The following is a 57434-nucleotide window of genomic DNA, read 5'->3' as shown; positions in this document are numbered from 1 at the left end:
TAAGCTAACCACTACTACTGCCTTCGTGGCTCGGGACTTACACCCTAGAGACTGCACCCATGCCGGGCGCACAAACAAAAGAGGGAAGATTTTCATCTTCCCTCTGGTTTAGTTGCTTTCAGTTGTTTTAGATGTCTTGCCTGTTTTAGGTCCCAGGTATTCATAGTCGTTCGGATTGATTGACGTATATCCTTCCGGCTGATAAAAACGAAGCAGGTCTTTGTAGACAACTTCATCAGACATTTGCAGTTCTGAGCTTACCTTTTCAGCAATATCCTTGCACGCCTCTGAATTCTCAAGAAGCTCACCTGTTTCGGTCGAATAGCATTTGTCTTTTACTTGAATAACATCTGAGGAAACAAAATCCCCGTTTCTGAATAAAGCCCAATTGCGATGATTTGGCGACAGTAAATCTGAGCCAAACTCAAGGTAATCCTTCGTATCAATACCAAGCAAATGAAGAACGGTCGGACGAACATCTACTTCGCCGCCAAATTGCTTTTGAATCCCGCCTTGTACTCCTGGTACATGGATAAATAAAGGGACCCGCTGTAATTTAGCATTAATAGCAGGAGTTATTTCATCCACTCCTAGCACTTGTGCCATGGCATCGTTGTGGTTTTCGGAAATGCCATAATGGTCACCGTACATAACAACCACTGTATTATCATATAAACCTGCAGCCTTTAAATCATTAAAGAACTGTTCCAATGCCTGATCCATATAATGCGCAGATTGGAAGTATTGATTAACGACCGTATCTTCAGTATTACCTGCAGGGAAGTCTGTGTCCTCCGGATCCATTTCGAAAGGAAAATGATTCGATAAGGTAATAAACTTTGTATAGAAAGGCTGCTTTAAGCTCTTTAGCATTGGCATAGACTCAGCAAAGAACGGTTTATCCTTTAAGCCATAGTTTTTCGTGTTTTCATCCGTCATGTTGTAATATTCCGCATCAAAAAACTGATCATACCCTAAGGCCTTATACATTACATTCCGATTCCAGAATGTTTTATAGTTGCCATGGAAGACGGCTGAATTATAGCCGTTCCCTTTTAAAATGGCCGGCATAGCCTGATAAGTGTTTTGGGCTTTGTTGACAAACACAGCACCTTGAGCCATCGGGTATAATGAGTTTTCCATTAAAAACTCGGCATCCGAGGTTTTCCCCTGCCCAGTTTGATGGAAAAAGTTTTCAAAATAAAATGTATTCTGATCATGTGTTAATGAATTTAGAAACGGTGTAACTTCCTGGCCATCCTGCATCTTGTAATCAATCATAAAGGTTTGAAATGATTCCATTGAAACATAAATCACATTCATTCCCTTTGCCTTGCCAAAGTAATCAGGATTTGGTGCGGCATGATTCGCTTTAACATAGTTTTCTACCGCAGTAACATCTGTTGAATTTGCCAATGCTCTTTGGCTCGATGATTTGATATTTTGAATGACATCATAAATCGTGAAGTTATATGCACCAAGATATTTCACTAAATAATTTCGGTCAAAAGAACGAGTCAATAGCTGCGGACGATCCTTTTCCGCAAGACCCAAGTTAAACAAAAATGTCGTAATCGAAAACAAAAGAACGATTTTAAATGACTTCCTGTTCGTAACCGTCACTTGTTTGAACATGGTTAACGCAAGGGCAATTAGAATAAAGAAGTCTGTAAAATAAAAAATATCAAGTGGGGACATGAGCGAAAGAGCGCTATCGCCCAATTGTCCGGCATTTGTTTTCGTCTGCATTAAAACAGGTACGGTTATAAAATCATTAAAAAAGCGATAATAAGCAATGTTTGCGTAAAGTAAAAAGGACAGTATAAAATTTGTGATAATCATAACAAGCTTAGTACGCTTTTTAAAGAGCAAGGCAATTCCAAAAAAGAATAAAGCCGAACTCAATGGATTGATAAATAATAAAAATTCTTGGAGGCTGTTATCAATTCCTAAATTAAATTCAATTTGATATGCCGCGTAGGTTTTTAGCCAAAATAAAACAACGGCAATGATGTAAAATGTAATATGACTTTTGTTTACTTTTTTTAAAAGTCTTTCCTTAATCATTTTTAAAACTTCTCCTCTCACTTACCAAATTTAACTTCGGTAAACGAACCTCAATAACTATATCATATTTTCTATAAAAAGAAAAACATTAACATGATGCTGAATGTCCCTTTATTCTTATGCTATTTGGGAGTTGGACATGACTATTTTCAAACTCAATAATATTAGACGAATGAAATTAAATTTAGTTTCAGCATTTTCTTATTAATTTATTTTTTTGGACTGCCTTATTTTTCTTTCCGGCTTTTCTGTAGAATTGTATTTCTAACTAGCATATACATTCGGTTCTTCGTATGCAATCGGATATTAGTCTTATCTTTTATAGGAGTTTTTTGTATATATAATAGAAGAAAGCGGCTACATAGACATCGTTGCATAAAATCACTTCTTTCATCACAGACTAAAATGATTATTAATGGAGGAGTGAAAGTAATGAATGTCAATAGGGTAAAACAAATCCTATCTTCATCCGCTGATATCATGGTTAAATACAATGGTGCATCTGTATGGATTGACCAGTTAAATGAGGATGGAAGAACCGCGACCGTCCATTTGCGCGGGCCGCTTGAAGAAAGAACAACAGTGGAAATCAGTGAGCTTATCGAAGAGTAAAATATTTCTTACTTTATAATAAAGGAATGAATATAAATGCCGCGAGGGAAAGAAATGGAACAGCTGCCTATGTCTAATATTGCGCCTGGTGCAGGAAAAGACCCAGGTAAATATGATAGGGAAGTTCTAGGAACAATTACTCAACAAGCACAGCCGCAGCCGGCTGATCTCGAAAAGGAAAATGAGGACATGGTGTAAGGCAGGAAGCTTAGTTCCTGCCTTACACTTTTTTTGATTGTACTTTAATTGGTCTGTTCGTTACTACAGGTTAGTTATTGGTAATACTATGCTTTGCCAACAGCTGGATGGTCATGTCATCCATTGGCGGATTATGGAGCCCTGCCCTCACGTCACGGTAATAACGCTGCAGAGGGCTTTGGGATGAAAGACTTTTTGCCCCGACTATTCTCATTGCAAGGTCCACGATGGAAATGGCGGAATTTGTCACCGTTAATTTAGCGGCCCCCAATACAGAAGCCAGCTTTTCTCTTTCTTCCTCAGTTGATTCATCCCATTGTTTGGCGGCACCATACAAGAAAAATTCCGCCTGCATGATTTTCAATTCCATTTCCCCAATTTTTTGCTGAACATTTGGCAAATCAATTATTGTACCTTGGATACTATTTGGCGAATATTCCTTGGCAAAATTTATGGAATACCTTTTTGCCGCTTTCGCAATTCCTAAATAGCAGGCAGGAATATGAAGCAGCCAGCCCATCGCCCTCTTTTTACCCGGTTTAATTGGCTCGACTATATGCTCTTCTGGTATAATGACATCCTCCAATACCAAATCATGGCTTCCCGTCCCCCTCATGGCTATAACGTCCCATGTTTCCTCGATTTTTAGTCCTTCAGCAGATCGAGGAATAAGAAAATTTGCAATTTCCTCAGTACCCTTTAGACTTGCACTGACGATAAAATAATCAAGAACTGGAGACATGGTGGTAAAGGTTTTCCTGCCATTGAGAAGCCACCTGCCGCCCTTTTGTTCAGCCGTTGTCTCCGGCCTGCCGCCGCGCGTCGGGCTCCCTGTTTTTGGTTCAGTGGCAGCGCTGTTAATTAACGAGCCTGCCATTACCTGTTCACATAAAAATTTGAAAATAGGTTCTTTCCATGAATTTTTTTCGTTCAAATTATAAATAATGCCCATATGCCAGCCAATCGCCAGGGCAGTTGAACCATCCCCTTCAGCAATCAGTTCTTGAAGTTTAATCATTTCGTAAAGAGAGATTCCCTTCCCGCCATACTTTTTAGGTACTGTTAATGTGGTATAGCCCGTGTCTTTCAGGTCTTGAATATTATCAAAAGGAAACCCACCCTCCGCATCTAGCTTATGGGCTCTCGATTGGAAACGATTTGCTAATGTTTTCATTAATTCTAACCGTTCTGTAGTGGTTTCTAAATCAGTAAATTTCATCTCGACCTCTCCTCTCAACATAATTATATTTTCGCAAATAAAATCCCCCCATTCAAATGGGGGGACTTAGATTATTCGAGATTTGCAAATCGCTCAAGGTCTCGGTTTTCTCCAATGACGACTAGAACATCACCATGGTCTATGATTTTATCAGGTGAAGGGGAAATAAAAATATCGTCATGGTGGCGAATTGCGATGACGCTAAGATTATACTTGGCACGCAAATCGAGTTCTCTTAAGGTTTTATCCGTCATTTTTTCCGGTATTTTTACTTCTTCAACACTATAATCCTTGGACAATTCAATAAAGTTCAGCACCTTTGGGGATATCAGTTGATGGGCCACTCTTATTCCCATATCCCGCTCCGGAAAGACAACCCAATCGGCCCCTACCTTTTTTAAAACTTCCCCATGGAGTTTATTTAAGGCTTTGGCAATGACTTTCTTAACCCCTAATTCCTTTAATAGCAAGACACTTAAGATGCTGGCCTGAATATCATTGCCGATTGCGACTATGACGGTATCAAAATTGCGAATTCCAATTGATTTTAACGCCTCCGGATCGGTCGAATCAGCGATAACGGAATGGGTTACATAGCTCTGTGCCTCATCTGCCCTTTCCTCGTTTACATCAACACCGAGCACATCCCTTCCAGATTCATATAACTTATTGGCGATGCTTAGTCCAAACCTGCCTAATCCAATAACTGCAAATTGATCTGCCATTTTTCGAAGTTTCCTCCTTGCTGTCAGTTTAGCCAATCATGATTTTGCCTTTAGGATATCGGAAAGCATCCGGGTTTCTGCGTATGGTGACTGCATAAGCGATTGTGAGCGGTCCAACCCGTCCAGCAAACATCGTAAATATAATGATTCCTTTGCCGATAGAAGACAGTTCTGGTGTCAGTCCCATCGAGAGGCCGACTGTTGCAAATGCAGAAGTCGCTTCAAACATTATCATTAAAAAGTCCTTCCCAGTTTCGGTTATAGTGAGGACAAGTGTAACCACCATAACGAGAAACAGTCCACTAAGTGTTACCGTAAGGGCCTTATAAATCGTTTCATAACCAATTCGCTGCCTGTAGAAAATCACATCCTCTTTCCCGCGGATTTGCGACCAAACCGCTCCCATTAAAGTGGTAAAAGTGGTCGTTTTAATCCCGCCACCAGTAGAACCTGGGGATGCACCAATAAACATAAGTAAAATTATCAAAAATAACGAAGCATGTCTTAGGTCGCCGATGCTTAAGGTATTTGCCCCTGCCGTTCTTGCTGTTACCGATTGAAATAGGGAACCAAGGATTTTTCCAGACAGTGTTAATGGCTTAATCGTTTTATCATTTGTAAGTTCAAGGAAGAAAATTCCGACTGTTCCAAGTGCCACAAAAAAAATCGTGGTAACAAGAACAATCTTTGTATGCAGGGATAACTTCTTGGAGAGTCGATATTCGTAAAGATCATTCATAACGATGAAGCCAATTCCGCCCAATACTATTAATGCACAAACTGTTAAGGTAACAATTGGGTCGTCTACATAACTTGTTAAGCTATGAAATTCACCCATCAAATCAAAACCGGCATTATTAAAATTCGAAATGGAATGAAATACTCCATAGTAAATGGCTTTTCCAATGGGAAAATCAAATGAAAATCGAATGGTTAATAGTACTGCACCTGTTAACTCAATGACGAATGTAAAAATTAAAATCCGTTTTGCGAGGCGGACAATCCCCTCCATCGAAATATTATTTAAGGATTCCTGAAGGAGGATTCGCTCTTTTAATGAAATTCTTTTACCGAGGAGGAAGGCAAACAGGGTGGCAAACGTCATAAAGCCCAGGCCGCCTACTTGAATCATGGATAAAATGACCAATTGGCCGAACAAAGTAAAAGTGGTTCCCGTATCTACCACCACCAGGCCTGTCACGCAGGTGGCTGAAGTTGCAGTAAACAAGGCATTTAAAAAATGCAGACCTTTTCCATCCATTGTAGAAACTGGGAGGGTCAACAGGATTGCGCCAAGCAAAATAATTAGAGCAAATCCAAGCACAAGTATTTGTGGCGGGTCAAGATAAAATCTTTTTTTTCGTTTCATACATTCCTTCCTCACCTTTTAACTTTAAAATGCCTAAAAGTCGAAACTCTTGTCATATATTTTCCATTCCGTCCATGAAATATGAATTCTATTGACATTCTATCCTTCTTCTCACCCTATAACATTGGCTGATACTGCTGAATTTTGAACTTTATTAAACAATTTTCCTACATTTATGTGTCATTCCTCACAGAATGTGACAGTTTTATGTAATATAATGCTTCGGAGGAAATAATTCGTTGGTGGTGCATGAAATAAATTAGGAAGATTTATTTTTAATTTATTGTAGGGCAGAGGAGGAATATGAATGAATCAAGGAACAAAGCAGCTATTTTTGCAAACAGGAAGCCTAATCGGCGGGTTTATGGTATGGGTGCTCATTTCTTCATTAATGCCTTTTATTAAGGCAGATATTGCACTTTCTTCAACGGAAATTGCCTGGGCCACAGCGGTACCTGTTATACTTGGGTCACTCCTTAGAGTTCCAATCGGCTATTGGACTAATCGCTTTGGAGCAAGAATATTATTTTCAATCAGTTTTGTACTTCTCGTCGTACCGATTGCCATCATCAGTTATGCCAATTCAATGTTTATGTTAATTGCAGGCGGATTTGTGCTTGGGATTGGCGGAGCGATATTTTCCGTTGGAGTAACTTCTCTCCCAAAATATTATGCCAAAACAAAGCATGGTTTTATTAATGGCATATATGGTGCAGGTAATATCGGCACAGCTATTACATCCTTCCTCGCACCGATACTGGCCAATGAGTTTGGCTGGAGAACAACGATACAAATATATCTGGTCATTGTGATCATTTTTGCCTTATTAAATTTTCTTTTTGGTGACCGTGAGGAACAAAGGGCTAACCTTCCATTATCGGAACAAATTAATAAAGTTTATCGAAATCCGAAGCTTTGGTTTTTAAGCTTGTTTTATTTTATAACCTTTGGAGCCTTTGTGGCCTTTACGATTTATCTGCCGTCCTTCTTAGTGAATCACTTTGAGCTATCGAAGGTGGACGCAGGTCTACGTACTGCAGGTTTTATTGCTTTGGCTACTCTTTTCCGTCCGGTCGGCGGATGGTTAGGGGATAAAGTAAATCCTTTTATGATTCTTGCAACTGTTTTCTTCAGCCTTACATTTGCCGGCTTTCTACTGTCTTTTACACCCTCCCTGCCTATTTATTCTTTTGGCTGTTTATTAGTTGCATTCTTTGCTGGAATCGGAAATGGGGCTATTTTTAAACTGGTTCCTCTCTATTTTTCAAAGCAGGCCGGAATTGTTAATGGCATTGTTTCCGCAATGGGAGGACTTGGAGGCTTTTTTCCACCAATTATACTAACCATTCTCTTTAATCTTACAGGTCATTATGCCATTGGATTCATGGCCCTATCTGAATTTTCATTGGCCAGTCTGGTCATTGTCGTATGGCTTTACTTCCAAGAAAAACTTGATATTTCCACACAAATTGTGAACCATGCCGTCGATGGAATATGCGTCACTGATCCACATGGAATCATTCTAAGGGTGAATCCGGCTTTCACGAAAATTACCGGTTATCAACAGGAGGAAGTAATCGGAAAGACCCCAAGCGTTTTACAGTCCGGAGAGCATAACAACGAATTTTACAAGCAAATGTGGGCGAGCCTTTCATCGACAGGATACTGGGAAGGGCACATTTGGAATAAGCGTAAAAATAATGAGATTTATAAGGAATGGCTGACTATAACAGCGATTAAAGATGATTTAGGTGAAACCAAAAATTACGTTGGGATGTTTAAAGAGGAAAGTGCGTAAAGTTAAAAAGCTACAGGGATCTTCCGTTAAGAAGGTCTCTTTTTTTTGCCAACACGGTAAATTTATTACAACTTTTTGTCAACTTGAGCGAGTTCACAGTTCCTTCACTACTTTTGTGACGTTCGTCACAAAAATCGTGTTATCCTTTGGTTTATATTAACATCATAAACAACTAAACTAACATTTTAAAAATAGAAATCCACATTGGAGGAAATCAAAATGGCTCGAATAACGTATTGGAACCCAGAAGACGAAAAGTTCTGGAAAGCAGAAGGAAAAAAACACGCAAAAAGAAATCTATGGATCTCCGTCCCATCATTAATGCTTGCCTTCATCGTTTGGCAAATTTGGTCAGTGGTTGCCATACGCTTAAATGATATTGGCTTTAACTTTACGGAGGAACAGCTCTTTACTTTAGCCGCTATCCCTGGTCTTGTCGGAGCAACACTTCGCTTTGTTTATACATTTGCAGTCGGAACGATAGGCGGCAAAAACTGGACCGTCATTTCAACTGCGATACTAGCGATACCAGCTATTGGAATTGGCTTTGCAGTACAAAACCCAGATACACCATATTCTATTATGCTGACTCTTGCTGCACTGTGCGGATTAGGCGGCGGTAACTTCTCATCTTCAAGTGCGAATATCAGCTTTTTCTTTCCAAAGAGTGAAAAAGGAACTGCTCTTGGAATTAACGGCGGCTTAGGAAATATGGGAGTTTCAGTTGTTCAATTTATCACTCCATTAGTCATTACTTCTGGAACATTTGCCTTAATTGGCGGTAAGCAGGTTTTATCTAACGGTCAAGAAGTTTGGTTACAAAACGCAGCATTTGTTTGGGTTATCCCAATTGTGATCGTAACATTACTTGCAGCATTTAAAATGGATAACGTTCCAGGCACAAAACAATCAGTAGCAGATCAATTTGTGATCGTTAAGCGGAAACACACATGGATTATGACCATTCTTTATATCGGTACATTTGGATCGTTCATTGGGTATTCAGCAGCATTCCCGTTATTATTAAAATCCCAATTCCCTGAATACATTTCACTTGCTTTCCTTGGAGCGCTAGTGGCAGCTGCCGCTAGACCTGTAGGCGGTTGGATTGCAGATAAACTGGGTGGAGCAAAGGTTACAGCCTATGTATTTGTTGTTATGACAATTGGTGCTATTGGAGTAATCTATTTCCTTAATGCTAAACAATTTGCAGGATTTTTAATTTCTTTCTTAATTTTGTTCCTTGCATCAGGTATTGGTTCTGGTTCTACCTTCCAAATGATTCCAAATATTTTCATACCAAAGGAAGCAGCACCAGTTATAGGCTTTTCAGCAGCATTTGCCGCTTACGGATCATTCTTAATTCCAAAACTATTCGGCTGGTCTGTTAATGCCACAGGCACACCAGTAACTGCGTTTTATTTCTTTATTGGATTTTATGCAATTTCATTCGCATTAAACTGGTACTTCTATCAAAGAAAAGCTACTGTTTCAAAAACCCAAGAACTAGCAAAACAAGCCGGATAATCATCCGGCTTGTCAGGCTGTCGAGAAACTTTCGACTGCCTTTTATTTTACTCATTTTATTTAACGATTCTCCGCGTTAATTTGTTGTAATATTATTAATATAAGGCTGTTCAACAAGTCTGTTGATTGGCGCTCCAGGACCTCCCCGCGGAAAGCGAGTGCCCGGAGCGGAAATCAACAGGCCCACTAGCAGAGACAATAAATTTACTAAAAAAAATGCCGAGAAGAAAACCCTTTCTCGGCATTTTGACAGGTCGGATGTTAATCCGGCTTGTTTTAGTTTAATATTTTAACTGTAATTGTTTTACGTCCCCATTTAAGTGCATCTTGTTCTGAAGGGATAAACACATCAATTTCATGTCCATTAATTCCCCCGCCAATATCACCTGCAATTGCTTCACCGTATCCCTCAACATATACCTTGCTTCCAAGTGGTATGACTGCTGGATCTACTGCAATCACTTTTGCATTTGGGTTAGCCTTTATATCTATACCCGTTTTGGTAATGCCGGAGCAGCCTTCACATGAAGCTGTATAAGCAGTCGCATCTACAGTGATCTCCTTTGGTTGATTTTGATTTACAACCGGCTGTGCATCGATGGTGTTGTTGTTATTATTATCATTTGTAGTTGCTTCGACAGCATTATTATTTTGATTGTTATTGCCAGGCGTTTCAGCAGACGCCTTATTTTCGACAACAGGCTGTTCCTGTGGTTTGCTGTTATCCTGTTGGCTAACGGCTATTTCAGGTTTGTCTTGTATTGGTGCAGCAGTTTCTGGTTTCTGCTCATTGTTCTCCACAACTTTTGGAGCAACAATCTGTGTTTCCGGACTAATAATCGTTTCATTTGCTTTAGCGACTGATTCTTGAATGTGATTAGCACTGTCCCAGAAAGTATCTGTTTTGTTAACAATCAATTGTTTTTCACTTTGTAACATTGGAATATCATTTAGAGTTGATATTTTCATCCAATCATCAAAAGTTTGCACATTTGTAATATTCATTATTGGCTGTTCTTTTAAAGAGTCCACTTGAGGCACTGCCAGCGCTGCAGCATGTGCATGCACCCCAAAACCCGCTGATAATCCAATAGCTGCAATGAATGTTTTTATTTTAAAAATCATTTAACTACCTCCTATGTTCCCATCGAAGCATGTCTAAGGTAATCTTAACATGGTTTCTTAACAGAAAAAGAACAAGGAGATGTTAATTCATTAACAAGAATGGCAGTTATATTACAATAGCATTTCTAACGCATCAGAACCTTCCAGTCTGTCCATGATTTGGCGATACAGGAAAAAAAGAATAGTGGATTGCTCATTTCCACTATTCTTTATTACTTATTTAGCTTAATCGCTCAATCGCTACGGCACAAGCTTTATATTCGGCTGTTCCCGAAATCGGATCATATTCATTTAAAGTTAATACGTTAGTCGGTGTTTCGCTCCAGTGAAAACTCATAAAGACAAGCCCCGGTACAACCTGTTCTGTAATTTTGGCTTTTACTTGAAGGTCTCCTCTTCGTGAACGGACTTGGACGACTTCCCCATCGACTATTCCAAGAGATTTGGCGTCTTCAGGATGGATATCAACAGTCTCTTCAGTCTGTTTTATTTTCACTCCCGCAGCGTAATGCCGAGTCTGTGTATGCGTGTTGTACGACTCATAACGTCTGCCTGTCGTCAACGTAAAAGGATACTCTTCATCCGGTGGCTCCATAGGCGGTGTATAATCGACAGGCACAAAAGGAGCTTTTTTAGAAGCCGCTTCGGTTTGATGGAACCTTTCATGCATAATAAATGTACCCGGGTGGTTTTCATCTGGACAAGGGTAATGAATGCTGTATTCCTTCTCCAGTCGCTCATACGAAATGCCCCCGTACATTTCCCATGCGATTTTCCTGACTTCATCCCAAATTTCTTCGCTCTTGTTATAATGCATTGGATAACCCATCAATGTCGCCAGCTCGCAAAGAATGACCCAATCTTCCTTTGTATTCGGACCTGGCTCGACTGCCTTACGTACTCGTTGGATCCGCCGGTCCGTGTTTGTGTAAGTCCCTTCGACTTCACCCCAGGAACGGGCAGGAAGCACAACATCAGCCATTTTCGCGGTTTCAGTCAGAAAAATGTCCTGAACGATTAATAAATCCAGCTTTTTCAACAATGTTTTTGTATGGTTCATATCAACATCGGCGAGAAGTGGATTTTCCCCAATCACATAAAGTCCTTTTAGCTCTCCCATCTCAAGCCGATCAAATGTCCTGGTTTGGGTGTCGCCCGCCTGGGGATTTAGGGTAATATTCCATTCCTTTTCATAACGTGCTCTGTATTCATCATTAGTTAAGCTCATTGCTCCTGCCAATTGATTTGGAAGACAGCCCATGTCACCAGCACCTTGAACATTATTTTGTCCCCTTAGCGGCATAATTCCGGAGCCTGGCTTTCCAATGTTCCCGGTTAAAAGGGCAAGATTGGCAATGTCGAAAACATTGTTCACCCCACAGTGATGTTCGGTAATTCCTAGTGTATAAGCAATCATCGAAGCGCTCGCATTTGCATAGTCCCTGGCAGTGGCCACGATTTCTTCCGGGGTAAGACCTGTGATCTTGGCCGAATATTCCGGTGTATATAGCTCAACCTGATTTGCCAGTTTATCAAAATCAATTGTAAATTGCTCAATAAATTTTTGATTATAAAGACCTTCCTTTAGAATTACCCGAATCAAGGCATTTATTAGGGCAATATCAGTGCCTACATTGATTTGCAGGTGGCGGTGGGCCACTTTTGTCATTTCTATTTTTCTTGGGTCGACGACAATGATTTTGAGGCCGGCTTTTGCTGCTTTTTTCATGCGATTAGCGATAATCGGGTGTGCCTCTGTCGTGTTAGAGCCCATTAGGAGTAATACCTCTGCTTTGTCGATATCCTCCAAAGTGTTTGTTGGGAAACCGCTTCCAAAAATAGTTGCCAGACCGGCAACGCTTGGCGCATGTCACGTTCGGTTGCAGCCGTCAATATTGTTACTGCCAATAACCGTCCTCATAAATTTTTGTGTTACATAATTTGATTCGTTTGTGCTTCTCGCACAAGCGAACATGCTGATGGCATTTGATCCCCACTTGCTTTTTACGTCGGAAAGTTTGCTTGCAATAAATTGATAAGCTTCTTCCCAAGTAGTTTCCACCAGTTCCCCGGCCCTTCTTATTAAAGGTGCTGTCAGCCGGTTTTTGGCATGGACATACTCATAGGCAAATGCACCTTTGACACAAGTTTGTCCTTTGTTAACCGGTGCTTCCTTGTCACCGCGGATTTTGACGATTTTATTATCCTGAACCTCTAGGACTAATCCGCAGCCTGTACCGCAATAGCCGCAAATTGTCTTGACTAAATTTGCTTCACCCAAAATGCTCCCTCCCTGTGATAACTAAACTATCTATATAATCATATTAATCTAATTATTACATTTACGGCTTCCTTTTTTGCAAAAAATTTTGTCTATTTTTCAAAAAAGAAAAACGGAAGATAGGCTCTTCCGTTTTAGGCTGTTTTTGCCGGCAATAGAATATTGAATGTTGTTCCCTTGTTTGGTTCACTTTCTACAAATACTTTCCCGTTATGGCTTTCTATAATTTTAAAGCTGACCATTAACCCTAGTCCATTTCCATTTTTCTTGGTAGTGAAAAAAGGTTCTCCGAGCTTTTTCAGCTTTTCTTTTGGAATGCCAACACCGGTATCTTGAATGGATATTTGCACATTGTTCTCATGAATCACCGTTTTAACATGCAGATCCCCGCCATTCGGCATGGCCTCTATACCATTTTTTATAAAGTTTAAAAAGACCTGCTTCAAACGATTTTCATCACATTCTATCTGGATTATTTCCTGATTGCAGTTAAACATCAGACGGACGTTTTTCTTACGCGCCTCAAACTCAAGCAGTGAAACCACATTCTTGATAACCGGTACAACATTCTTTTCTTCTAATTCCACTGCCTTCGGTTTAGCCAAGACCATGAAGTCCTCGACAATGGTATTGACGCGCTCAATTTCATCTAAAATAATATTCAAAAATTCAAGGCGTTCAGGATCTTGCTCATCTAACTGCAAAAATTCCGTGTAACCCTTCATAGATGTCAGCGGGTTGCGGATTTCATGTGCAACGCCGGCAGCTAATTGCCCAACCGCGGCAAGCTTATCCTGCCGGTGGAGGACTTCTTCCGTCTTCTTGCGTTCTGTTATATCATTGCGGATCGCCAAATACTGATATGGCTTCCCCTGTTCATTGAGAAATGGAACGATCGTGGTATCGACCCAATAAAAAGTTCCATCCTTCGCTTTATTGCGGATTTCCCCTTTCCAAACCTTTCCTTCCCCAATCGTTTTCCATAGGTTTTTGAAAAAGTCCCTGGAATGGTAACCGGAATTCAAGATATTATGGTCCTTTCCAATGATCTCTTCCCGGCTGTATTTGGATATCTCACAAAACTTGTCGTTTACGCTGGTAATTTTCCCCCGTGAATCTGTAAAGGCAACAATCGAAGACTGGTCCAAAGCAAATTTAATATCAGTGTTTTCCTTCATTGTTTCTTTTAAATGTCCCTCAGCACGTTTCCGGTCTGAAATATCGGTCCGAATCGCTACATATTGATACGGCTTCCCGTGGCTATTTAAAAAGGGAACAATCGTTGTATCCACCCAATATAGGCCTCCATCCTTGGCACGGTTGCAAATCTCTCCGTGCCAAACATTACCTTGGCCAATTGTTTTCCACAAATCTTTAAAAAAGTCTTTTGAATGGTATCCGGAATTTAAAATGCGATGATCCTGTCCGATCAATTCATCCCGGCAGTATTTCGAAATCTCACTGAATTTATCATTAACAAATGTAATAATACCTTTTGAATTGGTTATCGCTACAATGGATGATTGATCTAAAGCAAAGGTAATATCTTTTACTTCTTTAATTGATTCCTTTAAGTTGAAATCGGATGTGGCTAGCTGTTTGCTAATTAAGGTACTTGAAACAATAAGTCCCGCCATTATAAGGACGGAAACAAACAGCACCAAATAAGTAAAAAACAGACTATCTGGAGCAGAACTATTAACCATATTGTTATCGGTGATAAATAGTGTCGATTTCTTTAATAAAATATGTCCCTCGGCAATCGCCGCAGTTAAAATAATCGAACTTACCGGCTTTAGCCAAACTTGATTTTCAGTCGGAAAATTCCTTACAGAAAACAAAATCCAAAAGGAAAAGAAGAAGGCTGCGAACATTAACAGTCCAGAAAAAGCAAATAAAAGGAAATGATATTTAATTGTCACATTCATAGAATAAATGCCTATAATATGGATGGAAAAAACGGCTATTGTTAGTAATGAACTGCCAGCAAGCAGATGTGACATCTTAATTTCTTTTCCAAACAGCGGAAAAAACGCCATTCCAGTAAAGGCAACTCCAATAAATATGGAAAGAATCGTTAATGGAATATGGTAGTTAGCAAACAGAGTACTATTTGTCGTTAATAATCCAATAAAATTAGTTACCCATACTCCAATTCCCATTGAAAGTGTGCCGCCTATAAAAAGCAGCCTTTTATTTTGATCTGAGGACCTAATTAAGGAAAACATGTCTAAGGCCGTATAAGAAGCCATAAAGGTTAGTCCAACAGCAATTATAAAAAGATAAGGATGAAAATCTCCTAAAAATGCATTCATTAACGTGCATTCCCCCATTTAACCTATTTCTACTATGATTGTAATGGAAAGTAAAATGTTAGGAAAGATAAATTTTTGTTTAATTTACCCTAAATTAAATCCTACATAAATAATCATTAATAAACTTACTTGTCCGGGATAAAAGACTTATTTTTAAAAAAATTTAACTTTTTTAGAAAAAAGGCTACACATTTTTAATTTTTTTGTTTATACTGTACTATAACAAGAGGGATTAAAATAAACTGTATTAATAAAGGAGGAGTTTTAAATGTTAATGAGTCCGGTTGAATTTTTTCGTAATCTGCCTAAAAAGGAATGCCCTGAGTGTGGTCAGCATATGGAGGAGCAAGCTGAATCTTACCTAATGGAATGCGATCGCTGTTTATCCAAAAAAGCAGAATAAAAAGAGGGAAACTTTTATTTTTGACTATTCTGTACTACAACAAACAACAATAAAAATAACTGTACTATAAAGGAGATGTTTAATAATGTTAATGAGCCCAGTTGAATTTTTCCGTAACCTTCCTAAAAAAGAATGTCCAGAATGCGGTCAGCATATGGAAGAGCAAGCTGAATCTTACCTAATGGAATGTGACCACTGCCTATCAAAGAAAGAAGAATAACAAAAACTCTCCGGACGGACCGGAGAGTTTTTTCCGTTTTGGTCAAAAATAGGGAAGCATAGAAGCCAATTGGAATGCAAAACCTGTACGTAAGGAGATGATGAAATGGCAAAGAAGGAAGATTATTTGACAACCGCTCCAAAAGAAAAAACCATTACCATTAATAATGGGGCCATCTATCCAAATTTAAAAAATGTTCCCGGTGATTCGGTCGATGAGCATGAATTTCTTAAAGAAGCCAATTCAATTATTGCCGCCGGTGAAATCGGCCAGCAAAATGAAAATTTGTAGAAGATATGGGTATAGATAAAGACTGTCATCAGCAAGACAGTCTTTGTCACGAAACTTATTATATTTTCGGAAGCTCACGAATTTCCTGTATCATTTCATTACCACACATTGGGCACAGTAAATCGTCAGATACAAAATCCTTTCTCATCCATCCTATACATGAATTATCCATGCATGAAAAAATTTCAGTATCAACAAGAATTGTTTCCATTTCTTCTTCTTTTGCACGTTTACCAAAAAAAATCGGAACCGCCTCCTTTTCCTTTAGTATGTCCAAAATTAGCCTTTTCATTTCTTCATTTTTCTTTTTCATTTGGAGGACTTAAAATGAACTTAAATCAGAAGCGTTATTCGATTGTTGGAACAGATATTGAAGAGGTAAAACGTCTAAACAGCCAGTCAGGTTTAAGCTATAACGAAGTAAAGCAGCTGCTGGCTAAACAATATTTACAGAATAAAAAATGATAATAGAGGCTGTCTAATATGGGTACCTTTTAGACAGCCTCTTCGAGGTTTTAAGAATTATCGTTATTCTGAATGTTCAATTATAATTTCGTCATCATGTCTTTTTGAAAGAATTTTGCTTTTTTTGCGATTTTCTTTCGTTTGAAAGATAATATCGAAATCATAATCGTCGGGATATAATTCATTTGCGGCAATATATAGCTTCATCCTTTTATGGTTAACCGATACTTTTTCACCCTTTATCTGGACAATATAATTTCCTTGCTGATCTGGTCCTTTATAAACAATCCCAAATTCATTTCCCGGTGTGATTTTTACATTGTCCCCCTGCTGGTATAAAGGCACTTGTTGGACAGGTTTTACAACTGGCTTTTTGTCTTGGTGTTTGTTGATGATAACCTGTTTTTCCATATCCTTAAGCTTCCAATCGTCCGAAACAGGAGAAACATAGGTTTTTTCTTCTTTATACGTTACGCTATGCGCTTTTTCAATGATTTTCGGGTGGATTCCCAACTGCAAAGCAATCTCAAAGGCCTGGCTTTCCCCCCCTTTCCCTATCATTAAACGGTAGGTTGGACTTAAGCTCTTAAGATCAAACTCCATTGACCCATTTATAAATCCTGGATGCTGTTCGGCAAGATCTTTTATTTCACTATAATGGGTGGTGGCCAAAATCACGGCCCCCTTTTCGTAAAGAGTTTCAAGAATGGCTGTTGCCAGACCCATTCCCTCACCCGGATCTGTGCCGGAACCAAGTTCATCTATTAAAGTTAATGTGCGATTGTTTGCATTCTTTAAGATTTCAATGATATTAACGATTCTGGAACTGAACGTACTTAAATTTTCGGCAATACTCTGACCGTCCCCAATATCAACTAAAATAGCTTGAAAAATACTAATATTACTCTTTTCATCTGCAGGTATATGAAGTCCGCATTGGGCCATTAATGTGAGCAGCCCAACCGTCTTGATGGTAACTGTTTTCCCGCCCGTATTCGGACCCGTAATAATTAAGGCTCGTTTATTATCCCCCATACTAAAAGTCAACGGTACAGCTTTTTCACCTAACAACGGATGCTTTGCCTCAATTAATTCCATATCACCAGTGTCATTCATTCTCACCTTGGAGCCATGAATGGAACGGGAATACTTTGCTTTTGCAAACAAAAAATCATAGTGAACCATTGTTTCGACTGCCAGCCGAATTTGCGTTTCATATTGCTCCACCAATCCAGTTAGACGGCTGAGAACTTTTTGTACCTCGGTCTCTTCATCGGCTATAAGCCAGCTAAGTTGATCTTGGAATATAGCAATATCCTCAGGTTCAATAAACAATGTTGCTCCTGATGCCGATGTATCCAAGACTGTCCCTTTAATTTTGGTCCGATACTCCTTTTTTATCGGTATCACAAATCTTCCATTTCGCTGACTGACAACCTGTTCCTGTAAATATGGCTTATATTTATTTGACCTTACCAGCTGCATGGTTTTTTCCTTCAGGCGCTCCTCCTGAATGGCCATTTGCTTCCTAATTTTTAATAACTCCTTGCTAGCATAATCGTCCACTCTGCCATTATGGATACAGCGATTAATTTCATTGGCAAGCTCCGGCAGTTCTTCAATTACATGGACATAGGACGCAACTCTTGGTGCAAAATATTCCTTATCCTTCATATATCTTCTCATCTTTCCGCAGCTATCCAAGAAATCGTACAGCTTCATTAACTGGTCCGGACGGAAGACCACTCCTTTATTTAAGTTGGAAAGCATCTGTTCCATCCCATCAAGTCCATGGACAGGAACACTTGCACTTTTTTTCTGAATCTCGACGGCTTCCGTAACCTCATCAAGCCAAGCCTCAATTTGCTTCTTAATAGAAGAAGGTGTCAGGCCCGCAATTTTCGCTTTTCCTTCCTTTGTCATGGCAAAGCCTGCAATAGTTTCTTTTATTTGTTTAAATTCCAATACATTAAAGGTATGCTGATTCAACTTATATTCCTCCCAAAATAAAAATAGCCGCAATGAACAATGTCATTGCGGCAAATGAAAATTACAACAAAATAAACCAAAATAAAAACTGTCTACACGAGTGTACACAGCTACATTGATTTATAAAATGTATGCTTATGGCTGCCCATTGTTCTTAACCTCATTCCTTGCCCATACTCAAATAACCCTTTCTTGTTATCAAAAAAACAAGAAGGCGGCCGGAATGAAAATATCCAATTAGTTGGATTAGTTAAGAACGACACCTAACATAAAACATACTCCTTTTATTAAGAAAACTTAATTTCAACTTCAGATTATTACATTTGGCATGAATTGTCAATATTATCATAGCCCATTTTTTGTTCACAAAATATCCATATCATTTTTGTGAAAACTTCTTTATCTTATTGTTAGGAGGGAATCGTGATGAAAAAAATCTACCTTATTTGCAGTTTAGCCATATTTATCGGTATTGCTGCCGGCATTTCCTATTTTCTTATTCGGGATGCAAACACCAAAATTCCAGGCAATGTTACATTAATCAATCAAAATGGTGATCAATATACATTCGGCAAGGATCAAAGAAAATTAAAGCTCATTGAATTCATTTACACACACTGTCCTGATGTCTGCCCGACCACGACGCAAAAGATGGCCGCTTTGAAAAAGGATTTAGAAAAAAGCGGGGTATTCGGCAAGGATATCGAATTCATTACGATTACGATTGACCCCTATCGTGATACTCCAGAAGTATTGTCCAATTATATGAAGGGGTTTGGAATTGAAAATAGCAAAGACTGGGTATTCCTAACCGGGGATAAACAAAATATTAAAAATGAGCAGAAAAAGATCAGGGAGATTGGTGAGGCCTTGCAATTCCAATATAAAGACCCTGGAAACGGACAATTTGTCCACACCACATTCACTTACTTAATTGACGAAAACAATAAATTTGTTGCCAAATTTCCGATGGGCGATGGTTTTAATCGCGAAGAAGTTAAAAATAAAATAATGGATAAAATTAATTAGTATAAAAAAAGCGGTTAGTCCCTAGGATTAATCGCTTTTCACTACATATATTATTTAACAACAGATGAAGGATATTTTTTTAATTGCTGCAAAGATAAATGATAATTGGACTTTGGTTTCGTTAAACTCGCTTTAATACCTGCTTTTTTAAGCTTGTTTACGAGTTCTGCGAGCTGTTTTTTGGCCACACAATTCACCCTCTTTTAACTGCATCTTACGATAATTTTACAACAAAAATATGAATAAAGTGTGAAAACAAAAAAATTTTTTTAGAAAATTTTTCTTTTTACTACTTTACTTCCCCACAAAACTCAAAAAAATGATGCATTTTCCCCCAAAGATTTTTTTGTGAAATTCGCTCTTTTCCCTTATTAATGGTATAATACAAAGCAATATGTTTTTTTGGAGGATGCAAGAATGATTACTGTAAGTAATGTAAGTTTAAGATACGGAGACCGAAAGCTTTTTGAAGATGTGAATATTAAATTTACTCCCGGCAATTGCTACGGTCTCATCGGGGCGAACGGTGCCGGAAAATCTACCTTTATAAAAATACTCGCTGGAGAAATTGAAGCGCAAACGGGTACAGTCCAACTAGGACCGAACGAGCGGATGGCGGTTTTAAAGCAGAACCACTTTGAATATGAGGAACATGAAGTTTTAAAAACAGTTATCATGGGTCACACCAGACTTTATCAGGTAATGCAGGAAAAAGACGCCATTTATATGAAAGAAAACTTCACGGATGAGGACGGCATGAAAGCTGCTGAACTCGAGGGTGAATTTGCCGAGTTAAACGGCTGGGAAGCTGAATCTGAAGCGGCCATCCTGTTAAAAGGTCTGGGAATTGGCGAAGAGCTTCATTATAAAAAGTTGGCTGAATTAACAGGTGCTGAAAAGGTAAAAGTCCTTCTTGCACAGGCCCTATTTGGCCAGCCTGATGTATTACTTTTAGACGAGCCAACCAACCATCTGGATATTAAGGCCATCCAATGGCTTGAAGAATTCCTGATCAATTTTGAAAATACAGTGATTGTTGTATCCCATGACCGTCACTTCTTAAATAAGGTTTGTACCCATATTGCGGATTTAGACTTTGGCAAAATCCAAATCTATGTCGGCAACTACGACTTCTGGTATGAATCCAGTCAATTAGCTTCAAAAATGGCGCAGGACGCCAATAAGAAGAAAGAAGAAAAAATTAAAGAGTTGCAAAGCTTTATTGCCCGTTTTAGTGCGAATGCTTCAAAATCCAAGCAGGCAACATCACGGAAAAAGCTATTGGACAAAATTACACTTGATGATATTAGACCATCTTCAAGACGATATCCATATGTCGGCTTTACCCCAGATAGGGAAATTGGTAATGATTTGTTAAGAGTAGAAGGGCTGACGAAAACAATCGAAGGCGTGAAGGTACTTGATAACATTAGCTTTATCATGAACAAGGGAGACAAAATCGCCCTTGTCGGAACAAATGAAACAGCCAAAACAACACTCTTTAAAATATTAATGGGTGAAATGGAAGCTGACAGCGGTACCTTTAAATGGGGAATCACCACATCTCAAGCCTACTTTCCAAAGGATAACTCGGAATACTTTGAGAATAGCGACTTAAATCTTGTTGATTGGCTTCGTCAGTTTTCACCAAAAGATGACAGTGAAAGCTTCCTACGTGGATTTTTAGGAAGAATGCTATTTTCCGGTGAAGAAGTTTTAAAGAAATCAAGCGTCCTTTCCGGAGGAGAAAAAGTCCGCTGTATGCTGTCCAAAATGATGCTTAGCGGAGCAAATGTCTTGCTCTTAGATGAGCCAACCAACCACTTGGATTTGGAGTCTATTACCGCTCTAAACAATGGATTAATTAATTTTAAGGGATCCATGCTGTTTGCTTCCCATGACCATCAGTTTATCCAAACGATTGCCAACCGCATTTTTGAACTAACACCTGCTGGATTGGTCGATAAGCAAATGTCTTATGATGAATACCTAGAGAATACTGATATACAAAAACAAGTAGCAGAGATGTATAAATAATTAGAAAAGTGGAAGCGCCCGTTTAGCGGCGTATGGCCTGGAGCGCATCGACTGAGATAAAGGAAACACGGAGAGCGAAGCGATCCGATGTTGACTTATCGTAGGGAGATGAGCGAAGGACAATAGCCGCTGGGCGCTGGAGCTGGACAAATAAGAGGCTGTCAAATGGCAGCCTCTTATTTCATTATTACATTTGTTTCTGCTTTTTCCTTGAAGATGGCTGCATTCTGGAGCCAGTTTCTGTTGTGGTCGTTCCCTGTCCTTCTACTTCTGGTGAAGCCAACCCTATGGTTGAAGGGTCGGCTTTCTTTTTACTGCGTTTGCCCATAGTACACCTCCCATTTTAGCTTTTGAAAGATTATCCCCTGTTATTCGGAATATTTCTGTCAAACTTAGGCAACATAATGATTGAGGAGGTGTTTGTATGGCAAGGGTTGGAGTAGAACAATCTCTTACAAATGTTCAAGATGCTCTACGTGCAAAAGGATATGATGTTGTCGAACTCAAACAGGAGTCTGACGCCCAAAATTGTGATTGCTGTGTCGTTACCGGCCTTGATTCGAACGTTATGGGAATGGCTGATACCGTTACGAAAGCACCGGTTATTGATGCAAACGGTTTGTCTGCTGATGAAGTATGCCAAGCGGTTGAAAGCAGACTTCAATAATGTTAACACAAAGACTAAAGGACTCCTCTTTAGTCTTTTTTTAATGGTCTTTTGGTTTAATATTTACCTTGGGTCCATTCGGTTTTTCTTGCTTCTTGATTCTTTCCTCTTTAGCTTCGGTTACTTTATCGTCTTCATCTCCGGTGAAATTTGGTGTAAATTCACTGCCGTATGTGGCACCTATGTTTAATTTTCCTTTCAATTCTTTAATCCCAAGCTGTCCGAAGTTATTATTCAATTCATATTTATCCAGAATAATTTTTTCGATATTTATTTTTTCGATTATTATAGGGGGATCCTTTGTTTTCACGGTTTCATCAGGCTTGTTTTGTGCCTTTAAGTCCCGCAGCGTTTGTTCCAATTCTTCTATATTTCTCTCTAAGGAAGTTATTTTTTTTCGGAGTTCTTTATCATAATCATTTTTGCGGAAAATAAGGAATAAATTTTTTATTGACATTGGCCTAAAACGCTCCCTTATTTTTAACCTTACTTTATTTATATGGAAAACACTGCTTATCAAGTCCTATTTTCATAAAAACCTGTTATTCAATTGGGATAATTTCGCCCTTTTGTACGAATCGTTGATAACTGACTATTAATAAGCCATTCCAGAATTTAGCGCTGATATCCTGCGGATTTACGGTATCAGGTAAGGTAATCTGCCGATTGAATTCACCGTAAAACCTTTCCGAATAAGTATATTTCAAATGTGGATGAACAGGCAGCGCTCTTCCTTTGACGGTGAGAATATTGCCATTAAGCCCTAATTCTATGTTTTCTTTTAAGACACCAGGGAGCTCGATAACTACCATTACCTCCTCTTCCCCTTCCATTAAATCAATTGCAGGGAACGTTCTCTCGCTTTTCAGATCGGTGCCGGGCTGCTGCCGGTTTGAATGGGCATTAGGTGTCTTAAAAGGCGCTTCATTCATAAATTGTTGGGCAAATTCTTGGTCAAAGATATTGTTCCAGAAATCCCCGCCCTGCATATTTTTAGCCATCTCTAGCCATTGTTTCAACTTTTCCATATCCATCAATCCGCACCCCCTCTCCCCTAATCTAGGGAAGCAAAAAACAAAGCCTTACTTCATCATACTTAACTGAAAGTTATTTTAATCCTTAATTTCCTCATAAACATTAGGGAATTGCATATATTTAAAAGCAATTATAAGGAGGAGATGACATGCCCACTCCCGTTCCATATATTAATATAAATATATTTATGATTAAAATTAATTCCTTTGAAAATGCTTCCGCCGTAAATATTGGCCAAAACCTGCTGGCTGAGTGGCATAATTCCGACAAGAAAAATCAAGGCTACGGCCAAAATTTTGGTGATAAGAGTGATTTCTTTGGGAATAGGAGCTTTGTCGATGACCGAGATCAAATTGATTCCCCGAGCTCCTTCGATTCAGGCGCCCAGCAGCTATTGGCCAAAGACAAAGATGATCTATAAAAACTGCAATTTGGCAGTTTTTTTGTTTTATATCTTTTATGAATTGGAAGCTTTCGCTATAATGAGGGAATAATCAGCCGTTCGAGAGGAAGTATTTTATCTACTATGCTTAATGAATTTTGGCCCCCAATTTTATTGTCACTGAAAGTGGCCACAATTTCTGCCCTACTGGCACTAATCTTTGGTATTTTATTCGGCAGGTTATTTGCTGATAAACATTTTAAAGGAAAAATGATCATAGAGACCCTGATGCTGCTGCCTATTGTTTTGCCGCCTACCGTTATTGGCTTTTTATTAATTTTCTTTTTTGGAAAAAATAGTCCGGCAGGTGCTTTTATCGAAACCCTTTTCGACAGCTCCATCATTTTTACACCACTGGCAGCGATTATTGCCTCCACTATTGTTGCATTTCCATTAATGTACCAATCTGTAAAAACTGGATTTCAAGCCGTGGACAAGGATATCGAAGAGGCTGCGAAGATGGACGGGGCAAGTGATTTTAATGTTTTTTTACAAGTAACTCTCCCACTATCAGTAAAATCGATTGTTTCCGGATTCATACTTAGCTTTGCTAGAGCATTGGGGGAATTTGGCGCCACGCTCATGTTTGCCGGCAATATCCCTGGGAAAACCCAGACGGCTCCCACTGCTGTATATGTTGCAATGGAAACAGGCAATATGAAATTAGCTTGGCTGTTAGTCATTTCAATGATCTTCATCTCTTTTTTAATGCTATTGACAACCAATTTAACACAAAGAAAGCCATGAAACTAAAGCATTTCATGGCTTTCTATATTCATCTACATTTTACCTGTTATTTTTTTCCCGGCACCTATTAAAACGGCAGCAGCCGCAACTATAAAAATCCAAAAGTATGATGCTGCATATTCCTGCTTATTAGTGGATTTACTTGATTTTAAAGAAGTTTTCACAGGTTTTGGTTCTTCCTTTTGTTTTAACTGAGCCACCTGAAGAACCTGACCATTTGGATTTTCAATAGATAACCGGCCGGTACTGTCGACTTTTTTTACAATTCCACTTTTATCCTCCGTTACAAGGAGATCTCTATCCAATAGAAATTCCTGATCGCCGCTCTTATAAACTTCCCCATGTTTTAGGGTGGAATGGACATATTCATTAAATCCATAATCAAACAGGATGGCTGTATCATCATATTTGTCTCTTTTTTGGTCTGATTTTAGGACAATCACCGTTAATTTTAAATTCCCATTATCGGCAGTGGTGGCCAAAGTTTGTTTCGATACTGTGGTATATCCTGTTTTCCCCCCGGTTATTCCCGCGTATGGAAGTTCGCCTTTTAGCATAAGATGATGAGTGATTAGGTCAGTATTCCAGGACTGGCCCTCCCAATGTAATCTTTTTGTTCCAAAAATCTCGGCAAATTGAGGATTCTTCATGGCATAGTTCGTAATCAATGCCAAATCCATTGCAGTTGTATAATGATTGTCATCGTGAAGGCCGCTTGGATTTGTAAAGTGCGTATTTTTAACCCCAATAACTGTTTTTAAATATTCATTTATATGTTCCGCAAAAAGGTCAACACTGCCGTCAATTTGTTCCGCAATCGCCACTGCGGCGTCATTCCCTGAATTGATCAGCATCCCTTGAATTAGTTTTTTTAGCGGTACTTGTTCACCTTCCACTAAGTAGACCCTTGTACCATCTTGTCTAACAGCATTGGCACTGACTGTCGCAATACTGTCTAAGTCCCCTTTTTCAATGGCATAAATAGCTGTAGCGATTTTCGTAACGCTGGCAGGATACATTTTTTCGTCCGCATTTTTCCCGTAGAGAACAGCATTCGTTTCAGTATCTAAAAGCACCGCTGATTCACTTTTTAATGGCAGGTCCCCAGTCCCTTCTGCAAAGACGGGAATTTGGTTTAAAAATAAGAACAAGACTATTATAAGAATTAAAATCCATTTACTCAATGACAACACCCTATCCATGACTAATTACCTAATTGATTTTACCAAATATTTATAGATATGAAGAGTCCTTTTTGGAAATTTATATAAAAAAAAGCGGCAGACTCATTGTCCCAGCCACTTTTCATTATCTATGCCCTTCTCTTCGAAATCAACAGGGTAATTTGTGCCATAATAAACGGAAGAGAAGATTTTTTCCGATAGGCTAAATATTTCGGTTCCCAAATATTTGTATATTTTTCTTTGAATTTTCTTAAGCCTTGAAAATGATAGAAAAAATGACCGTGCAGGAAAATCTGCGCCGCAATTTTCTCACTTAAAAAAGAAAACCTGGAAAGGCCAACATTCGCCAATGGGGCCATACCCATATTAAATCGCCGGTACCCCTGTTCCTTCGCCCAATCCATTAAGGAGAGAAACAGAAAATCCACGCTACCTGATTCTACATCCGGACGGAATCTCATTAAATCCACTGAAATAGTCTGGTTATCATCATAAACATACATCATGCTCATGAAGCCAATAATTCTACTATTACGATCCTTTACAAGTGCAATAGGAGCCTTATTTAGGTAAGCTTCATCAAAGAATCCCAGCGAATATCCCTTTTCTTTGCTTCCCTGTAGCCAATCATTTGACACTTCACGCAGTTCATTTAAAAGTTCACTGGAATGAGGCGGATTTACCAATTCGTAACGAAAATTTTCACTGGTAAATTTGTTTTTAATGGCCCGTAATCCTTTCATTTTGCTTCCAGCCAATGAAAATTCCCGCAATTTCACAAAGGCCTCTTCCCCCAATTTAAAAAAGGCAAATCCATGGTTATAAAGGTATGGAAGCATTTCTTCACTAACCTGATAGAATACAAGCGAAAATCCATACAGGTCAGCAATTTCCTGAAATTCTTCAATGGCGGAAGATAGATCATTTAGTTCACCAATTGGATCACCAAGGATCACCAGTTTATCCGCATATTTTTGAAATGAAATCATGACATTTCTTTTTTTGTTCCAGAAAATATATTTATCGTGCAAGAAAATCAGATGGGACAAGACTTTCCCCTGATATTTATGTAAATGCTGAACGATTTCCTGTTCTTGTGTCAACGATGATTCAAATTTCCATTTTTTCGATAAGCTGTTGAGATAGCCAATGGCAAGGATTGAAACAGCAATAAACAACCCAATTCCCGCACTCATAAATAAATCGTGATAATCGATAATGACATATGGCAATAATTTTGCAGGCAGCGCCAATTTGGCATCCGGTAAATTTAAATAGCCAATGATGATATACATCGATGTAATGATTACAATTAATGCAATATCAAAGAGTGTTCTTCCCCAGGTTAATACATAGCTTTCCCGATAGAACTGCCCTTTCGAAACTCTAAGTAGGATGGCGACAATAATTAAGAAGATGGCTTCTTCATAATCAATCCCTTTAAAAATGGAAAACAGTGCTGCAAGAATTAAGGCTGCCATTGTTAATTCATATGTCCGTTTCACTCTATATTCAATGCCTCGCGATAATCCTAACAGCAAAAATCCAGCAGCAACAGAGAGTTGATGGGAAACATTAATAATCGGAAACGATAACAGTTCCTGGGCAATTTTAAGCCTCGACATAATCCCCGGCACACTTGCAGATAAAAGCAGGATAAGCCCTGATAGAAACACTAGCATAGTCAAAATGACGTGGCTAAATACCTCTAATATCGCGTTAGGTAAATTATTCCACGACTGGTTCCATCTTTCCCAATAAAGCTTCACAAAAAAAATGAGGCTCACGATAAACGGCAGTAAGTAATAGCCTACCCGATACAAAAGAAGGAGAACGAGGACTTTTTCCTCGGCCATATGAAATTCCTGCATCCCCCAAATAAAAACTAAATCAAATGAGCCAAGACCGCCCGGTATCATACTGATGATTCCTGCACAAACAGCGGCAATATAGACAGGAAAAAGATCTTCGATTCGGATTGAGATACCCAGAATTCTGGTCAATAGATAAATAGCAAAAAAGACAGCGATCCATTCAACAAAAGAAACCCCAATGAGCTTAGTTCCCTCTTTTACCGTAATCAAAGATTGCTTGCCCTTTTTAGCGTTCATTCTATGTATCATTAAAAAGACCGGTAGATAAAGGGCGACACCCAACACAGCAAAATAAAGCCATTTGGTATCGACAAACAGAGGAAACTTCCGGAACCAAAGTGCCGCTGCCCACGATAACAATGAGATGCCTGCCAAATAAAATAGGGAAACTGTTGCTATAACACTAAGTAATCTCCGCTTATCCTGTTCAAGTTTGTGAAAAAAGTACGTTCTTAACGCTGCCCCGATTAACCCGCCGAATCCGATTAAATTAGAAAAGGAATTGGCAATAAACGATTGCTCTAACAATTCTTTTTTTGGGACCTTTGCCCCTAAAATCCGAACTAAAATCACATCATACAAAAGCATCGGTAATACAGCCGAAAAGGTAATGCCAATGATAAGCAGCAGCGTCAAAAAATTGAGTTGATTTAATTCTTTTTCTAGCAAATGAACATCTAAATTTCCCACAAACTTTTTTATTTCAAATATTGCAAAAATCAATAAAAGCAATGGGAATAAAAATTTTACAATCTTAAAAATTTTATCCTTCTGATAACCCTTCAAAATAATCACCTAGTATTCATATCATCCCTGATTTTACTATAAACGTTTATGAAAGAAATACAAAGCAATTTCTTACTTTCTTGCGGTGACTTATTACAAGTGTAGACATTTTATCGAACGTTCAACCATCTGGTCAGAGGCAATTCGAAAATTCAGGAAAAAAAGTAGACAAGTTTTCCCACCTATCCGGCATATGAATAAACTAGGACAAATATTAGAGGGGGGTTATGCTTGTGAAATTTTTAATATTAAAAAAAGAAACACTTCTATTCGTTTTAGCTGTGGGTATTATGCTTGCTGCAATTTCATCTTGGTTTCTATTAAAAGCTGGGGATGCTGCGGTCTTTAATCAGAAGGCAGATGGGAAAATACGAGAAATCCATATGGTGACAGTTGAATACAAATCCAAAATGAAAAACGGGAAAGATATTGAGGCCTATCGTTGGGATCCGAGTCAAATCATTATAGAAAAAGGAGAAAAGGTTAAATTGTATATAACCGGCATTAACGGAGAAGAACATCCATTCTATATTGAAGGTACAAATATCAAGGGGACTGTAAAAAAAGGGGAAGAAACAATCGTTCCACTTCAATTTTCCAAGGAGGGTACCTATCGCTTAATTTGCGAAGTTCATTCCAATCGTGCCCATAATGGTCCAATGATTGCTGATATTATCGTAGATTAAAACAGGAGCATTTTTCTCCTGTTTTTTTATGCTGTTCACTAGTAATCACTATTTAGGTGCTGTTATTGTTGAATCGTTCTTATATAACAGGCGGTGTTTGTTATATAAATAAAGTGAAACAGTTTATAAACATGTTCATAATTCGTTCAAATTCTCCATAAAAAACCCCAACAAATTCTTCATTTCACAATATCTTAACATTTATCCCTTATTTCAGATTGTTAACCTGTTATACTTTAAGTGTAGAAATAATAGCCAATCTGTTATATAAATTTTATTTCATTTAGAGGTGAAAAAACATGGAAGCATGGAAGGCTTTTACAAAAGGGACTTGGACAAAAGAAGTTAACGTACGTGACTTTATTCTAAAAAATTACTCTCCATATGAAGGTGATGACCGCTTTTTAGCCGGTGCTACAGATTCGACAAATAATCTATGGCAGCAAGTAATGGAATTGACGAAACAGGAAAGAGAAAATGGCGGAGTCCTAGAAATGGATACGGAGACCGTATCAACCATCACTTCCCATGGCCCAGGCTACTTGGATGAAGATCTTGAAAAGGTAGTCGGCGTGCAGACAGATAAGCCATTTAACCGCTCTCTTCAGCCATTCGGCGGAATTCGTATGGCTAAACAGGCTTGTGAAGCATATGGCTACAAATTAAATCCAGAGATTGAAAGAATTTTTACCGAATTCCGAAAGACACATAACCAAGGTGTTTTCGATGCTTATACGAGTGAAATGATTTTAGCCAGAAAAGCAGGGATTATTACCGGTCTGCCGGATGCGTACGGGCGCGGTCGAATTATCGGGGATTACCGCCGTGTTGCTTTATATGGTGTCGATTTCTTAATGAAAGAAAAACAAAAAGATTTCAATAGCACTAGCAAAGTAATGACTGAAGATAATATCCGGCTGCGCGAAGAGCTTTCTGAGCAATACCGGGCCTTGAAGGAACTTAAAGAACTGGCAGCAAGCTATGGATTCGATATTTCCGGACCAGCAAAGAATGCCGCCGAGGCCTTCCAATGGTTATACTTTGCCTATTTAGCAGCCATTAAAGAACAAAACGGCGCAGCGATGAGCCTTGGCCGTGTCTCCACCTTCCTTGATATTTATATCGAAAGAGACTTACAAAACGGTACCTTATCAGAGGTAGAAGCTCAAGAACTAGTTGACCATTTTGTAATGAAGCTCCGTCTCGTCAAATTTGCGCGTACGCCGGATTACAATGAATTATTCAGCGGTGACCCTACTTGGGTAACAGAGTCTATTGGCGGTATGGCTATCGACGGCCGCCCGCTTGTTACAAAAAACTCGTTCCGGTTCCTGCACACCCTTGATAATCTTGGTCCTGCTCCAGAGCCAAACTTAACAGTACTATGGTCCGTACTGCTTCCTGAAAATTTCAAGAAGTATTGTGCGAAAATGTCCATTAAAACTAGCTCTATTCAATATGAAAATGATGATATCATGCGCCTTGAATATGGTGATGATTACGGGATTGCCTGCTGTGTATCCGCCATGGAAATCGGCAAGCAAATGCAGTTCTTCGGTGCCCGTGCCAACTTGGCAAAAGCACTGCTATATGCCATCAACGGCGGTGTCGATGAAAAATTAAAAAAACAGGTAGGACCAGAGTATCGGCCGATCTCTTCAGATATTTTGGATTTCGATGAGGTCATGCAAAAGTTCGATCAAATGATGGAATGGCTCGCCGGCCTATACATTAATACGTTGAATGTCATTCACTATATGCATGACAAATATAGCTATGAGAGAATTGAGATGGCTCTGCATGATACGCAGATTATTCGGACGATGGCAACTGGTATCGCTGGTTTAAGTGTAGTTGCCGACTCGCTCAGCGCGATAAAATACGGCAAGGTGAAAGTGATTCGCGATGAAAACGGCCTTGCTGTTGATTTTGAAATAAGCGGCGATTTCCCTAAATACGGAAACAATGATGACCGTGTAGATAGCATTGCCGTTGGAATTGTAAAAAGCTTTATGAAAAAGCTGCGTAAGCATCAAACCTATCGCAACTCTGTTCATACTTTATCAATATTAACCATCACTTCTAACGTGGTTTACGGTAAGAAAACAGGTAATACACCAGATGGCCGCCGCGCTGGCGAACCGTTTGCACCAGGAGCAAACCCAATGCACGGACGGGATACAAAAGGGACATTAGCATCACTTTCCTCTGTTGCCAAGCTTCCATACAGCTATGCAATGGATGGTATTTCCAATACATTCTCCATCGTTCCGAAAGCATTAGGTAAGGAAGAAGAAAGTCAAATTTGCAACCTAGTGTCCATTTTAGATGGTTATGCCATTAAAGCAGGTCATCATTTAAATATAAACGTCTTTAACAGGGAAACACTTTTAGATGCCATGGAGCATCCGGAGCTTTATCCGCAATTAACAATCCGCGTATCCGGATATGCTGTTAACTTTATTAAGCTAACAAAAGAACAGCAGCTTGATGTAATCAATCGCACCTTCCATGAATCGTTGTAAAAAAGAATAGAGGCTGTCCCCTTCAGCCTCTGCTTTTAATGAGAGGAGAATCATCATGAACGGAAACATTCATTCTATTGAAACATTAGGAACCGTAGATGGGCCAGGAATCCGCTATGTCATTTTTACACAAGGCTGTCTGCTGCGCTGCCAATTTTGTCATAATGCCGATACTTGGGAAATCGGCACCGGAAAGGAAATGACAGTTTCCGAAATCATAGATGATTTGGAATCCTACCTCCCATTTATCCAAGCCTCAGGAGGCGGCATTACCGTCAGCGGGGGTGAACCCCTCCTGCAGGTTCCCTTTCTCATTGAACTATTTAGGGAATGTAAAAAGAAAGGAATCCATACAACCATCGATTCCTCCGGGGGCTGCTTTTCCCATTCCAAGCTGTTCATCGAACAGCTTGAAGAACTGTTACTTTACACCGATCTAATATTGCTAGATTTGAAACATATAAACAGGAAAAAACATATCCAGTTGACCGGTATGGCCAATGACCATATTCTCGAGTTTGCCAAGTTTTTGTCAGACCGAAATGTCCCGATTTGGGTTCGTCACGTTTTAGTTCCATCTGTAACTGATGAACCGGAAGACTTGAAGAATCTTGGCGAATTCATTGGAACACTTGCAAACGTTCGAAAAATTGAAATTCTTCCTTACCACAAACTGGGCGTTTATAAATGGGAAGCGCTCGGCCACGAATACCCTTTAAAGGATGTGGAACCGCCAAGCGAAGAGAAAGTTGATCTTGCCTATACGATGTTAACTGCACATTGGCAAAAACCTAAAGAACACTAATTCCTTCCGGGAGTAAGTGTTCTTTACTTTTCATGAACATTTAGACCCAAACATTAACATCACAACAATAATTGATTATTTGGCTATTCTCTTATATACTCATATCATTGGTTACCTGATGCGAGGTGAAATGTTTGTTTCAATTATTAATCGATCATTCGGATATTAATACCTTAACAGCCCTTTATATGAGTCTTTATCTAGGACTGGTTTTAAAAAATTTGTGGGCTTTGGGTGTAGATTCCTCATCAATTGGTTCGCTTTCGAACCCATATGGCTCAAAAATTATTCACCCGCTGTTTTTTTATAAGAAAAAAAGCAGTTTAACGATTAGTATTATTTTAATAAGAATCGTTAAATTTATCCGAAGAAAAGCGTGTTTCCGGGACGATGATTCTGAAAAGCCAATTTCCTTCTTATTCTCTACTTTATACTAAATCATACCTTTAGGAGGAAATATGAAAAAACATAAATCATCGTTACTATTAATTATTCTATCTTTTTCTGTATTACTATTATCTGCATGCTCTTCCCAGCAAAGCGGGAAAAATGATGGTTTCTTCCATACGTACTTTGTTGAACCATTTGCAAAAATTATTCACTTCTTCGCAGAAGTTTTTGGCGGAAACTATGGATTAGCAATTATTTTCGTAACTTTGATCATCAGGCTTGTGTTAATGCCATTAATGCTAAGACAATATAAAAATCAAATGCATATGAAAGAAAAAATGGATGCCTTAAAGCCTGAGATGGATGCAATTCAAAAGAAGATGAAGGCCGAAAAGGATGCAAAGAAAAAACAAGAACTGCAAGCTGAAATGATGGGTCTATATCAAAAGCATGGTGTTAACCCATTAAATATGGGCTGCCTTCCAATTCTTATTCAGATGCCGATATTAACAGGCTTTTACTATGCAATTCGCGGCTCCCAAGAAATTGCTTCTCATAAATTTTTATGGTTTAGTTTGGGGCATCCTGATATCGTTATCACTATCATTGCAGGGGTTATTTATTATTTCCAATTTAGAGTTTCTCAGTCAACCATGCCAGAACAGCAGCGTCAACAAATGAAATTTATGGGGTTAATGTCCCCGCTTATGATTGTCATGTTCTCTTTCAGTGCACCTGCCGCTCTGCCGCTTTACTGGGTTGTTGGGGGAACGTTCCTGACTGTTCAAACCTTGATTAGTCAAAAGCTCTATGCAAAAAAACCTGCAGAAGCGCAGGCAAAATAACCTATTCATTAAAAGAAGCAACGTTACAGATACTTCCTAGATTGTCGAGAAAGGTACTTTCTCGGCAATTTTTTATTGTGTCTAAACCTAAATACCAATACTTTTATTGTTTGTCCCTGCTAATTGGCCTGTTGATTTCCGCTCCGGGCATTCGCTTTCCGCGGGGAGGTCCTGGAGCCTCCTCGGCGCTTTGGGCGCCTGCGGGGTCTCCAGTGACCTCTATATCCCGCAGGAGTCGAATGCCCTCCGCTCCAATCAACAGGGAGACAAACCAACAGAAAGTATTGCAACACACACTTTACAGCCTTAATGAGTGCGTTGCAGTACTTTCTTTTTTTTACAGACTTTAGTAAGGAGAGCCTGTTCTCTTCCATTATTCAATCCCCGTAACCTACAGTTACGAATCCCATGCAGCTCTTTTGAGTCTGATAGCTTCGCTCAATTTTTTCCTTTCTAAATTTATAAAGCATTTTTTCTGACTATAAACTGGACGAACTTTTTCAAATCAAAGTATTTTTCAATCACGCGAAGAAGGTGGTCATCTGGAACCAATTCATCAATAGAAACAAATTCATATTCACTTAGCTATACTCTTTTGACTTAAACATTAAATTCACCACTTATTTTATTTGAGTTGAAGGACTTTATTGAATACACCTGTTGATTGGCGCGGAAGGCACGAAGACTCCTGCGGGAGTACGGGGCAGGGGAGACCCCGCAGGAGCGAAGCGACGAGGAGGCTCCCCGTCACGCCCGCGGAAAGCGAAGTGCCTGGAGCGCCAATCAACAGACTTGTTGAAAAGCCTTTTATTATTTCAGTGGATAGTTTATTTTCATGTTTGGAAACCTATTTTTGTACAACTTAAAAAAGGAGTGCAAAAAAGTGAAATTGAGACTGTTCTTTACTGCTACTATCATGTTTAGTCTCTGCCTAATTGGCTGTGCGAGAAATGATGTGAATGACGATACCTCCACCCGCAATGAGATAAATCCAGCCAAAGTAAATTATAATATTCCAAATCACGGTGGGCCGGCCATTTCAGGTGTTGATGTCAGCGATCAAGAATTGGATAGAAATATTAACAAACAAGATATCCGTGGGACAAATGTGCAAAGTACTACGGGTTCCAAAATGCGTGTTGCCGAGGAAGCAGCCCGCAAGGTATCGGACCTGCCTGAGGTAAATCACGCCAATATTATCGTCTCGAATCATAATGCTTATGTTGCCGCAAAACTGAACCGTACGGCACGGAATGGACTTACAGCCAATGTCAAAGATACAATTTCTAGAACAGTTAAATTAGTGGATCCAGATATTGATAACGTCTATGTTTCCGTTAATCCAGATTTTTATGAACGAATGAATCGTTTTGAAAGAGACGTTCGGAAAGGTCGGCCAGTTTCCGGTTTATTTGACGAATTTACAGATACCATCCGACGTGTATTCCCGGATGCAAAATAGAAAAATGCCTGGCTTAAAGTGCCAGGCATTTTTTATGCGTCTTGAAAATAATCCTTATAAAATCCGCCGACCTTGCCGGAGTTGTCAATAATGTAATAGAATTCTTCCGTTTCATTTTTTACATCGTACACTTTTCCAACAGTCAACATGTTTTTTACCATATATTTTTCAGCGTTTGTATGCACACATTTAACTTTCTTAACTGTTTCGCGTTCACGCCATGTCAGATGAATCATGCTTTCACCGCCCTTTTTCCTCAATTGTCCAAGTTTAAGTATAATCAAAAGGGCCGGTATCGTGCAACAACATTGAAAATATTATCTTTTCACTACTTCTTTTGCCTTCTCCCTTAACCGGTATTTTTGTATTTTTCCGGAGGCTGTCATTGGATAAGAGTCTGTAAATTCTATATACCGCGGGATTTTATGTTTCGAGATTTTTCCTTTGCAGAATTCCCTGACCTCCTCAGCATCCGCCGACTCCCCTTCTTTTAATATGATCCAGGCCATTACCTCTTCCCCATACACTTCATCGGGGATTCCTACCACCTGGACATCTAAAATTTTGGGATTTGTATATAAAAATTCTTCAATTTCACGGGGATAGATATTTTCACCACCTCTTATAATCATATCCTTCAATCGGCCGGTAATTTTGCAGTAGCCGTTTTCATCCATGACCGCCAAGTCACCTGTATGCAGCCAGCCCTCTTGGTCAATCGCTTCTGTCGTTGCCTCAATATTTTTGTAGTAGCCTCTCATGACATGGTAACCTCTGGTGCAAAGCTCCCCCTGAATACCGCGCGGCACTTCCCTACTCGTTCCCGGTTCTACAATTTTCACTTCGACATTTGGCAGAGCTTTTCCGACTGTTTCCACCCGTAATTCAATAGGGTCATCTGTCCGCGTCTGGGTAATGACCGGTGAGGACTCTGTTTGTCCATAGGCAATCGTAATTTCCGTGGCCCCCATCCTTTCGATAACGGCTTTCATGACTTCAATTGGACAATTTGATCCAGCCATGATCCCGGTTCTTAAGGACGACAGGTTATACTTTTCAAACTCAGGATCATTCAATTCCGCGATAAACATGGTCGGAACACCGTGAAGTCCCGTGCATTTTTCATCTTGAACCGTCTGAAGTACCTTTTTCGGGCTGAATTCCTGTACCGGTACCATGGTAGCTCCTACAGTCATGCAAGCCATTGTACCAAGAACACATCCGAAGCAGTGAAAAAATGGAACTGGTATGCAAAGGCGGTCTTGAACGGTCAGCTTCATGCAATTTGCAATATTTAAGGCATTATTGACAATATTATTATGGGTCAGCATAACCCCCTTGGGGAAACCTGTTGTCCCGGAAGTATACTGCATGTTAATCACATCATCGGGTTCAAGTGAGTTCATCCTGTTATCCAGTTCTTGATCTGAAACCAATTCACCTAAGCGAATAATATCATCCCATGAAAAGGTACCTGGGTATCTCTTCTCCCCCAATACGATGACATTCTTAAGGAATGGCAGCTTGCTGCTTTTCAACCTGCCCGGTTCTGAAGTTTTTAATTCAGGTGCAATTTCGTAAAGCATATCGACATAGGAAGAATCCTTCATTTTATCCATTAAAATAATCGTAGTGGAGTCTGATTGTTTTAAAAGATATTCCAATTCTGCTGTTCGATAGTTTGTGTTTACCGTAACCAGTACCGCCCCCATCTTTCCTGTAGCAAATTGGGTAATCAGCCACTCAGGAGTGTTTGTCGACCATGCTGCAAGATGCTCTCCCTTTTCGATTCCAAGCTTCATTAAGCCTTTTGCAGCAGTCCGGCAAACTTGGTTGAACCTGCTGTAGGTCCATCTCAGATTCCGGTCTGAATACACGACTGCTTCATGCTCTGGGTGTAATTTTGCTTTTTCTTCTAACAGCTCTCCAACTGTTACAGTTAATAATTCCGACATCCTTACAACCCCCTAAAACACTTTACAATTCAATAAAATAAAACGCTTACAAAATGTATGTTAACATATTTTTTGGAATATTCAATATTTTTTAAATATAATATTTCCATTTATAGTAAACATAGCCCGTAATTAAGAATGACAAATTTGTGAAAATTTTATCAGTAAGGGTTCTCAAATCCATTGTAAACCATTACAATAGTAAAAACTGAATATTCAATCCACTTTCAGAGGAGGGCATTCTTAATTGAAGATTATGAGTAATGAACAGCTAATTCTTTCGTATCGGGATGCATTGAAGTCTGGTAAGGAAAAGGAATGGATAAAAATTCTTAAAGATGAAATTGAACGACGTGGATTAAGGCCATTAAAAAATCGCTAGACATTAAAAACCGCTGATCCGATTATCAGCGGTTTTCCTAATTTATTTTGACATATTATCCTTCAAGCAGTAACGTTTCCGGGTCCTCAAGGAGTTTCTTAATTGTACTTAAAAAGCTTACAGCCTCTTTGCCATCGACAATTCGGTGATCATAAGAAAGGGCAACATACATCATCGGGCGATTCTCCATTTTGTCCTTGTCAACCGCCACAGGGCGTAGCTGGATTGTGTGCATGCCAAGAATCCCAACCTGAGGCCCGTTTAAAATTGGCGTTGAAAGTAAGGACCCGAAAACCCCGCCGTTCGTGATCGTAAAGGTGCCTCCTTGTAAGTCCTTTAATGATAATTTATTTGCTCTTGCTTTTTCAGCAAGCTGCATAATATCACTTTCAATTTCAGCGAATGATTTTCGGTCGGCATCTCTAACAACCGGTACGACTAGACCTTCTTCTGCCGCTACAGCAATGCCAATATCATAAAACTTTTTAACTAAAATTTGATCGCCTTGAATTTCGGCATTTAAATAAGGGTATTTTTTCAATGCAGCAACTACAGCTTTTGTGAAGAAGGACATAAAGCCCAGCCGAACATCATGCTCTTCGAAAAATTTATCCTTCCGGCGTTTTCGCAGGTCCATTACCGCTGTCATGTCAATTTCATTAAAAGTTGTTAACATGGCGGTTGACTGCTTTACCTCGAGCAACCGCTTTGCAATGGTCTGGCGGCGTCTGGACATTCTCTCATTGATAACTGGTTTTGCCGGATTTTCAACTTTCATCGGTTCCACTAATGCTTCCCTTTTAGAAACTGACGGCCCAGCCGGGTTCATACCAGGCTGAAATGATGAGACATCTTGTTTTCTTAATCTTCCTAATGGGTCGGATGACGGAATTTCTTGTAAATTGATACCTTTCTCCCTTGCTAGTTTACGGGCAGCAGGCGAAGCGATTGGGCGCTTTCCTGATTCCTCTTTTCTATCCTGCTGTATACCAGCCGTCTCAACCGAACCGGTATTATTCGACGGTGCAGGCGGAACCTCTGTTGGGACTGCAGCTGGAGGCTGTGGAGCCTGTTCTGAGACAGCAGCAGGAGCTGCTTGCCCCACGCCCTCTTCAACCACAGCGATCGTTTCTCCGACGCGTACGGTGTCTCCTTCAGAAAATTTCTGTTCTGTCAGTGTGCCGGAAAAATCGGATATGATTTCGATATTGACTTTATCCGTTTCCAACTCAACTAAATATTCACCCTTCTCAACATGTTCCCCTGTGTTTTTTAGCCACTTAGCAATTGTTCCTTCTGTGATTGATTCAGCTAACTCTGGGACTTTAATTTCAGCCATGGCTAGATCCTCCTTCTTCAGCCCTTGAAAGTGCAGCACCAAGAATTTTTGATTGGATTAATTTATGAACGTTTGGTTCGCCTTCAGCAGGGCTTGACCGGCGCCTCCGGCCAATAAATTCAACCCTTATTCCAGCAGGGATTAGTTCATTAATCCGTGGTTCTACGAACGTCCAGGCACCCATATTTTTAGGCTCTTCCTGAACCCAAAGCACTTCATTTATATTCGGGTATTTTGCAAAAATATTTTTCAAGTCCATTGTCGGAAACGGATAGATTTCCTCCAGCCTAATCACCTGAAGCCAGTCAAATCCGCTTGGATCCTTGGTTTGCTCGGCGATGTCAATGGCTATTTTTCCCGAACACATAACAATCCGCTCGACCTTTTGATGATCCCTGGAGTGTGTAAAGTGCTCGATGACCGGTCTAAATTCCCCTTCACTTAAATCATAGCCGGACGACGATACTACCGGATTCCTTAATAAGCTTTTTGGAGACATGACCACAAGGGGCCTTACTTCCTCCTTACCGAGCATAGCAGCCTGACGGCGTAAAAGATGGAAATACTGTGCTGCTGTGGTTAGATTGACAACTGCCCAGTTTTTTTCGGAAGCAGACTGTAAATATCGCTCCAGCCTCGCACTAGAATGCTCTGGTCCTTGACCTTCATATCCATGAGGAAGAAGGAGAACCAATCCAGATTTCTGTCCCCATTTTGCCCTCCCGGCTGCGATAAACTGATCAAACATAACCTGGGCCGCATTAGCAAAATCCCCATATTGGGCCTCCCAGATCACTAAAGTCTCCGGTGAAAAGACATTATAGCCATACTCAAAGCCAACCACCGCTGCCTCAGTTAATGGACTGTTGTATACGGCGAAGGAAGCCTTTGCTATTGATAATTGATGAAGAGGAAGAAACATCCTACCTGATTGATAATCGTGCAGGACTAGATTTCTTTGAGCAAAGGTTCCGCGTTCAGTGTCTTGTCCTGATATGCGGATTGGGACCCCATCTGCCAAGATAGAGGCAAAAGCAAGTGACTCTGCTAAAGCCCAATCGACTTTCCCTGTTTCATCAAATGCTTCTATTCTTCTTTTTAAAATCTTTTCAAGTTTATTAAACACTTTAAAATCCTGCGGCCACTGCAGCAGCTCTTCGTTCATTTTTTTCAAAGTTTCAAGCGGCACCTTTGTTTCATATGTTGCTCTCTCTATATTGAATAATGGCGGTTCCGGTATCGTAATTTCTTCATCATGCTTAATTCTAGACACCTTATCATTTGCCTTAACAAGCCGTTCCTGAATATCCTTTTGAATTTTTCCTATGTCCTCATCCGTTACCAGCCCTTCATTGCCAAGTTTCTTCCCGTAAAGTTCCTTCACGGTAGGATGCTTTTGAACAACGGTATACATTTGCGGGCTGGTTGTCATCGGCTCATCCATCTCGTTATGACCAAAACGACGATAACCAATTAAATCAATCAAGAAATCCTTTTTAAACTCCGACCTGTATTCGGCAGCTAAAACAGCGGCGGCGATGCAGGCATCCGGGTCATCGGCATTAACATGGATGATTGGAATCTCAAACCCCTTTGCCAAATCACTTGCATACCTTGTTGAACGTGAGTCATGGGATTCAGTTGTGAATCCGATCATATTGTTGGAGATAATATGAATCGTTCCTCCGGTACGATAACCTCTTAAACTGCTTAAGTTTAAGGTTTCAGCCACAATCCCTTCACCAGGAAATGCAGCATCGCCATGAATTAGAATGGCCAAAGCAGCCTTATAATCTTCAGTTGGGTATCCCGATGCGCTTCTATCATCCTGTGCTGCTCTCGTGAACCCTTCTACCACAGCACCAACATATTCCAAGTGACTAGGATTATTAGCCAATGTAATTTTTGCCCTTACTGCATTTTCACCTGCAAGCTGCCGGTTTAACCCGAGGTGGTATTTAACATCACCGGTCCAGCCGAAGTTAATCCCAACTGACCCTTCAGAAGGAACAAGTTCCTTATTTGGCGCATGCTGAAATTCCGCGAAAATCATCTCATATGGTTTGCCTAGAACATGGGCAAGTACATTTAATCTGCCGCGGTGGGCCATTCCAATATTAATAAATTCCGCTCCATCCCGAACGGTTTCGGCGATTATTTCATCGATTAAGGGAACCATTACGTCCAGTCCTTCAATGGAAAATCGCTTCTGTCCTACGAAAGTTTTATGAAGGAATTTCTCAAATTCTTCCACTTCAGTTAGCCTTTTTAATATTTCTATTCGTTTTTCTTTTGGAAGCGGGGATTGGAGCCTTCCATTTTCAATCCTTTCGATTAGCCAGTTTCTTTCCGCAACATCATGGACATGATCGAATTCATATGCAATCGATTTTGTATACACTTCTTTAAGTTTCATATATGCATGAAATGCAGTTTGGCCCGATACCGGTCCATTTTCTGAAATAATCTGCCCGGGAAGACTCCTTAAATCTTCTTCTGTCAAGCCATAGCTATTGAGATCCAGATGAGAAATATCAGGTGTATAATTTCCCAATGGATAAATATTGGCAGCCAAATGGCCAAATGTTCGGATATTTTCAGCAAGTTTTATGGCAGCATGTATTTTTTCTGTTTGTAATGGTTTACCCTCATGAATATCAGGCTTAATAGATACGAAGGAGGAAAATTCCTCATCATTCATTTCTTCAAAAAACATTCTCATTTCCGGTTCAATTGCCGTTGGGTCCTCTTTATACCTTTCAAATTGGTCAATGACATAACCTAAATTTGGACCAAGGAATTCATCCAAAATAGCCTTTCTATTTTCATTAGGCCCCTTCATCCATCAATCCCCCTTAAAACATATGTAAATTTCACTTTGACAAAATACAGCATGAACCAAAATCACTATATCTTTATGTAATGTTTACATTTTAGTGTGTGTCATTCACGAACAAATAATTTCTTAATTAAAGAAAAAAGCACACGTTCGAAAACGTGTGCAAAGTTATGACAATATACTTATGAATTAACGGAAATAACAGGGGAAAAAGATAACTCTTTCAGCTTTAGCGCAATTTTTTCAGCAGCATCCGAAGGATCTTTTGCAAAAATATCATAAAAATCCCCTATATAGTCCTGTCTGGCATGAGTGTAACGGGGATCATAATAATGCTCGAGCAAAATGGAAATCATATCCCGATAATTCCGTTCTTCTAAATATTCCAAAAGCGTGTTTTTAATTTCAATATCCTTAACACGCTTGATGACTTTTTCAATTCCAAGCGAGATTTTTTCATGGAACCAAGGCTCCTGCTTGTATGGTAAAACATACTCGGATACCAGATGTTTTACTCGCTGCTCGAGAGGGGAATGGATATAAATGTTTAAGCCTTTAAATTTAATATCCATCAATTCTTCAGGCTGTACTGCCTTTCCAATCCGCTTACTTTCAGCTTCAACCAGGAAGTAATCAGCACCCTGAATTTCCCGAAGCCCATCAAATAATAGAGAATCAAAGGTCTTTTGATTATTGCCCTCATTAAGACCGATTGTTCCAAAAATAGAACCCCTGTGTGCAGCCATTTCTTCCAAATCCAAAATGGGATAGCCTTGTTTTTTCAATTGCTTTAAAACCTCAGTTTTACCAACACCGGTCATTCCGTGAATGACGACAGCCTGATTCGGAACCATCGCTGGAATTTTCTCAAGGATAAAATGACGATGGGCTTTATAACCGCCAATTAAACGCCATGCATATATACCTGCAAATTCCAAAAAGGTAGCGACGGCTTTACTGCGCATACCGCCGCGCCAACAGTAGACAACAAGTTCTCCTTTTTCGGAATAGGATTTAATTTCATTCAACATCCGGGGAAGCTTTGGCGAAACCAATTCCATTGCCCGCCATTTTGCGGCTGCCTGGCCCTCGTGCTTATAAATCGTACCTATTTCCTGACGCTCCTCATTCGAAAACAAAGGCACATTAATCGCTCCTGCAATAGCGCCATCGTTAAATTCGATTGGTGAACGTACGTCAATAATGATTGGGTTAGATAAATTCAATAAATCTTCTACTGTAATTTCCTTCATGTTTACATTAAACTCCTAGCTACTGTTTTACTAAATTTTGATGAAAAACAAACAAAACTTCCTCAATCTGGGAAGTTTTTTGAAGTCAAGTTCATTAAAGTAATTATATACAAATTATATAGGAGTTAAGCAAGCCTATCAAGAAATTAAGATTTCCATCCAACATTTTACATTATACCAATTTACCAAACGGTACTCCAACCAACATCTCCAATGCCTTTAGAAACCTTCCCCAATTAGCCGGAAAGCTCTCCATTCCGCCAAATTCATAGGTTTTTTCCTGTGTTTTCAGGGTTACTGTCCAAAAGTTTCCGTCAAGTACAATTCCATTTTCCTTTTGATAGGTTGGTTCCCATTCCCAAATTCTCATTGAGTAAATTTTTCTTTTAAATTGCTCTAGGCTTCCTGGCTTAAACACGGGAAGGGGTGAAACCGAATGCTGCTCCGGTTGATTTCTCCATTCGGTATAAACAAACCTTTCTTTAAGAAAATTTATGCTGACATGATGAGAAATCCCTTCAAAACACTCCAAAGAAACGCTTAAAGAATATAATTGTTTGGTTGTTTCAGACACTCTCATACTTTTCTCATCCTCAAGAATATTAATTTCTTATACCCATTTGAGCAAATTATAATCAATATAAAAAAAAACGGATGTAACAATTGACACATTTTTACTTAAAAAGAGGAGGCATCTCGAGACGCCTCCTTCATTTTATGCGAGTGTTTGTTTATAAATGGACATGAATTCTTCCATTTCTTCCAGCTGGTTATTGGCAAAGTACTCGACAATTTTACTGCCAACTACTACCCCATCGCAATACTTCGTTATTTCCTTTATCTGCTCTTGATTTGAGATGCCAAAGCCCGCTAATACAGGAATCGGACTAACTACCTTAACAGCTTGTAAAAATGAATGCAGTTCATTACCAAATTCGTTTCTTGTTCCTGTAATCCCTTTGACAGTAACGGTATATAAGAATCCCTTACCTTTATTAGAAATCTCTCTGATCCGTTCGATTGGTGTAGTCAGTGTTACAAGTCGAATCAATTCCACTTCCGCTTGTTCTAGCAGCGGGGCAATGATTTCCTCTTCCTCCACAGGCAGGTCCGGAATAATGCAGCCTGCGACACCTGCAGTTTGAACGTCACGGACAAATGTCTCGATTCCGTATGAATAAACTGGATTTAAATAGGTCATGAGAATAATAGGAGTAGTGACTGATTCACGTGCTTTGGTGATTTCTTTTAAAATCCCTTTTAATGTGGTTCCATTTTGTAATGCTCTAATACCCGCGCGCTGAATGGTAGGACCATCAGCAACCGGGTCAGAGAAAGGAACACCCACTTCAATCGCCGTTGCCCCGAATTTTTCTAACAGTGCCAGCCTTTCAGGCAGGTTCTCCAAACCCCCATCTCCGGCCATTATATAAGGCACAAAAGCTTTTTTATTTTCCTTATTCAATTGTTGAAAAGCTTGTTCAATTCGGTTCATTTTCCGCTGCCCCCTTTAAGTCTTGATTTGACTGCATCCACATCTTTATCTCCACGCCCTGATAAGCAGACTACAATATTTTGGCCGGCTCCAAGCTGACCAGCCAATTTTACAGCGAACGCAACGGCATGGGAGCTTTCAAGTGCCGGTATAATTCCTTCAAGCTTCGATAATAGCTGAAAGGCATCAAGGGCTTCTTTATCAGTTATCGAGTGATAGCTAGCCCGCCCGCTGTCCTTTAGATAGCTGTGCTCCGGCCCCACGCCCGGATAATCGAGCCCGGCGGAAATGGAATGTGCTTCTTGAATTTGGCCATCTTCGTTTTGCAAAACGTACATTAAGGCTCCATGCAAGACTCCCGGTCTCCCTTTTGTCAGCGACGCAGCATGAAATGGTGTATCAACACCATGACCGGCGGCTTCCACACCAAAGAGTTTTACCTCTTCATCTTCGATAAAAGGATAGAACATTCCCATCGCATTACTTCCGCCCCCAATACAGGCTACGACCGCATTAGGAAGGCTCCCGTTCCTTGCTAAGAATTGCTGTTTTGTCTCCATGCCGATGACACTTTGAAAATCCCTGACAATGACCGGAAATGGGTGTGGGCCGGACACGGACCCCAATAAATAGTGGGTATCATCGACATTGGCGACCCAATACCTGAGGGCCTCATTTACGGCATCCTTTAAGGTCGCGCTGCCTGATGTTACACTGACTATCTTCGCACCTAAAAGCTCCATCCGATACACGTTCAAGGCCTGCCGCCTGATGTCTTCCTCCCCCATAAAAATGATGCAATCAAGGTTTAACAGTGCACAAACGGTAGCTGTGGCAACTCCATGCTGGCCGGCGCCAGTTTCCGCTACAATTTTTCTTTTTCCCATACGGACAGCAAGCAGCGCCTGACCGATCGCGTTATTGATTTTATGAGCACCGGTATGGTTTAAATCTTCTCTTTTTAAATAAATATTGGCCCCCCCGGCATGCTTTGTCAGGTTTTCCGCAAAATAAAGCGGGGTTTCCCTGCCAACATATTCCTTTAGTAATCTATCAATCTCAGTTTGAAATTCTGGGTCATTTTTTGCCTCGTTGTAGGCTTCATTCAGTTCTGTTACAGCCTTCATTAGTGTTTCAGGAACAAATTTCCCGCCATATATGCCAAAATGGCCTTTTTCATTCGGTAAGGTATAAGTACTCATATAATATCCTCCTTGCGTTCGCTTTTTGCTTTTTCTAAAAATGCTTTTATTTTCGCCAGATCTTTTACCCCATCGGTTTCTACCCCGGAACTCACATCGACCATATATGGTTGAATGGTGTTGATGGCAGCCTCTACATTTTCCTGATGCAGCCCTCCGGCCAGGATGACCTTTTTCCCCTCAAGGAGTCCGGTATTCACCTCACTCCATGTGAATGCTGTCCCATTTCCCCCGTGGTATTTCCCTTTGGGGCCATCAAGAAGAATATACTCAGCAGGAAAATCCCTAAGTTCCGCTAATTTCTCATTTCCTTCAAAACTGGCAGCCTTGATCACCGGGAGCGAAAGGGATTCACTAAAGTTTTCCGATTCCTCTCCGTGCAGTTGAATATGAGTCAGGCCGGCAATTGCAGCAATCCGTTCAATTTCAGCTTGTGATTCATTGACAAAAACACCGACCTTATATACTTCCTTAGGCAATTCGGAAATGATTTCTTGTGCCTTCTCAGCGGTTATTCTCCGCTTGCTTTTTGCAAACACGAAGCCAAGTGCATCAGCACCATACTCCACTGCCGCAAGTCCAGTGTCAACATCCATAATCCCGCAGATTTTTACTTTCATGGCCGTGCACCTTCTATTAGCGGCAATTGAAAATCTGAAAAGGTTCGCTTGAGGTTTGCACTTTTCATAAAGGCTTCCCCTACAAGAATGCCATTTGCTCCAGCATTCCTAACCCGGTTAACATCCTCCTGGCTATGAAGTCCACTTTCACTTATTAAGAAAGCACCTGATTGTTTCACCGCCGCTGCTAATTTTTCAGTAACTTCAAGTGATACTTGGAAGGTTTTTAAATCACGGTTATTCACGCCAATCAGCTTTGCCCCGGTCTTTAGGGCCGTTTCCAATTCATCCTGATTGTGAACCTCCACCAAAACCTCTAGACCTAAATTTGTGGCATATTGATATAATTCGGTTAATTTTTTTTCATCAAGCGCAGCGACAATCAATAGGATGATATCAGCCCCATGTGCGCAGGCATTATTGATTTGCAGCGGATCGATAATAAAGTCTTTGCAAAGGATCGGCAGCTGCACTGTTTCCCTTACCGCTATTAAATCTTCAAAAGACCCTTTAAAGAAAGTTTGGTCAGTTAAAACGGAGATGGCGCTGGCACCGGATTGTTCGTAAATGGAAGCCTGTACAGCCGGTTCCACACCATTATTAATCATTCCTTTCGAAGGTGAAGCCCGCTTGAATTCAGCAATAATGGATATTTGCTGTGACTTTTGAAGCTTATCAAGCAACGATCTTTTTTCACGACCTATTGCCGGATAAAAATCACTCTGATTCTGCAGGAGAGCCAGTTCCTGTTTCTTTTGTTCAATAATTCGGTCTAATATCGTTGTCACTTATATCGCCTCTCTTTGCATTGCTCGTGATTTTTCAATTAATACTTCTAATTTGTGATGGGCCGCTCCAGAATCAATGACTTCTGCGGCTAGTTTTATACCCTCTTTAATGGTGTCTGCCTTTCCGGCTGTTAAAATACCAAGGCCAGCATTTAGGAGTACGGTATCTCGATAAGGACCCTTTGTACCTCTTAGCACATTCCGTAAGATTTCGCCGTTTTCCATCGCATCGCCGCCTTTTATGAAGCTATTATCATAGGTTGGCAAACCAACATCTTCAGGATAAAAGGATTGGCTTGTGATGACTCCATCTTCTAAAATAGTCAAATGGTTTTCTCCCTGCAGGGATGCCTCATCCATAAAGCCGGCGCCATTTAGGACGATCGCCCGCTTGCGTCCAAGCTGATTTAACACCTCTGCAAAAACTGGCAAAAGATCTCGGCGATACACGCCTAGAAGTTGATAGTCCAATTCGATTGGATTTGTCAAAGGCCCGATAAAGTTAAAAATTGTCGGGATTTTCAACTGTCTCCTAACGGTCGTCACCTTTTTCAATTTTGGATGCACATGTGGGGCAAATAAAAAAGCAATCCCGATTTCGCTTAGGATCTCTTCCGTACTTTCTGCTGGTAAATTAAGATTGACGCCTAAGTATTCCAGAACGTCAGCGCTTCCTGTCTTACTGGAAACACTTCGATTTCCATGTTTAGCAACTGGTATTCCAGCCGCAGCGAGGACAAAAGCAGAAGTAGTACTTACATTAAAGCTTGAAGAACCGTCACCGCCAGTTCCGCAATTATCCAAAGCATTCGGAAACTTCTTTTTAAATGACAATGTCTTTCCTTTTAATGCTTTTACAATGCCAACGATTTCATCAACTGTTTCACCCTTAGATTTAAGTCCCATTAAAAAAGCGGCAATTTCCGATTCCGATACCTCTTCACCTAATATAAAATCAACTGCTTCCTTCATCTCGTTTTCAGAGAATGACCGTTGTTCAGCTAACTGTAGTAAATATTCCTTCATTTGTATCCATCCTTCCTATTTCAAGTAAGAAATTTTTAAGCATTTGTTTTCCTAATGGAGTCCCAATAGATTCTGGATGAAACTGGAGCCCGTAAACCGGGTAATCCTCGTGTTTAATCGCCATAACCTCGTTATCATCCATGGAATGAGCAATACACTCAAGTTCTGGCGGCATCGTATCTTTTTCAATTTTTAATGAATGGTAACGCATCACTTCCAATGGTGAGGATAAATAATTGAAAATGCCGCTGCCATTATGATTGATGAACGAAGTTTTGCCATGTTTAATTTGTTTTGCTCTATTAATTTCACTTCCGAATGCTGCCCCTATTGCCTGGTGCCCAAGACAAATTCCTAAAATAGGAATTTTATTATAGAATTTGTTAATGATCTCGATACAGATCCCTGCATCTTCCGGTTTACCAGGCCCTGGTGAGAGGATAATTGCTTTTGGATTCAAAGCCTTGATTTCCTCTAGACTAATCTGGTTATTTCGATAAACTGCAGCTTCTTCCCCTAATTCTCCCAAGTACTGATAAAGGTTGAAGGTAAATGAGTCAAAGTTATCAATGAGTAATATCATCTCGGGGTTCCCTCCAAAAATGCTTTTAATTTATTTAAGGTTTCCTCATATTCTGATTCAGGATCGGAATCATGGACAATGCCGGCCCCAGCTTGAATAAATGCCTTTCCGTCTTTTAATATCATCGTCCGAATCGCAAGGGCAAAGTCCATGTTTCCATTCACTGAAAAGTAACCAATCGCTCCCGAATAGAGACCTCGTTTTGATTTTTCAAGTGTGTTAATGATTTCCATCGCCCTAACCTTTGGTGCTCCTGATACCGTCCCGGCCGGGAGGCAGGCAGCAAGCGCGTCAAGCGCAGTTTTATCTGACATGAGGGTTCCGCTGATTTCAGAAACGATGTGCATAACATGGCGGAACTTTTCAATGGCCATGTACCGATCAACCTGAACGGAACCAAATTCGCAAACCTTTCCCAAATCATTTCTGCCAAGATCCACGAGCATTTTATGTTCAGCCAATTCTTTTTCATCAGCCAATAATTCCTTTTGAATGGCTTCATCTTCAACTGCGGTTTTTCCTCGTCTTTTTGTTCCGGCTATCGGATTGGCTATGACTGATTTACCTCTTGTCTTAATTAAGCTCTCAGGCGATGAACCAATCACGGTATAGCCATCAAAGTCGATGTAGAACATATAGGGCGTCGGGTTGTTAGCCCGGTGTTTACGATAAAGCGATAATGGAGAGCCTTCAAAGGCTGCTTTCATCCTCCTCGATAGGACAACCTGGAAAATATCACCTTCTAAAATATGCTCTTTAGCAATTTCAACATTCTTGATAAAGGCTTCCTTAGAAATTTCCGATTCAAATCCTGACAAGATAAAACTATTCTCCTCATCATAAACATTAGGTGTTTTTAATTCCTGAAGCCTTTTGTCGATTCTCATTTCAATACTTGCACCGTCTGAATCATCCTGAAGTGGAATACCGACGATAAATACCCTCTCCTCAAGATGATCAAAGACAATCACTTCCTCATACACCATTAGGTGGACATCCGGCATATTCAAACTGTTCGGGTATTCCTTACCAATCACTTCATACTGTCTGATGATATCGTAGCCGACATAGCCAATCGCCCCGCCGATAAACGGAAATGGCAGCTCATCAAGTTTTATCGAAGGCAGAAGATTATCGATAACGTCTAATGGATTTCCGCTTATTTCCTGCGTTTGCCCATTTCTTTTAATCACGCGATTTTCCTTTCCTATGGAAACAAGCTCAATGGCTGGGTCTGCGCCAATAAAGGAATAGCGGCCGGAATCATTGTATTTATGGGAACTTTCCAGTAAGAATTTCTTCTTTCCGCTGATTTTTTGCAAAATGGAAATGGGCGTTAGAGTATCACCGCTTATTTCTTTCATAAAAATTTTAATGTTCATCGTTCAGACTCCCTTCAGAAAATAAAAAAGTCCCCTATATTCATAACATGGTTATGAATATAGAGGACGAATCTCGGATCGTGGTGCCACCTCATTTTGAAGCAATTAGTTTGCTTCCTCGTTTCAGATACAGAGCAAATAACTCGATATCCTATCCTTTTAACGGTGGAACTCCGTACATCCCTACTCTAGTTCAAGATGTCTCTCGCAAGTCCATTCGGCAAATCCTTTCTTATCGGGCTCACACCATTCCCCGACTCTCTGGAAAGAAACAAATATGCGTACTCCTCTTGCTCATCGATTTCATTATTTTTTTTTCAATAAAAAAGGGCCTCACGTCCTTAAAAAGGACGGGAGACCCGTGGTGCCACCTTCATTAGCTAACTAATTAGCTCACTTTACCGATATCAAAGAAAAATACTTTAATATCTGTCTCATGTAACGATGAGATTTCGCCAAAGCCTACTGGTCCAATTATGGAAGGTTCGGTTTGGAGGCTCCGAAGTCCATTCACTTAAACGTCATCACTGATTTTCACCAACCATCAGCTCTCTTTTGAATCCGTAAAAGCTACTACTCTTCATCACTGCCGCAAGTTCATTTTGTTGTTTTTTATGTTATTACAATAACCAGTATATTGTCAAGGGATTAATTTTAGAATTATCGAATTTTTCACAAAAGCAATCTAATTTCCCTTACCAGTAAAAGGATTACTTCCTTAAGTTTTTTTAAATCAAAATAGTGAATATTAACAGTACAAAGAAAAAAGGCGGGATAGAGGATAAATGGAACACATTGAACAATTGTGGAATAATCCACGGACCGCTAAAAAGAAGCAATCAAAGGCTGGCCAAAATCGATCAAGTGAGATATCTAACAAGAAGTGGGCAATTCTATCTATATCTTCCATACCATTGGTTATGACTTTAGGAAATTCCATGTTAATTCCGGTATTACCGGCATTGGAGAAGGAATTATCCATTTCTTCCTTTCAGTCGAGTTTAATTATAACTGTTTATTCAATCGTAGCCATTATCTTAATACCAGTTGCCGGCTATCTATCTGATCATATCGGCAGGAAAAAAGTAATTATCCCAAGTTTAATTATCGCCGCGCTCGGGGGATTGCTTTCGGGATGGGCTTCTTGGAAATTGGACGCTTATTGGCTGGTTTTAGTCGGACGTGCACTTCAGGGGGTTGGTGCAGCTGGGGCATTTCCGATTGTCCTGCCGCTAGTCGGTGATATGTTTAAAAATGAGGATGATGTTAGCACCTGCTTAGGAATTATCGAAACCTCCAACACATTTGGCAAGGTTCTAAGTCCGATTTTCGGAGCCATTTTAGCTGGGTTTATCTGGTTTTTGCCGTTTTTCTCGATCCCTGTATTTTGCCTTATTTCAGTACTTATGATGGTATTTCTTGTTAAATCACCACAAAAAAAGCAAAAAACAATCCCATTTAGGGATTTCTTTATGAATGTTAAAAAGACTTTTGCTGAAAGCGGTCGTTGGCTATATGCCATCTTTTTTATTGGCGGTATTCTTATGCTTGTTCTGTTTGGCATCTTATTTTACCTATCAGAAGTGTTTGAAAAAGAATATGGCATTAAAGATCTTAAGAAAGGGTTCTTTTTGGCATTACCTCTTGGAGCACTTTGCTTATCCTCCTTTATCGGCGGAAAGGTGATTAAAAAAAATAAAGTGTTAATGAAGTGGTTAACATTTGGCGGAATTCTTGCTGCAGGGCTTTCTATTGCGGCCTTATGGATTTCCATTAAGCTTTGGTTTATGATTTGCATGTTTCTGATTGCGGGGATTGGCATTGGTCTAGGCCTCCCCTCTCTTGATGCGCTTATTACAGAGGGAGTCGAAAAGAAAGAGCGGGGCACCATTACCTCACTTTACAGTTCGATGAGGTTTATTGGCGTTGCTGCCGGACCTCCGATTATCGCTTTATTGATGAAGTTTCCGAACCACTGGATTTTTATTTTAATGAGCAGTTTAAGCGTCTTGGCAGCCATTGTGGCTCTTTTCGCCATTAAACCGCCTCCGGAAAAAAGTTAAAAGCCGGCCAAAGATGCCGGCTTTTTCTATTATTTTACTGGTTTTTTCAAGAATCCGATTAATAACGCTGAAACAACCGCGCCAGCAAGAATTGCCAGGGCGTACATAAGAGCTCCGTTTTCTACTAATGGTACGACGAAGATTCCGCCATGAGGTGCCCTTAAGCCAATATGAAATGCCATGGATAGAGCACCGGCTACCGCAGAACCTGCCATAACGGATGGTATCACCCTGAATGGGTCTGCTGCCGCAAATGGAATCGCACCTTCTGTAATAAACGATAATCCCATTACATAGCAAGCCTTACCCGCATCTCGTTCCTCAGTCGTAAACTTTTTCTTAAATAGTGTAGTGGAAATAGCAATTCCTAATGGCGGCACCATGCCTGCCGCCATAACCGCTGCCATTGGTTCGTAAACGCCACTCGCCAGCAAGCCTGTACCGAATACATAGGCCGCTTTATTAATAGGGCCGCCCATATCAAACGACATCATTAAACCTAATACAATCCCTAAAAGAACAGCGTTTCCAGTCCCGAGACCTGTCAGCCAATGAGTAATCTCTGTATTTAACCATGCTACCGGTTTGTTAACAACATAATGCATAATAAATCCAGTAATGGCGATCCCTAAAAGTGGATAAATTAAGATTGCTTTGATTCCTTCCAGCGACTTTGGTAGTCCGGCAAATACTTTCTTTAAAAGCAGAACAATATAACCAGCCAAGAATCCGGCAATTAACCCGCCTAGGAAACCTGCGCCTCCGTTTGCCGCCATCATACCGCCAACCATACCGGCTGCAAAACCAGGGCGGTCTGCAATGCTGAGGGCAATAAATCCAGCTAGAACGGGTACAATCAGTTTAAATGCGTTGTCGCCGCCAATGGTCATTAATGCCGCAGCAATCGGATTATAGGATGGATCGTCCGGCTTAAAGGAGTTATAGCCAAACATAAAGCAGATTGCAATTAGGATTCCGCCCCCAACAACAAATGGAAGCATGTTTGAAACACCGTTCATTAAGTGCTTGTAAAATCCCGTTTTTGAACCTTTTTGCTCTGATTTTTGAGTACCTTCAGTGCCGCTGCCATTGTAGACTGGAGCGTCCTTTTTTAAAGCCCGTTCGATTAATTGCTCCGGGCGCCGGATGCCATCAGCGACCGCCGTCTGTATGACATGTTTTCCTTTAAACCGTTCCATTTCGACATTGATATCGGCAGCTACAATAACTGCTGTTGCATTTTCAATTTCCTCTTTAGTCAAAACATTTTTGGCTCCGCCAGAACCGTTGGTTTCAACCTTGATATTGACACCCAATTCAGCAGCCTTGGCCTTTAAGGAATCTGCCGCCATATAAGTATGGGCGATACCGGTTGGGCATCCAGTCACTGCTACAATTGAATTCTTTTTCGTCTCAGATACTGCCTCCGCTTTCTCCTCTTTATCAAAACGGTTGATGATACCTATTATTTCATCCGCAGATGCGGCCTTTAATAACTCATACCGTACTTCAGCTTTCATTAACAATCCGGACAGACGTGCCAAGGCTTCCAAATGAGTGTTATTAGCCCCTTCTGGTGCAGCAATCATGAAAAATAAATGGGCAGGCTTTCCGTCCAACGATTCATAGTCAACACCGGTAACGGATTTACCAAAGGCAATAGCCGCTTCTTTAACTGCCGCCGTTTTTGCGTGTGGAATCGCAATTCCGTCGCCGATTCCTGTTGTACTTTGGCCTTCTCTTTTTAAAATGGCGGATTTAAAATCATTTTGGTTTGTTATTTTTCCCGCCTTCTGCAGTACATCGACAAGCTGGTCAATTGCTTCTTCTTTTTGTTTACCATCAATATTTAAAAGGATTGTATCTATTGTAAGCAATTCAGTAATTTTCATTTTGGTTGTCTCCTCTACCTGATTTCCTTAATCTGAACTTGTGGAATAAGCTCAGCCACTTGATCCTTAGTACAAAGTCCTAACGAGAAAGCGGTGGCACTTCCTGAGGCAACACTATATCGGAATGCTTCGATTAAATCTCCTGTTCTTTCGTAAGCGGCCAAAAACCCCGCCACCATAGAATCCCCGGCCCCAACCGAGTTTTTAACCTTACCTTTTGGAACATTAGCGAGCAGCGTACTATCCTTATTAATGAATACCGCTCCTTGATCAGCCAGTGATACAATGACATTTTCAGCTCCCATCGAGACAAGCTTTTTCCCAAACGGGATGACTTCCTCAGGGCTTGATATTACGGTATCAAACAGTTCTCCTAGCTCATGATGGTTTGGTTTAATTAAAAACGGCTTAAATTTTAGTACATTTTTCAATAAGTCCCCTTCAGCATCAACAACAAATTGCGCTCCAGTTTCTTTACTGATTTTAACTAGCTCTTCATAAGTAGTTTTTGGCAATGAGCCTGGTATACTTCCCGCCAAGACTAATAAATCGTTCGCATTTAGTTGGCAAATTTTATCCTTCAGCAAGCCGAAAGCAGTCTCTGATATATCCGGTCCCTTTGCATTAATTTCTGTTTCCTGGCCTGTTTTAAGCTTTATATTAATCCTAGAGTCCTCTACGACCTTCACAAAATCTGTTTCTATATTTTCTTTTTCAAGAAATTGCTCAATATATGCTCCGGTAAAGCCTCCGATAAAACCAAGCGCTTTACTGTTCGTTTCCATTTGCTTTAAAACTCTTGAAACATTAATTCCCTTTCCTCCGGGAAATTTTGCTTCGCTCTCAGTTCGATGTAATTCTCCCAACTGAAAGCTATCAAGTTTCACAATATAGTCAACCGAAGGGTTTAACGTTAATGTGTAAATCATGCTGTCACGACCTTTATTGTGGTTCTATTTAAATATTGATGTCCAATTTCTTCTTCTAGTTCATTTGTAATAATCGAGGCTTCATGAATATCGGCAATTTTGGCAAATGATATTTCCGAAAACTTAGTACTGTCTGCCAGTACAAAAGCCTCCCTTGATAAGAAAACCGCTTTTTGCTTTACCATTGCTTCTTCTTGGTCTGGGGTGGTAAAGCCGAATTGAGGATGAATGCCATTTACACCCATAAAGCATTTGTCAAAACGGTAGAATTCAAGACTTTCCAGGGCCCCCCGGCCAATTAATGCATTTGTTTTTTGTTTTGCAAACCCGCCAATTAAGAAAGTAGAAATACCTTTATTTAATAACCCCGGTAAATGCATAAAACCATTTGTTACCACGACAATATCGTTTGGCAGGCTATCAATCATTTCAAAAATAGTTGACCCTGCATCTAAATAAATGCAATCCCCTTCTTCCACTAAACCAGCCGCATATTTTGCAATCAACTGTTTTTCATGAAGGTTTTTGGAGGATTTCTCTATCATGCTAGGCTCCTGGAGTTTTCCCTGCAGCCTTGATGCACCACCATGGATTCTTTTTAAAAACTTTTGTTCCTCAAGTTGAGACAAGTCCCTGCGGATCGTTGATTCGGAGGAACACGTTAGCTCCATGATTTCCTGGATTTTAATAATACCCTTTTCCTTTAATAATTGTAGAATAAGCCGATGACGTTCAGGAGTTAACAAGTCATCACCACCTATTTTTTATTGTTATGTTTATATAATACTGTAACCGATTGCAAAAATCAATCGTTTTCAATCAAAAACATCCAATATTTTGACTGATTTTAAGTAAAAAATAAAAAATCCTTCCAAAACCATTCATGTTTTTGCATTCATTAAATTTTTTTCTACCACTCTTATTAGTATTATGCTATAATTATCTTGTCTTTAATTATGCGGGTGTGGTTTAATGGTAGAATTTCAGCTTCCCAAGCTGACGGCGGGGGTTCGATTCCCCTCACCCGCTCCAAATGATTTGGAGGAGTACCCAAGTGGTTATAAGGGGGCGCACTCGAAATGCGTTAGGACGGGCAACCGTTGCGTGAGTTCGAATCTCACCTTCTCCGCCATACATAGGACTAAAAACGCCAGAGATTTCTGGCGTTTTCTTATTGAAACAAAATATGTCATAATAATAAAGTCAATAATTTATGCAAAGGATGATATAGTTGAATATTACGGGTCATACATTAGAAAAATTGGAAGATCCATTTGGTTTATTATCGGGGGACCGTTACGAGATTTTTCTTGACCTTGATATAGATGAAGAGGATGAACTTTTTTCTGATAACGGTGTTGGGTTAAGGGTCCTTTTTGTAGTGGACGAGAACGGATCAAAAATCTCCAATTATCACTTTTTTGAAAAAGGGAGCGATAAAGTATTTGATTTTGCTCTTGAAGAGGATGAAGAGCAAATAGTTTTTGACTACTGCCAGAGCATAATTAGAGAAGATTAAAAGCAGGGGACTTCCCCTGCTTTTCCTTTTTTTACGCTTCTTTTTTGACTTTTGTCGCTGTCTTCTTTCTTGGAGGAGCTGCAGCAGTCTTTTTCGGCTTGGTGCGATCAATTGAGGCCTGAAGGGCCGCCATTAAATCAGTTACATTCGTCGCAACTTCCTTCGTTGCGGCGGTTACTGTGTCTTTTCCTTGTCGTTTTGATTCGATTAATTCCAGCAAGGCAGTTCGATATTCATCTGTGTATTTTTCCGGCTCAAATGCGGATGTTAATTGGTCAATAAGCAAAATAGCTGTATCCAATTCCTTTTTCGTTACCTTATCTTCTGAAGGCACATTCGGAACATCCGCAGCCTTACGAACTTCATCTGGATAATGAATGGTTTCCATGACTAAGGTGTTCTCATAGACGCGAATAACCGCAAGCTGTTCCTTCGATCTTATCACAATTTTAGCTATCCCTACCTTTTGGGATTCCTCTAATGCCTTTCGCAAAAGTGAATAGGCCTTACCTCCTCCCTCATTTGGTGACATATAATAACTTCTCTCAAAGTAAATTGGGTCAATTTCTTCAATTTTGACAAAGTCAATAATTTCAACAGCCTTTTCTTCATTTTCCTTCCGCAGTTTTTCTAGATCTTCCTCATCAAGAACAACAAATTTTCCTTTCGTATATTCATAAGCCCTTACAATCTCTTCTGGTTTAACCTCTTCTTCACAAACAGTACAAACTTTTTCATATTTAATCGGGGCGTGACATTTCTTATGCAGTGTACGCAGCTTGATATCCTTATCTTCAGTTGCCGTATGAAGCTTGATGGGAATGTTAACAAGCCCGAAGCTGATACTGCCTTTCCACATTGTATGCATAAACGTTTCTCCAATCTTTTTGTTATTAGTTTTTGATCTCTTTGAGCTAACATTCCTAAAAACAAATGGAAATGGATGAAAGGCTTGTTTTTCAGCCAATATAATAAATGAAAACTCGCCGATTGGCGAGTCCGTTAGGACGAAGACAGAGGCGTAGTTGAATTTATGCGTTAAGAAAGTA

At 40.0% G+C, this 57434-nt stretch carries 54 protein-coding genes, 2 tRNA genes, 2 pseudogenes and 2 other annotated features; of the genes and pseudogenes, 24 read left to right on the top strand and 34 right to left on the bottom strand.

What is annotated here, in order from left to right; all coding sequences use genetic code 11:
- Positions 1 to 108: 108 nt before the first annotated feature.
- On the bottom strand, positions 109 to 2067 hold the full coding sequence (gene ltaS, locus KHB02_RS18575; protein ID WP_213145199.1) for a lipoteichoic acid synthase: 1959 nt from the start codon (positions 2065 to 2067) through the stop codon (positions 109 to 111).
- A gap of 432 nt (positions 2068 to 2499) precedes the next feature.
- Here ltaS and KHB02_RS18570 point away from each other — a divergent pair, with 432 nt between their 5' ends.
- Positions 2500 to 2679 carry an H-type small acid-soluble spore protein gene (locus tag KHB02_RS18570; RefSeq protein WP_213145198.1) on the top strand — a complete coding sequence of 60 codons (180 nt, stop codon included), beginning with the start codon at positions 2500 to 2502 and terminating at the stop codon, positions 2677 to 2679.
- Between the two features lie 36 nt (positions 2680 to 2715).
- On the top strand, positions 2716 to 2877 hold the full coding sequence (locus tag KHB02_RS18565) for a hypothetical protein (protein ID WP_241113956.1): 162 nt from the start codon (positions 2716 to 2718) through the stop codon (positions 2875 to 2877).
- A gap of 70 nt (positions 2878 to 2947) precedes the next feature.
- On the opposite strand, the gene KHB02_RS18560 is transcribed toward KHB02_RS18565, so the two are convergent.
- From KHB02_RS18560 to KHB02_RS18550, 3 genes are all read right to left on the bottom strand, one after another.
- Positions 2948 to 4096 (bottom strand): acyl-CoA dehydrogenase family protein, encoded by a 1149-nt coding sequence (locus KHB02_RS18560; RefSeq protein ID WP_213145197.1) that lies wholly within the window; start codon positions 4094 to 4096, stop codon positions 2948 to 2950.
- A 71-nt stretch (positions 4097 to 4167) separates the two neighbouring features.
- A complete protein-coding gene (locus KHB02_RS18555; RefSeq protein ID WP_213145196.1) occupies positions 4168 to 4821 on the bottom strand; it encodes a potassium channel family protein in 654 nt (217 codons plus the stop codon).
- Positions 4822 to 4849: 28 nt separating this feature from the next.
- Complete coding sequence (locus KHB02_RS18550) at positions 4850 to 6190, bottom strand: TrkH family potassium uptake protein (protein WP_213145195.1); 1341 nt, start codon at positions 6188 to 6190, stop codon at positions 4850 to 4852.
- A 307-nt stretch (positions 6191 to 6497) separates the two neighbouring features.
- On the opposite strand from KHB02_RS18550, the gene KHB02_RS18545 reads away from it, so the two are divergent.
- Complete coding sequence (locus KHB02_RS18545; protein ID WP_213145194.1) at positions 6498 to 7988, top strand: nitrate/nitrite transporter; 1491 nt, start codon at positions 6498 to 6500, stop codon at positions 7986 to 7988.
- Positions 7989 to 8207: 219 nt separating this feature from the next.
- A complete protein-coding gene (locus KHB02_RS18540) occupies positions 8208 to 9515 on the top strand; it encodes an MFS transporter (RefSeq protein ID WP_213145193.1) in 1308 nt (435 codons plus the stop codon).
- Between the two features lie 276 nt (positions 9516 to 9791).
- Here the strand turns inward: KHB02_RS18540 and KHB02_RS29815 are convergent, their stop codons facing one another.
- The 4 genes and pseudogenes from KHB02_RS29815 to KHB02_RS18520 all read right to left on the bottom strand — a co-directional run bounded on the left by KHB02_RS29815 (position 9792) and on the right by KHB02_RS18520 (position 15236).
- Complete coding sequence (locus tag KHB02_RS29815; protein ID WP_213145192.1) at positions 9792 to 10640, bottom strand: 3D domain-containing protein; 849 nt, start codon at positions 10638 to 10640, stop codon at positions 9792 to 9794.
- 220 nt (positions 10641 to 10860) lie between these two features.
- Positions 10861 to 12738: a formate dehydrogenase subunit alpha gene (fdhF, locus tag KHB02_RS29940; protein WP_338088305.1), complete on the bottom strand. Its 1878-nt coding sequence runs from the start codon at positions 12736 to 12738 to the stop codon at positions 10861 to 10863.
- 24 nt (positions 12739 to 12762) lie between these two features.
- A pseudogene (locus tag KHB02_RS29935) lies at positions 12763 to 12921 on the bottom strand (hypothetical protein); the annotation flags it as partial.
- Positions 12922 to 13055: 134 nt separating this feature from the next.
- Positions 13056 to 15236 (bottom strand): PAS domain S-box protein, encoded by a 2181-nt coding sequence (locus tag KHB02_RS18520; RefSeq protein WP_213145189.1) that lies wholly within the window; start codon positions 15234 to 15236, stop codon positions 13056 to 13058.
- 268 nt (positions 15237 to 15504) lie between these two features.
- On the opposite strand from KHB02_RS18520, the gene yhfH (KHB02_RS18515) reads away from it, so the two are divergent.
- The 3 genes from yhfH (KHB02_RS18515) to KHB02_RS18505 all read left to right on the top strand — a co-directional run bounded on the left by yhfH (KHB02_RS18515) (position 15505) and on the right by KHB02_RS18505 (position 16150).
- Positions 15505 to 15639: a protein YhfH gene (gene yhfH / locus KHB02_RS18515; protein ID WP_213120552.1), complete on the top strand. Its 135-nt coding sequence runs from the start codon at positions 15505 to 15507 to the stop codon at positions 15637 to 15639.
- An 85-nt stretch (positions 15640 to 15724) separates the two neighbouring features.
- The gene (yhfH, locus tag KHB02_RS18510) at positions 15725 to 15859 is read left to right on the top strand and encodes a protein YhfH (RefSeq protein WP_213145188.1); all 135 of its coding nucleotides are present in this window, start codon (positions 15725 to 15727) and stop codon (positions 15857 to 15859) included.
- Positions 15860 to 15964: 105 nt separating this feature from the next.
- A complete protein-coding gene (locus KHB02_RS18505; RefSeq protein WP_213145187.1) occupies positions 15965 to 16150 on the top strand; it encodes a hypothetical protein in 186 nt (61 codons plus the stop codon).
- 58 nt (positions 16151 to 16208) lie between these two features.
- Here KHB02_RS18505 and KHB02_RS18500 read toward each other — a convergent pair whose 3' ends face one another.
- Positions 16209 to 16463 carry a cold-inducible protein YdjO-related protein gene (locus KHB02_RS18500; RefSeq protein ID WP_241113955.1) on the bottom strand — a complete coding sequence of 85 codons (255 nt, stop codon included), beginning with the start codon at positions 16461 to 16463 and terminating at the stop codon, positions 16209 to 16211.
- A gap of 14 nt (positions 16464 to 16477) precedes the next feature.
- On the opposite strand from KHB02_RS18500, the gene KHB02_RS18495 reads away from it, so the two are divergent.
- Positions 16478 to 16615, top strand: coding sequence for a hypothetical protein (locus tag KHB02_RS18495; protein WP_213145186.1), 138 nt, complete (start codon positions 16478 to 16480; stop codon positions 16613 to 16615).
- A gap of 63 nt (positions 16616 to 16678) precedes the next feature.
- Here KHB02_RS18495 and KHB02_RS18490 read toward each other — a convergent pair whose 3' ends face one another.
- Positions 16679 to 18604, bottom strand: coding sequence for an endonuclease MutS2 (locus KHB02_RS18490; protein ID WP_213145185.1), 1926 nt, complete (start codon positions 18602 to 18604; stop codon positions 16679 to 16681).
- A 426-nt stretch (positions 18605 to 19030) separates the two neighbouring features.
- Here KHB02_RS18490 and KHB02_RS18485 point away from each other — a divergent pair, with 426 nt between their 5' ends.
- The gene (locus KHB02_RS18485; RefSeq protein ID WP_213145329.1) at positions 19031 to 19633 is read left to right on the top strand and encodes an SCO family protein; all 603 of its coding nucleotides are present in this window, start codon (positions 19031 to 19033) and stop codon (positions 19631 to 19633) included.
- 50 nt (positions 19634 to 19683) lie between these two features.
- Here the strand turns inward: KHB02_RS18485 and KHB02_RS18480 are convergent, their stop codons facing one another.
- A complete protein-coding gene (locus KHB02_RS18480) occupies positions 19684 to 19821 on the bottom strand; it encodes a hypothetical protein (protein WP_213145184.1) in 138 nt (45 codons plus the stop codon).
- A gap of 229 nt (positions 19822 to 20050) precedes the next feature.
- On the opposite strand from KHB02_RS18480, the gene KHB02_RS18475 reads away from it, so the two are divergent.
- The gene (locus tag KHB02_RS18475) at positions 20051 to 21670 is read left to right on the top strand and encodes an ABC-F family ATP-binding cassette domain-containing protein (RefSeq protein ID WP_213145183.1); all 1620 of its coding nucleotides are present in this window, start codon (positions 20051 to 20053) and stop codon (positions 21668 to 21670) included.
- Positions 21671 to 21857: 187 nt separating this feature from the next.
- Here the strand turns inward: KHB02_RS18475 and KHB02_RS18470 are convergent, their stop codons facing one another.
- Positions 21858 to 21998, bottom strand: a complete 141-nt coding sequence (locus KHB02_RS18470; protein WP_213120545.1) for a YuzL family protein — start codon at positions 21996 to 21998, stop codon at positions 21858 to 21860.
- A 96-nt stretch (positions 21999 to 22094) separates the two neighbouring features.
- Here KHB02_RS18470 and KHB02_RS18465 point away from each other — a divergent pair, with 96 nt between their 5' ends.
- Positions 22095 to 22337: a YkuS family protein gene (locus KHB02_RS18465; RefSeq protein ID WP_213145182.1), complete on the top strand. Its 243-nt coding sequence runs from the start codon at positions 22095 to 22097 to the stop codon at positions 22335 to 22337.
- A 40-nt stretch (positions 22338 to 22377) separates the two neighbouring features.
- On the opposite strand, the gene KHB02_RS18460 is transcribed toward KHB02_RS18465, so the two are convergent.
- Both KHB02_RS18460 and KHB02_RS18455 read right to left on the bottom strand, forming a co-directional pair.
- Entirely contained in the window at positions 22378 to 22794 is a 417-nt protein-coding gene (locus KHB02_RS18460) for a hypothetical protein (protein ID WP_241113954.1), read from the bottom strand.
- 85 nt (positions 22795 to 22879) lie between these two features.
- Entirely contained in the window at positions 22880 to 23371 is a 492-nt protein-coding gene (locus KHB02_RS18455) for an Hsp20/alpha crystallin family protein (protein ID WP_213145181.1), read from the bottom strand.
- A gap of 149 nt (positions 23372 to 23520) precedes the next feature.
- Between KHB02_RS18455 and KHB02_RS18450 the strand changes: the two genes are divergently transcribed.
- Together KHB02_RS18450 and modB are read left to right on the top strand one after the other, a co-directional pair.
- Positions 23521 to 23793, top strand: coding sequence for a hypothetical protein (locus tag KHB02_RS18450; protein ID WP_213145180.1), 273 nt, complete (start codon positions 23521 to 23523; stop codon positions 23791 to 23793).
- A 105-nt stretch (positions 23794 to 23898) separates the two neighbouring features.
- Complete coding sequence (modB, locus tag KHB02_RS18445) at positions 23899 to 24561, top strand: molybdate ABC transporter permease subunit (RefSeq protein WP_213145179.1); 663 nt, start codon at positions 23899 to 23901, stop codon at positions 24559 to 24561.
- A 32-nt stretch (positions 24562 to 24593) separates the two neighbouring features.
- On the opposite strand, the gene KHB02_RS18440 is transcribed toward modB, so the two are convergent.
- Both KHB02_RS18440 and mprF read right to left on the bottom strand, forming a co-directional pair.
- The gene (locus KHB02_RS18440) at positions 24594 to 25754 is read right to left on the bottom strand and encodes a D-alanyl-D-alanine carboxypeptidase family protein (RefSeq protein ID WP_378583626.1); all 1161 of its coding nucleotides are present in this window, start codon (positions 25752 to 25754) and stop codon (positions 24594 to 24596) included.
- Between the two features lie 119 nt (positions 25755 to 25873).
- Positions 25874 to 28414 (bottom strand): bifunctional lysylphosphatidylglycerol flippase/synthetase MprF, encoded by a 2541-nt coding sequence (mprF, locus tag KHB02_RS18435; RefSeq protein ID WP_241113952.1) that lies wholly within the window; start codon positions 28412 to 28414, stop codon positions 25874 to 25876.
- A gap of 224 nt (positions 28415 to 28638) precedes the next feature.
- On the opposite strand from mprF, the gene KHB02_RS18430 reads away from it, so the two are divergent.
- From KHB02_RS18430 to yidC, 5 genes are all read left to right on the top strand, one after another.
- Positions 28639 to 29091 (top strand): cupredoxin domain-containing protein, encoded by a 453-nt coding sequence (locus KHB02_RS18430; protein ID WP_213145176.1) that lies wholly within the window; start codon positions 28639 to 28641, stop codon positions 29089 to 29091.
- Between the two features lie 299 nt (positions 29092 to 29390).
- On the top strand, positions 29391 to 31616 hold the full coding sequence (gene pflB / locus KHB02_RS18425; RefSeq protein ID WP_213145175.1) for a formate C-acetyltransferase: 2226 nt from the start codon (positions 29391 to 29393) through the stop codon (positions 31614 to 31616).
- Positions 31617 to 31671: 55 nt separating this feature from the next.
- Complete coding sequence (pflA, locus tag KHB02_RS18420) at positions 31672 to 32421, top strand: pyruvate formate-lyase-activating protein (protein WP_213145174.1); 750 nt, start codon at positions 31672 to 31674, stop codon at positions 32419 to 32421.
- A 134-nt stretch (positions 32422 to 32555) separates the two neighbouring features.
- On the top strand, positions 32556 to 32858 hold the full coding sequence (locus KHB02_RS18415; protein ID WP_241113951.1) for a hypothetical protein: 303 nt from the start codon (positions 32556 to 32558) through the stop codon (positions 32856 to 32858).
- 21 nt (positions 32859 to 32879) lie between these two features.
- Positions 32880 to 33656 carry a membrane protein insertase YidC gene (gene yidC, locus KHB02_RS18410; RefSeq protein WP_213145173.1) on the top strand — a complete coding sequence of 259 codons (777 nt, stop codon included), beginning with the start codon at positions 32880 to 32882 and terminating at the stop codon, positions 33654 to 33656.
- 306 nt (positions 33657 to 33962) lie between these two features.
- Here yidC and KHB02_RS18405 read toward each other — a convergent pair.
- Positions 33963 to 34129: pseudogene (locus tag KHB02_RS18405) on the bottom strand (IS5/IS1182 family transposase); the annotation flags it as partial.
- A gap of 410 nt (positions 34130 to 34539) precedes the next feature.
- Between KHB02_RS18405 and KHB02_RS18400 the strand changes: the two are divergent.
- Positions 34540 to 35118 carry a YhcN/YlaJ family sporulation lipoprotein gene (locus KHB02_RS18400; RefSeq protein ID WP_213145172.1) on the top strand — a complete coding sequence of 193 codons (579 nt, stop codon included), beginning with the start codon at positions 34540 to 34542 and terminating at the stop codon, positions 35116 to 35118.
- A 32-nt stretch (positions 35119 to 35150) separates the two neighbouring features.
- Here KHB02_RS18400 and KHB02_RS18395 read toward each other — a convergent pair whose 3' ends face one another.
- Together KHB02_RS18395 and KHB02_RS18390 are read right to left on the bottom strand one after the other, a co-directional pair.
- Positions 35151 to 35354: a DUF6501 family protein gene (locus tag KHB02_RS18395; protein WP_213145171.1), complete on the bottom strand. Its 204-nt coding sequence runs from the start codon at positions 35352 to 35354 to the stop codon at positions 35151 to 35153.
- Between the two features lie 81 nt (positions 35355 to 35435).
- A complete protein-coding gene (locus KHB02_RS18390; RefSeq protein ID WP_213145170.1) occupies positions 35436 to 37073 on the bottom strand; it encodes an AMP-binding protein in 1638 nt (545 codons plus the stop codon).
- Positions 37074 to 37329: 256 nt separating this feature from the next.
- On the opposite strand from KHB02_RS18390, the gene sda reads away from it, so the two are divergent.
- Complete coding sequence (gene sda / locus KHB02_RS18385; RefSeq protein ID WP_378583628.1) at positions 37330 to 37455, top strand: sporulation histidine kinase inhibitor Sda; 126 nt, start codon at positions 37330 to 37332, stop codon at positions 37453 to 37455.
- A gap of 55 nt (positions 37456 to 37510) precedes the next feature.
- Here sda and odhB read toward each other — a convergent pair whose 3' ends face one another.
- The 11 genes from odhB to trpE form a co-directional block, all read right to left on the bottom strand.
- The gene (gene odhB / locus KHB02_RS18380; RefSeq protein ID WP_213145168.1) at positions 37511 to 38794 is read right to left on the bottom strand and encodes a 2-oxoglutarate dehydrogenase complex dihydrolipoyllysine-residue succinyltransferase; all 1284 of its coding nucleotides are present in this window, start codon (positions 38792 to 38794) and stop codon (positions 37511 to 37513) included.
- Positions 38787 to 41636, bottom strand: coding sequence for a 2-oxoglutarate dehydrogenase E1 component (locus tag KHB02_RS18375; protein WP_213145167.1), 2850 nt, complete (start codon positions 41634 to 41636; stop codon positions 38787 to 38789). Before KHB02_RS18375 ends, odhB begins: the two co-directional genes overlap by 8 nt.
- A 179-nt stretch (positions 41637 to 41815) precedes the next feature.
- The gene (mnmH, locus tag KHB02_RS18370; protein ID WP_213145166.1) at positions 41816 to 42886 is read right to left on the bottom strand and encodes a tRNA 2-selenouridine(34) synthase MnmH; all 1071 of its coding nucleotides are present in this window, start codon (positions 42884 to 42886) and stop codon (positions 41816 to 41818) included.
- A 172-nt stretch (positions 42887 to 43058) separates the two neighbouring features.
- A complete protein-coding gene (locus KHB02_RS18365; RefSeq protein ID WP_213145165.1) occupies positions 43059 to 43466 on the bottom strand; it encodes a hypothetical protein in 408 nt (135 codons plus the stop codon).
- A 135-nt stretch (positions 43467 to 43601) separates the two neighbouring features.
- A complete protein-coding gene (gene trpA / locus KHB02_RS18360; RefSeq protein ID WP_213145164.1) occupies positions 43602 to 44381 on the bottom strand; it encodes a tryptophan synthase subunit alpha in 780 nt (259 codons plus the stop codon).
- Entirely contained in the window at positions 44378 to 45583 is a 1206-nt protein-coding gene (gene trpB / locus KHB02_RS18355) for a tryptophan synthase subunit beta (RefSeq protein ID WP_213145163.1), read from the bottom strand. The genes trpA and trpB overlap by 4 nt, the downstream gene beginning before the upstream one ends.
- Positions 45580 to 46203 carry a phosphoribosylanthranilate isomerase gene (locus KHB02_RS18350; RefSeq protein WP_213145162.1) on the bottom strand — a complete coding sequence of 208 codons (624 nt, stop codon included), beginning with the start codon at positions 46201 to 46203 and terminating at the stop codon, positions 45580 to 45582. Before KHB02_RS18350 ends, trpB begins: the two co-directional genes overlap by 4 nt.
- Positions 46200 to 46991 carry an indole-3-glycerol phosphate synthase TrpC gene (gene trpC, locus KHB02_RS18345; protein ID WP_213145161.1) on the bottom strand — a complete coding sequence of 264 codons (792 nt, stop codon included), beginning with the start codon at positions 46989 to 46991 and terminating at the stop codon, positions 46200 to 46202. Before trpC ends, KHB02_RS18350 begins: the two co-directional genes overlap by 4 nt.
- On the bottom strand, positions 46992 to 48017 hold the full coding sequence (gene trpD / locus KHB02_RS18340; protein WP_213145160.1) for an anthranilate phosphoribosyltransferase: 1026 nt from the start codon (positions 48015 to 48017) through the stop codon (positions 46992 to 46994).
- Positions 47989 to 48600, bottom strand: coding sequence for an anthranilate synthase component II (locus KHB02_RS18335; protein WP_213145159.1), 612 nt, complete (start codon positions 48598 to 48600; stop codon positions 47989 to 47991). The genes trpD and KHB02_RS18335 overlap by 29 nt, the downstream gene beginning before the upstream one ends.
- Positions 48597 to 49982 carry an anthranilate synthase component I gene (trpE, locus tag KHB02_RS18330; RefSeq protein ID WP_213145158.1) on the bottom strand — a complete coding sequence of 462 codons (1386 nt, stop codon included), beginning with the start codon at positions 49980 to 49982 and terminating at the stop codon, positions 48597 to 48599. The genes KHB02_RS18335 and trpE overlap by 4 nt, the downstream gene beginning before the upstream one ends.
- A 59-nt stretch (positions 49983 to 50041) precedes the next feature.
- Positions 50042 to 50289: a binding site (T-box leader), on the bottom strand.
- 36 nt (positions 50290 to 50325) lie between these two features.
- Positions 50326 to 50578, bottom strand: a binding site (T-box leader).
- A gap of 189 nt (positions 50579 to 50767) precedes the next feature.
- On the opposite strand from trpE, the gene KHB02_RS18325 reads away from it, so the two are divergent.
- Positions 50768 to 52045, top strand: coding sequence for a bacillibactin exporter BcbE (locus KHB02_RS18325; RefSeq protein ID WP_213145157.1), 1278 nt, complete (start codon positions 50768 to 50770; stop codon positions 52043 to 52045).
- A 29-nt stretch (positions 52046 to 52074) separates the two neighbouring features.
- Here the strand turns inward: KHB02_RS18325 and KHB02_RS18320 are convergent, their stop codons facing one another.
- Genes KHB02_RS18320 through KHB02_RS18310 form a run of 3 tightly spaced genes read right to left on the bottom strand, consistent with a single transcriptional unit; the run spans position 52075 to position 55612 of the window.
- On the bottom strand, positions 52075 to 53937 hold the full coding sequence (locus KHB02_RS18320) for a PTS fructose transporter subunit IIABC (RefSeq protein WP_213145156.1): 1863 nt from the start codon (positions 53935 to 53937) through the stop codon (positions 52075 to 52077).
- A gap of 14 nt (positions 53938 to 53951) precedes the next feature.
- Positions 53952 to 54866 carry a 1-phosphofructokinase gene (gene pfkB, locus KHB02_RS18315; RefSeq protein WP_213145155.1) on the bottom strand — a complete coding sequence of 305 codons (915 nt, stop codon included), beginning with the start codon at positions 54864 to 54866 and terminating at the stop codon, positions 53952 to 53954.
- Positions 54863 to 55612 carry a DeoR/GlpR family DNA-binding transcription regulator gene (locus tag KHB02_RS18310; RefSeq protein ID WP_213145154.1) on the bottom strand — a complete coding sequence of 250 codons (750 nt, stop codon included), beginning with the start codon at positions 55610 to 55612 and terminating at the stop codon, positions 54863 to 54865. Before KHB02_RS18310 ends, pfkB begins: the two co-directional genes overlap by 4 nt.
- A 212-nt stretch (positions 55613 to 55824) precedes the next feature.
- Here KHB02_RS18310 and KHB02_RS18305 point away from each other — a divergent pair.
- The 3 genes from KHB02_RS18305 (at position 55825) to KHB02_RS18295 (ending at position 56385) form a co-directional block, all read left to right on the top strand.
- Positions 55825 to 55898, top strand: a tRNA-Gly gene (locus KHB02_RS18305).
- 8 nt (positions 55899 to 55906) lie between these two features.
- A tRNA-Ser gene (locus KHB02_RS18300) sits at positions 55907 to 55998 on the top strand.
- A gap of 99 nt (positions 55999 to 56097) precedes the next feature.
- On the top strand, positions 56098 to 56385 hold the full coding sequence (locus KHB02_RS18295; protein ID WP_213145153.1) for a DUF6509 family protein: 288 nt from the start codon (positions 56098 to 56100) through the stop codon (positions 56383 to 56385).
- A 31-nt stretch (positions 56386 to 56416) separates the two neighbouring features.
- Here KHB02_RS18295 and ku read toward each other — a convergent pair whose 3' ends face one another.
- Complete coding sequence (gene ku, locus KHB02_RS18290; RefSeq protein ID WP_213145328.1) at positions 56417 to 57253, bottom strand: non-homologous end joining protein Ku; 837 nt, start codon at positions 57251 to 57253, stop codon at positions 56417 to 56419.
- Positions 57254 to 57434 lie beyond the last annotated feature (181 nt).

The organism is Neobacillus citreus, from assembly GCF_018343545.2.
GTDB lineage: Bacteria > Bacillota > Bacilli > Bacillales > Cytobacillaceae > Neobacillus > Neobacillus citreus.
The sequence above is the reverse complement of the archived record's forward strand: the minus strand, read 5'-3'. Positions and strand labels throughout refer to the sequence as shown.

Coding starts and splice junctions, on each gene's coding strand:
- ltaS (WP_213145199.1), bottom strand. CDS start 2,067: ATGATTAAGGAAAGACTTTTAAAAAAAGTAAACAAAAGTCATATTACA.
- KHB02_RS18570 (WP_213145198.1), top strand. CDS start 2,500: ATGAATGTCAATAGGGTAAAACAAATCCTATCTTCATCCGCTGATATC.
- KHB02_RS18565 (WP_241113956.1), top strand. CDS start 2,716: ATGCCGCGAGGGAAAGAAATGGAACAGCTGCCTATGTCTAATATTGCG.
- KHB02_RS18560 (WP_213145197.1), bottom strand. CDS start 4,096: ATGAAATTTACTGATTTAGAAACCACTACAGAACGGTTAGAATTAATG.
- KHB02_RS18555 (WP_213145196.1), bottom strand. CDS start 4,821: ATGGCAGATCAATTTGCAGTTATTGGATTAGGCAGGTTTGGACTAAGC.
- KHB02_RS18550 (WP_213145195.1), bottom strand. CDS start 6,190: ATGAAACGAAAAAAAAGATTTTATCTTGACCCGCCACAAATACTTGTG.
- KHB02_RS18545 (WP_213145194.1), top strand. CDS start 6,498: ATGAATCAAGGAACAAAGCAGCTATTTTTGCAAACAGGAAGCCTAATC.
- KHB02_RS18540 (WP_213145193.1), top strand. CDS start 8,208: ATGGCTCGAATAACGTATTGGAACCCAGAAGACGAAAAGTTCTGGAAA.
- KHB02_RS29815 (WP_213145192.1), bottom strand. CDS start 10,640: ATGATTTTTAAAATAAAAACATTCATTGCAGCTATTGGATTATCAGCG.
- KHB02_RS18520 (WP_213145189.1), bottom strand. CDS start 15,236: ATGAATGCATTTTTAGGAGATTTTCATCCTTATCTTTTTATAATTGCT.
- yhfH (WP_213120552.1), top strand. CDS start 15,505: ATGTTAATGAGTCCGGTTGAATTTTTTCGTAATCTGCCTAAAAAGGAA.
- yhfH (WP_213145188.1), top strand. CDS start 15,725: ATGTTAATGAGCCCAGTTGAATTTTTCCGTAACCTTCCTAAAAAAGAA.
- KHB02_RS18505 (WP_213145187.1), top strand. CDS start 15,965: ATGGCAAAGAAGGAAGATTATTTGACAACCGCTCCAAAAGAAAAAACC.
- KHB02_RS18500 (WP_241113955.1), bottom strand. CDS start 16,463: ATGAAAAAGAAAAATGAAGAAATGAAAAGGCTAATTTTGGACATACTA.
- KHB02_RS18495 (WP_213145186.1), top strand. CDS start 16,478: ATGAACTTAAATCAGAAGCGTTATTCGATTGTTGGAACAGATATTGAA.
- KHB02_RS18485 (WP_213145329.1), top strand. CDS start 19,031: ATGAAAAAAATCTACCTTATTTGCAGTTTAGCCATATTTATCGGTATT.
- KHB02_RS18475 (WP_213145183.1), top strand. CDS start 20,051: ATGATTACTGTAAGTAATGTAAGTTTAAGATACGGAGACCGAAAGCTT.
- KHB02_RS18470 (WP_213120545.1), bottom strand. CDS start 21,998: ATGGGCAAACGCAGTAAAAAGAAAGCCGACCCTTCAACCATAGGGTTG.
- KHB02_RS18465 (WP_213145182.1), top strand. CDS start 22,095: ATGGCAAGGGTTGGAGTAGAACAATCTCTTACAAATGTTCAAGATGCT.
- KHB02_RS18460 (WP_241113954.1), bottom strand. CDS start 22,794: ATGTCAATAAAAAATTTATTCCTTATTTTCCGCAAAAATGATTATGAT.
- KHB02_RS18455 (WP_213145181.1), bottom strand. CDS start 23,371: ATGGATATGGAAAAGTTGAAACAATGGCTAGAGATGGCTAAAAATATG.
- KHB02_RS18450 (WP_213145180.1), top strand. CDS start 23,521: ATGCCCACTCCCGTTCCATATATTAATATAAATATATTTATGATTAAA.
- modB (WP_213145179.1), top strand. CDS start 23,899: ATGCTTAATGAATTTTGGCCCCCAATTTTATTGTCACTGAAAGTGGCC.
- pflB (WP_213145175.1), top strand. CDS start 29,391: ATGGAAGCATGGAAGGCTTTTACAAAAGGGACTTGGACAAAAGAAGTT.
- pflA (WP_213145174.1), top strand. CDS start 31,672: ATGAACGGAAACATTCATTCTATTGAAACATTAGGAACCGTAGATGGG.
- yidC (WP_213145173.1), top strand. CDS start 32,880: ATGAAAAAACATAAATCATCGTTACTATTAATTATTCTATCTTTTTCT.
- KHB02_RS18395 (WP_213145171.1), bottom strand. CDS start 35,354: ATGATTCATCTGACATGGCGTGAACGCGAAACAGTTAAGAAAGTTAAA.
- KHB02_RS18390 (WP_213145170.1), bottom strand. CDS start 37,073: ATGTCGGAATTATTAACTGTAACAGTTGGAGAGCTGTTAGAAGAAAAA.
- sda (WP_378583628.1), top strand. CDS start 37,330: ATGAGTAATGAACAGCTAATTCTTTCGTATCGGGATGCATTGAAGTCT.
- odhB (WP_213145168.1), bottom strand. CDS start 38,794: ATGGCTGAAATTAAAGTCCCAGAGTTAGCTGAATCAATCACAGAAGGA.
- KHB02_RS18375 (WP_213145167.1), bottom strand. CDS start 41,636: ATGAAGGGGCCTAATGAAAATAGAAAGGCTATTTTGGATGAATTCCTT.
- mnmH (WP_213145166.1), bottom strand. CDS start 42,886: ATGAAGGAAATTACAGTAGAAGATTTATTGAATTTATCTAACCCAATC.
- KHB02_RS18365 (WP_213145165.1), bottom strand. CDS start 43,466: ATGAGAGTGTCTGAAACAACCAAACAATTATATTCTTTAAGCGTTTCT.
- trpA (WP_213145164.1), bottom strand. CDS start 44,381: ATGAACCGAATTGAACAAGCTTTTCAACAATTGAATAAGGAAAATAAA.
- trpB (WP_213145163.1), bottom strand. CDS start 45,583: ATGAGTACTTATACCTTACCGAATGAAAAAGGCCATTTTGGCATATAT.
- KHB02_RS18350 (WP_213145162.1), bottom strand. CDS start 46,203: ATGAAAGTAAAAATCTGCGGGATTATGGATGTTGACACTGGACTTGCG.
- trpD (WP_213145160.1), bottom strand. CDS start 48,017: ATGAAGGAATATTTACTACAGTTAGCTGAACAACGGTCATTCTCTGAA.
- KHB02_RS18335 (WP_213145159.1), bottom strand. CDS start 48,600: ATGATATTACTCATTGATAACTTTGACTCATTTACCTTCAACCTTTAT.
- trpE (WP_213145158.1), bottom strand. CDS start 49,982: ATGAACATTAAAATTTTTATGAAAGAAATAAGCGGTGATACTCTAACG.
- KHB02_RS18325 (WP_213145157.1), top strand. CDS start 50,768: ATGGAACACATTGAACAATTGTGGAATAATCCACGGACCGCTAAAAAG.
- KHB02_RS18320 (WP_213145156.1), bottom strand. CDS start 53,937: ATGAAAATTACTGAATTGCTTACAATAGATACAATCCTTTTAAATATT.
- pfkB (WP_213145155.1), bottom strand. CDS start 54,866: ATGATTTACACATTAACGTTAAACCCTTCGGTTGACTATATTGTGAAA.
- ku (WP_213145328.1), bottom strand. CDS start 57,253: ATGCATACAATGTGGAAAGGCAGTATCAGCTTCGGGCTTGTTAACATT.